This window comes from Streptomyces sp. SAI-127 (assembly GCF_029894425.1).
Taxonomy (GTDB): Bacteria; Actinomycetota; Actinomycetes; order Streptomycetales; family Streptomycetaceae; genus Streptomyces.
The window spans coordinates 1-57,186 of sequence record NZ_JARXYJ010000003.1; the positions used below are offsets into that span (position 1 = coordinate 1).

The window sequence follows — 57,186 nt, forward strand, 5'->3', positions numbered from 1 at the left end:
GTACGGTCCTCCACCGCCTCCCCCCGGACGCACGCCGCCGGGCGAAGAAGCTGGCGCGCAGGGCGGACCCCTGGACCGGCGGCCGGCCATAGGAGCCGCGGCTACGACGCCGCCAAGAAGACACCGCACCCACCCCCGGCCGAGCACCCCGCTCGCCCCCGCCCCCCGTGAATGCCGCAGGCCCTGTGCGGCACTCCGGCGGTCGAGGTTGGTGTGGGTGGCCGGGTCGCGGGCCAGGAGCGCGGCCACCTGCTCCTGCGCCGCAGCCTCATGCAGCGCGTCCAGCAGCCCGGCCACGCCGTACGGCTCGTCGAGGTCGGCGTGGGTGGCTTCGTAGTGTGCGGCTTCTGGGATGCCGGTGTGCACAGGGTGCAGCTGGCCAACAAGAGCAGCTGCGGCCGCAGCGCTTCCGCCCGTTGTGGCGTGCTGTAGAGCTGGTCGGCGTCTCGGTACAGGCCGAGGCCTGGCGCGGTGTGGCCGAGGTCCAACACGCCGGCTGGGCTGTCGCGGCCTACTCCTGACGATGCCCCGCGCAGCCGGCACCCCGTGTGGCTCTGCCAGCGTGCCGACGTGCGTGTGACCGGGGGCAGGCATTCAGCGTCCGGGGCTGGCGCGGCTGGGCCGCGGGCACGGTCAGATGACTTCGGCAGCCCCGAAGGTCACAAGCCCGCACCGGCTCTCCATGAAGCCAAAGGGGGTAGCGGTGGCCGGAAGGGGACGCAAGTCGGTAGGCCGATGGCTGCCCGGCTCGGCCCGGTCATAGCAGGCCGGGCTGCTGCCATTCGGCGCCGAGAACGTGGTGGTCGAGGAAGTTGAGGAATGTCTCGTACCACAGGCGCGTGTGGTTCGGCCTCAGGATCCAGTGGTTCTCGTCCGGGAAGTAGAGGTACTTCGCGGGGACTTCGTGGCGCTGCAGTTCCTGGAAGAGCGTGGCGCCCTGCCCGACGGGCACGCGGTAGTCCTTGGCGCCGTGGATGACCAGCATGGGGGTGCGGATCTTCGCGACGTCCAGGTGCGGCGAGTCGGCCTCGTACCGCTCGGGGCGGGTCAGCGGGTCGCCGAAGATCCGCTGGAAGTACCAGGGCACATCGGTGTCGCCCTGGAACATCCGCAGGTCCCACAGGCCCGCATGGCTGATGATCGCCTTGAAGCGGTCCGTGCTGGTGGCGACCCGGTTTGCCATGTATCCGCCGTAGGAGCCGCCGGCGAGCGCAGTACGTGAGGCATCGATGTCGTCCCGGGCCTCGGTCGCGTCGGTCAGCGCGATCACATCCGTGTAGGGGCGCCCGCCCCACTGCCCCCAGCCGCGCCGGTGGTTGATCTGCCCGTAGCCGGTCGACAGGGCCGGATCCGGCAGCAGCACCGCATAACCGCGCGCGGCGAACGGCCAGGGGTTCCACCGCCAGGTCCAGCCGTTCCAGCTGGACTGCGGTCCGCCGTGGACGGCGACGAGCAGCGGAGCGGGCCGCTCGGCGGAGGCGCCCTCGGGCAGCACGAGCCAGCCGCGCAGCACGAACCCGTCGTCCGCCTCCGCGTGCACCTCGGTGAGCGCGCCGGGCAGCTCGCCGACGCCACCCGGGGCGGGCAGCACGGCCGGAGTCTGGTCCACGACGTCGGCGTAGATCCGGACGGGCGTCGGCGGCGCGTCGACCGCATGGCGCAGGGCGTAGAGCGTCCGCCCGTCGGGGGCTACGGCCAGCGAGCCGTACGCACCCGAAGCGGTGAGGCGTGTGACGCCACCGTCCGGGTCGCGCCGGAAGACGGGCGCGTGCCCCTGCTCGTCGGACGTGAAGAAGAGCGTGTCGTCCACCGGTGAACAGGCCACGCCACCAGGCCAGTTGTCGAACCCCGGCAGCAGGTCGCGCACCGCGCCGTCGGCCAGGTCGACCCGGACGAGAGTCGCTTCCCAGGGGTCGTTGTACGTCGGGTAGCGCATCCGGCAGCACACGACGGCCGAACCGTCGTGGGTGAACCGCGGCGCCTCGTAGAGGTGCTCCAAATCACCGACAACGATGATCTCCTCACCGCTCACCGCGTCGGCCACCACCACGGCGGTGCGATGCTCGTCCGGGACCCGCCCGGGCACGAACCGGCGGTACGCGACCCGTGTGCCGTCCGGCGACAACGCCGCGTCCCCCGGATCCTCCAGCCCGATCCCCTGCCCGCCAGCGACGACCGGCTCCGCGTCAACACCGGCACGGATAAAGGTGTGCGGCTCCGCCGGGCCGAGGTCGTGGTCCCAGGCGCGGGTCGGCCCGGCCTCATACAGGATCGCGGTGACCTTCGCCTCCTTTCGCGCCGCGCGCAGCTTGCCGTGCGCCTCGGCGTCAACGGCACCCGGCAGCAGGCCCGCGGTGTGGCACAGCGCGCCTGAGTCCCGGGCGACGGTGACCGCGGCGATCCCGCCTGGGTGCCGGGCCACGACGACGGCCTCCCCGCGCGGCGGAAGCGCCCACAGCGCGGCGCCCTCGTCCTCGTCGCCGTCCGCAGCGGCGCGTCCGGACAGGAAGTACAGCGTCCCGTCCGGACCGAACACCGGCCCCGACTCACCCTTGTCGGACCGGGTCAGCCGCAGCGCGTCGCGCTCCCCGGTCGGATCGATCTCCCACAGACCGGACACGAACCGCGTGCCGTCCCCGGACAGCACCTGCACGGCGGCGACGAGACGAGCGCCATCGACAGACAGCGCAAGGGAGTTGACGCGGGGGCAGGCGACGAGGGCGGACAGGTCACGGAAGGTGGACGGACCACCGGAGGACTCGGTCATGCGGGTGATTGTCGCCCGCTCGCGACGCGGACGGCCAGGGCCATGGCGGACCGGGCGTCTCGCGGCCTGGAACTCGCCGCCCTTCAGCAGCCGGGCTTTCGAGACCGCCCAACCGGGTGGGTGGACCCGCCCCCACCGACTACTCCTCCGCTCCGGCTCGGCGCCGGTGTGGCTCACGGTTGTGCAGGAGCACGCGCCGCCCCTGCGGATGCCGGACGGGACAGCGGGTGACCGAACGACGACGTGCGCCGGGCCAGGGGCGTTCATCCTCGCGCACCTGTCCGGGCAGGCTGTGGCGGCTTTGCAGCAGCCGGGGGCCGTACGGCAGCCGCGCCTCGCGGTGCGCGCCGAGGCGGGCAGCATGGTGTCGGCGGCAGGCGCATCGGGGAGTACCGACAGGTCAGACGGGCAGCCATCGCGGAACAGCGACATCGGCCGTCCCCGTTGCTACACCGTTTCGCCCCCGAATCCTGCGGTCGGGTACCGGTTCTCCGCAACGACGATCCGTCGCAATGGGGGAGCGCACACAGGGAAGTCGACCTTATGGCCCGCAGACTCACCGGCGCAGCCGCCCTGAACTGGACCCTCCATTGGGTTGATGAGGTCCGCGATCAGCGCAAGGAGCTGCCCTCCGGCCGGGCCGGCAAGGCCCAAAGATTGCTTGCGCGAGTAATTTCTACGTATCCTGCGGGAATGCGAGACGACGACGCCTCCGCCCTGACCGATGATGAGCGGAACCTGATCAGGGCGCTCCGCCCGGCGATGGCGGCACTGATGCGAGACTTCGACGACGACCTGCAGCGGTTTCAGCGGATGAGTCACGCCGAGTACATCGCGTTGATGTTCCTGTCCGAGGCGCCCGAGTACACCATGCGGCTGAGCGACCTGGCGGAGCTGTGCCAGCAGTCCGCCTCGGCTGTGGGGCGCACCGTCAAACGTCTGGAAGCCGAGGGGCTCGTCCGGCGGCAGCAGTCCGTCCATGACGCCCGTTCGTTCAATGCCACCCTGACCGAGGCCGGCGTGGCGCGCCTGGAGGAGGCCGTGCCGGTACACGTGGCCAGTGTTCGACGGCACTTCTTCGACCAGCTCGAAGGGGTCGACCTCGGAAAGCTCGCGCTCGCGTTCCAGCGGATCGCACAGAAGGGCTGACCTCGCGAAGGGGGGGCGAGGCCGCGTTGGCCTGGCCCCCCTTGCCGCACCGTTCCGTGGTCAGTGGGTCAGTGCTCAATGGCGCACTGAGCGAGGGCGGTGAACATGGCCGTATCGGCGTAGGCGCCGTCCATACGGCGGTAGGCGTTCGATCCTGCCCCAGGCGTCGAGTGCGAGGGCGGTGATGCCGCGGGGGACCGGGCCGTGGGTGGCGGCCCATTCGTAGCCTCCGCCCGAGTCGTTGCCGAGCACATGCCGTACGGCGGTACCCGCGCCCATGTACGGCAGTATCGACGCGGCCTTCGTCAGGAAGGTTTGGATGCATCGCGGGGAGCCCCGGGATGCACATGCGATCGCCAACGGGCCGACCGCCGTCAGCAGAGCCACGACGAGCAGCAGCCCTCTTCGGCCATCGCTGTCGGCGGGGGCCGCGCGGCGGCTGTCCGCTCCACGGAGAGCCGACCGGTTTCGTCGATGTGCGTCATGCATCCAGCTCTACAAGCCACTTACCCGCGCACGCAAGTAAAGATATTACGTGCGCAAGTAAATTTCGATCAAGAGCGGCTCTTCGGCCTTGATTACTCGCGCACGCAAGCTCATTGTTGTGAGCGCAAGTAAATATCTGCTCGAGAGAGGCCGTCATGGCCACAACGCACACGCATGCCACCGGACATCAGGTGAGGCGCCGCGCCTCGGAGTTGTCTCCCTTCGGCGTGCTGATCCTGCTGGCGGGCGCCTTCCTGCCGATCATGGACTTCTTCATCACCAATGTCGCCCTGCCCAGCATCGACGCGTCGCTACACGCGTCGGCGTCCTCGCTGGAGCTGGTGATCGCCGGATATGGCGTGGCCTACGCCGCCCTGCTGGTCCTGGGCGGTCGGCTGGGCGACCGGTACGGCCGGCACCGGTTGTTCCTCGGCGCGCTCATCGGCTTCGTCCTGGCCTCGCTGGCCTGCGGACTCGCACCGGGCGTCGGCGTGCTGATCGCGGCTCGGATCGTCCAGGGTGCCACCGCGGCGCTGCTGGTGCCGCAGGTGCTGGCGACTTTCCACCACACCCTGGAGGGCGAGCACAAGGCACGTGCCCTGGCCTTGTACGGGGCCACCTCCGGCATCGCCGCAGTCGTCGGCCAGGTGGTCGGCGGGCTGCTGGTCAGCGCGGATATCGCCGGCACGGCCTGGCGGCCGATCTTCCTGGTCAACGTACCGATCGGGATAGTGGTCCTGCTGGTCGCCGCCCGCATCGTGCCGGCCACGCGCTCCGAACACCCCGTCGGTATCGACCTGCCCGGCACGGTTCTGTTCGCCGCCACGCTCGTCGCCCTGCTCCTCCCGCTGACCGAGGGGCACTCACTCGGCTGGCCCTGGTGGACCTGGCTGCTGCTCGCCCTGGCCGTCGTCCTGGGCGCCGTCACCTACGTCGTCGAGAAGGCGGCCGAGCGGCGCGGTGAGGTGCCGCTGCTGCCGCCGTCACTGCTGCGGCTGCCGTCGATGTCCCGAGGCCTGGCCATGGTGCTGGCCTTCAGCATCGGCTTCGGGGCGTTCATGTTCGTCTTCGCGCTGACCGTTCAGGATGGGCTGCACGCCGACGCCCTGCACGGCGGCCTGGCGATCCTGCCGATGGCCCTGCTGTTCTTCGCCGGATCCGTCCTGGCCCCGCGCCTGATCTCCCGCTTCGGACGCGCGGCCCTGTCCGCGGGCGCCGTGCTGCAACTCGCCGGACTCGCATGGCTGGTCGCCGTCCTCGTCGTCGACTGGCCGCACGTCTCCCTGTGGGCCATGGCCGCCCCCCTGGCACTGGTCGGCGCCGGACAGTCGATGCTCTTCGCGGGACTGTTCCGCAGCGTGCTCACCGACGTGCCCGCCCACCTCGGAGGCATCGGCAGCGGCGCGCTGATCACCCTGCAGCAGAGCGGGCTCGCGCTCGGCGTGGCCACGCTCGGCACCTTGTACATCGGCCTCGCGCCGCACGGCGTCTCCCACGCCTTCGCCACCGTCGAGTACGTCCAGATGGGCATCGTGGCCCTCCTGGCTGTCGGCGTCGCCGCACTGCCCCGCTTCACGCAGACCACCTCCCGCACTCCCGTGGTCGAAGCCTGAGAGCGGGCTGGAGGAAGCCATCATGACCACGACCGAACGAACCCCGGAAGCGGTGGAGCCCGCGGCGGACCGACAGGCCGCATTCGCATCCGCCCTGGAGCACCTGGACGCCCTGTACACGGCCGCCCTGCGCATGACCGGCAATCCGGCCGACGCCGAGGACCTGGTCCAGGACACATACGCCAGGGCCTACGTCTCGTTCCACCAGTTCCGTCCCGGCACCAACCTCAAGGCCTGGCTCTACCGCATCCTCACCACCACCTTCCTCAACTCCTGCCGGGCACAAAAGAGCCGGCCGCCGATCGACGCCGCGGCGACGGTCGAGGACCGGCAACTGGCCCGGGCCGAGTCACACACGTCGACGGGGCTGCGCTCCGCGGAGGCCGAGGCACTGGACCGCCTGCCCGACGCGGACGTCAAGGCCGCGCTGCAGACACTGCCCGTCAATGGCCGGATCGCCGTGTACCTCGCCTACGTCGAGGGCTTCACCGTCCGGGAGATCGCCGACATCATGCGGACGCCGACCGGCACGGTGCTGTCCCGGCTGTTCCGGGGACGTAGTCGACTGCGGTCACTGCTGGAGGACCACGCCCGTGCACGCGGGCTCGTTACGGCAGGCCGCGCGCGCGACGGCGAATCCGTCCTGCGCGGCTCACACGAGTCGGCGAAGCGATCCGAGGTCGCCGGGATCGGGGACCGGCGTCCCGTGCCGCGTGGCGCTGATGCCGCATGAACGCTTCGTCGCACGGCGCGGGCTTTGGACCCGCACGCCCCACGTGCCCGGCGGGCATCGGTTCGATCCGGCCGCTGCTGTGCACCACCGACCCGGATCACCATGCCCGCACGGGCCCACCCGCCAAGCCAAGCACGGCGTTCAGCCCTCCTTCGCACTGGGAGACAGCGTGAGTCTGCTCGATCTCTCCAGATGGCAGTTCGCCATCACCGTCATGTTCCATATGACGTTCCCTGCCATCACCGTCGGCCTGTCGGTTCTGTTGTGCGTTCTCTACGGGATGCACTGGCGCACGGACAACCCCGTCTATCTGCAGATGTTCCGCTTCTGGCGGCGTATCTTCGCCGTCGGGTTCGCCATCGGCGTCGTCGCGGGCATCGTGATCACCTTCGAGATGGGCCTCAACTGGGGCGTCTACGCCGCCGAAACCGGTCCCGTGATCGGCCCGATCATCGGCATGGAGGTCGTCACCGCGTTCTTCGTCGAGGCCGGCTTCATCGGGATCCTGCTGTACGGTGACGGCCGCGTGCAGCGGAGAACGATGTTCACCGCCACGGTGATGGTGTCGCTCGGCACGGTCCTCTCCTCGACGTGGATCATCGCCGCCAACTCCTGGCTGCAGACACCGGCCGGGTTCGTCTTCCGGCACGGCCAGTTCGAACCCGTCGACTGGGTGCACGCCATCTTCAACCCGTCGTTCCTCTGGCGCTGGCCGCACATGCTGGCCGCGGTGATGATCTCCGCGAGCTTCTTCGTCGCGGGCATCGGCGCCTACTACCTGGTCAAGGGCAGGGCGCTGGCCTTCGCCCGCCGCTCGGTGTCCATCGCGCTGGGCGTCGCGGCGATCCTGCTGCCCCTGCAACTCTTCCTCGGTGACAACGTCGCCGGCGCGGTGCTTCCCCGCCAGCTGTCCAAGCTGGAGGCCCTGGAAGGCAACTGGGGCAGTACGAACAAGGGGTACGTGATCTTCTCGATCCCCGACCAGCAGGCCGAGCGCAACATCGCCGAGCTCTCCGTCCCCTGCCTGGGCAGCGCCATCGCCAAGGACCTCACCTGTACGACCCCGACTCCCGGTCTCGACCTGACCCCCAAGGCCGACCGCCCCGACATGGCAGCGGTCTTCTGGGGATTTCGCGCCATGTTCTACGCGGCGCTGCTGATGTTCGGCACCGTGTTCTACGCGACGATCCTGCGTCTGCGCCGCAAACTGTGGACCGCACGCCGCTTCCACCGGTTCCTGATGTGGTCGACTCCCGTGGGCATCATCGCCGTGCTCGGTGGGTGGGTGACCGCCGAGTCGGGCCGGCAGCCATGGGTGGTGTTCGGCCATCTCCGTACGTCCGCCGCGGTCTCACGGCTCGCACCCGGCGAACTGCTCTTCTCCGTGGTGGGGTTCTCGCTGCTGTATCTGGTGATGCTGGCCGCGTACGTCGTCTACATCGTGCGCGCCCTGCGGACCGGGCCCGAGCGGGACCACCCCGACCCGGCCGGCGTGCCCCGGCCGGCTCCCCACCCTCTTCCGCAGCCCGGTGCGGTCGCGCCCGGTCCGGCCATGGCAGGCGAGGCGCGATGATGTCCGGCATCTGGTTCGCCCTCATCCTGCTCTGCCTGCTGATGTATGTCGTCCTCGACGGCTACGACCTTGGTATCGGCATCGCCACCCTGCTGGAGCGCGACGCCCGGCACCGGTTCGAGATGCTCGAGCAGGTCGCCCTCACGTGGGATGGCAACGAGACCTGGCTGGTGCTGCTCGGGGTGAGCCTGTGGGCGGGCTTCCCGCCGGCGTTCGGCACGTTGCTGCCCCACGCCTATCTCCCGCTGGTCGTGATGCTTTTCTCGCTGATCGTCCGCGGTGTCGCCGTGGAGATGGCCTCGCAGGCACCGCCCGGCATCGGATGGCAGCGGGCTTTCGGCACAGCCTCGTTGACCGCATCGCTGGCTCAGGGCGCCGTGCTGGGAACGCTGACGGGCGGTCACCATGTCTGGTTCTCCGTACTGACCGCGAGTGCCGTCGCATGCGGCTATCTGGCCCTGGGATGCGCGTATCTGAAGGGGAAGACGACCAGCGGAGTCCGGGCCAGGAGTACGCGTGCCGGCATCGTCGCCACACTGCTCGCGACAGCTCTGGGGACCGCGTGCCTGGTCACCGTTGGAAGCACCCACGCACCGCTGAACCTGCACGGCCCCGGGCGGACGATCGCCTTCGCCGGTCTGCTGCTGTTCGCGACCGTCGGCGCGGTGACCGCGCTGGTGACGCTGCGGTCCGCGGCGAGCGACACCCTGCCCTTCGCCGCGCTCGCGACCGCCACTGTGGCCCTGGCGCTCGCCGTGGTCGTGGCCCGCTACCCCGTGATCCTTCCGCCGGCGCTCACGGTCTCCGGCTCCGTGGCGCCCCGCACCACGATGGCGTTCCTCGCCGTCGGGATCGGACTGAACATGCCACTGATCCTCTTCTACAACTGGTTCGCCCACCACGCCTTCCGGGGCGGGCGGCACGGCGCACCCGACGGCGGCCTCGCACCGCAGGCACAGGAGTAGCCGATGACCACGCACACCCCGATCACGCGCCGGCCGCTGCGAAGGGCAGGGAGGTTCCTGTTGCGGGCCCTGCTCGTCGTCCTGGGCATCGCGGGCGGTCTGTTCTGCTACTTCGTGTGCCAGGGGATGTTCTCCGGCTACCCGAAGTACCACACGGACCTGCTGAGCACGATCGGCCTGCTGATCGTCATGGCCGTCGGCGCCCTCGCCTGGATCCTGGACCACCGGCGGATCGATGACGATGACTGAGCGCCCCGGGACCGCGACCCCGGGCCAGGATCCGCGCGCCTGGCTGGCTGCCGCCGCCGTGCCCGGACACCGCCCGCTGCGGCTCGCCGCCGCGTGCCAGGTCCTGGAGACGGTGTTCACCGTCGTCCAATGGACGGCACTCGCCTGGATCGCGGCCGACGCGCTGAACCATCGCACGCAACCGACCTGGACCCAGGCGGGTTTCCTGCTGCTGGGCGGGCTCCTGGCGGCGGGTGCGACATGGGGCGCGGGCCGGTCACAGGCCGCAGGCCACCGGAGGATCAGCGCCGCCATCCGCAGACGCCTGGTCGCCGGACTTCTGCCCAGCGGATGGCGGCGCGCCGATACCGACGCCGCGACGGCCGCCATGGCGAGTGTGGAACTCGCGGACGACGTGGCCGACCATCACGCCCAGGTCCTGCCGCAGCGACTGGCGGCAGGTGTGTCGATGGCGGTCGTGCTCGGCGTCACCGTGGCGGTGCAGTGGCCGGCCGCGGTGATGCTGCTGCTGGCGAGCCTGCTCGTCCCGCTGAACATGCGCCTGGCCGGGCTGCTCGCCAAGGAGGGCGCCGAGGAGCGGGTCACTGCGACCGCCCGTCTGGGAGCCGTCGTGCTGGACAGCTTCCGCGGCCTGCCCACACTGCGCGGCATCGGCGCGCTGTCCCGCCGTAGGGACGAACTGGTCGACGCGGCAGCGGCGTTGAACGCCACCACGATGGGGATCGTGCGGCGGGCTTTCGTCTCCGGCGCGGTGATGGACGTCGTCGTCACCTTCTCCATCGCGGCCGACGCCACTTACATCGGGCTGTCCCTGCTCGGCTACGTCCACATCGCAGCAGCACCGCGCGTGACACTGTCCGGCGGGCTGCTGACGCTGCTGCTGTGCCCGATGTACTTCCAGCCCCTGCGTTCGCTGGCAGCGGCCTACCACAGCCAGGAGCGGGCGGCCGCGGCCGTGCCCCCTCTGATGAGACTCCTCGCGGAGCCACCGCCGCGGCGGCAGGGCCCGCGCGTGGCCGCCCCGCCCTGCAGCGTCCTCCTCGACGACGTCACCTTCCGATTCCCGCGCGGGGGGTGGCGCGTCATCGGACGTACGAATGCCACGTTCGCGGCGGGACGATGGACGGCCGTCACCGGGCCGTCCGGGGCCGGTAAGACCACCCTGCTCTCACTGATCTCCGGTGCCCGGGAACCGAGCACCGGAACCGTACGGTGGGTGACCGACACCGGGTTCTCGCCCCCGCACCTGGGGGCATGTGCCTGGATCGGCCAGCAGACCGTTCTTCTCCCGGGGTCCGTCGGGGACAACATCCGTCTCGCCCGGCCGTCCGCGAGTCCTGCGGACATCGATCGGGCCGTCGTGGCGGCCGGCCTGGCCGACGTCGTGGCGCGGCTGCCCCACGGCCTGGACACCCCGCTGGGGGAGGGCGGTCGGGGCCTGTCCACCGGCGAGGCCCGCCGGATCGCCATCGCCCGGGCACTTCTGCGCGACGCCGGACTGTGGATCCTCGACGAGCCGACCGCCCATCTCGACGCGGACGCCGAGGCGCTGGTCGTCGACGTGTTGCGCACGGCCTCCCGGGGCCGGACGGTCGTCGTCGCCACCCACTCACTCGCCCTGGCACAGTGCGCCGACACGGTGTTCACCCTCGCCGACGGCACGCTCAGCACCGCACGGGAGGCGACACCCGCATGACAGCCCGCATACCTTCGCGCCCTCGTACCCGGTCGGCCGGCACCGTCCTCGTCGCCGCATCGGGACTCCTGCTCGCCGTCGTGGCCGAGAGCTGCTCGGTCGGACTCGTGGGACTGTCCGGCTGGTTCATCGCCAGTTCGGCCGTGGCCGGAGCCACCGCGTACAGCACCTTCTCCTACCTCGCCCCCAGCGGCGGCGTGCGCGCGCTCGCCCTCGGCAGGATCGCCACCCACTACGCCGCCCGGGTCGTCCTGCACTCCGCCGCTCTGCGCCGGATCACCACGACCCGGCTCGGCTACTACGACCGCGCGGCCACCGGCTCCAGCGGCCACTGGTCCGGACAATCACTCGATCGTGTCATGGCCGATGCCGACACCCAGGGCATGGCCCTCATCCAGGCGACCGCACCGGCCGTCCAGGCAGCCGCTCTCGCCGTGGGAGGCTGCCTGACGGTCGCCCTCGCCGGCTATCCCTCAACAGCCACGGTCGTCGCCGTGACTGCGGCCCTGTGCGCCGCGATCGCGACAGCCACCGCCCACCACATCAACGATCCGGGCAGCAGCCGCAGTGCCCTGCGCACCGAACTCGCCGCCGCCGTCGACGCCTGGCCCGAGACGGCCTCCCTCGGCGTCGCCGACCACCTGGCGCTGCGTACCCGGGAACGCTTGGACGCCTACGAGGAACAGCGGTTCCATGCGGCGGCAGCCACTGCTCGTGCGCTCGGTGCCTGCCGCGTCCTGTCCGCCATGGCGTTGGTCCTGACCGTGCTGTTCGCCGACGCACGAGGCGCCGACGTCACCACGCTCGTCTTCCTCGTCCTGCTCGTCACCGGCGTGCTGGCCAACGCCGAACGCCTCGTCCCGGCAGTGCGCTCACGTGCCCTTGCCGACGGGGCCGCCAGGCGACTGGCCTCGGCGGGCAGCACGGCCGACAGCTCCGGTACGCCCGCGTGCCGGGCCACCTACGACTCCCGCGCGCTGACCGTGACCGGCTATCGAGTGCCTCGATCTTCGCTACGACGCCGACGACGCATCGATGTCACGGTCCCCGTCGGCTCGACCCTGTTCGTCACCGGCGCGTCCGGGAGCGGCAAGACCACTTTCCTCGACGCCCTCGCGAGCGCCCTGCGCGATCCCGGGGGCTCAGCGACATCGGTCACCGTGACCAACGTGCCGGCCGACAACCACCTGTTCACCGGTTCGGTCGCCGACAACATCCGGCTCGCCGACGCCGGCGCGAGCGACGAGGACATCGAAGAACTGCTCACTGCCATGGAGCTCGACCGCAGTGGGCTCACCGGGAACACGAAGGTCGGCGCCGGTGGGCGTGGTCTGTCCGGCGGTGAGCAACGCCGCCTGGCCATCGCGCGCGCCCTCGCGGCCCGTCCCGACATCCTGCTCATAGACGAACCGACCACCGGCCTCGACAACGAAACCGCGAACCGAGTACTCGCAGCCGTGCGCCGCCGACTGCCCCATGCGGTACTCGTCCTGGCCGTGCACGAGGTGCCGGCCGCTGCGGAGGCATTGGGACGGGCCTGGAGCACGGCCGGGCTCGATCGGTAGGAGAGCGGACGCGCGCGGTACATGGCCCGGCCGTGGCCGCTCGCGTTGCGCCCGGAGCGGGTCGTTCACCCGCCCTGTGCCCGCCGCGGCGTTCAACTCTCCGGCTTCGCCGAGGCCGTCGGTCTGGTCAGCTCGAACCAGACCGATTTGCCGCGCCCGCTGGGGGAGTTGCCCCATGACGCGGCCAGGGCGTCGACGATGAGCAGTCCGCGGCCGTGTTCCGATTCGTCGTCCGTCCCACCGGAGGTGAGCACGGGCGCCGGCAGCGGTGGCCGCGGATCGGAGTCGCGTACGTCCACGCGCAGGTGGTCGGCGTATTCGCGCAACCGGACCTCGACCTTGCTGTCGGCGTGCACCAGACCGTTGGTGACCAGTTCGGTGACGGCCAACTCAAGGTCGGGGATGACGGCTTCCCAGTCCCACGATCGTGCCTGTGCCCGCAGGAACCTGCGGACGTCGGCGACCGCACGGAGATCGTGACGATGGACGAACGTCCGTGCCACGCGCTGGCTTCGGTCGGCGCCCAGGCCCAGGAACTGTGCGATCAGCACCGCCGCGTCGTCGTCTCGCCGGTTGCCGCCCGTGATCTCGAGCAGGTGGTCGGCCAGGACCTCCAGTCTCAGGTCGCCGGATGTCGCAAGGCGCGCGTGCAGCGCCTCGATGCCGTCGCCGAGCGGGACCGAATGGGAGCGCACCAGCCCGTCCGTGTACAGCACCAGGACGGTCCCCTCACGCAGTGGGGCCTGTCCCGAGCCGTAGCACGTGTCGGGCCGCACGCCCAGCGGTATCCCCAGGGGCAGTTCGGGGGCCGCGAAGGGACTGCCGGGGTGGCCGAGCAATGGAGCTGGATGTCCCGCGGACGAGATTTCGACGGTTTCGGCTTCCGGGTCCAGCCACACGCAGCAGCATGTGGCGAGCAGGTCGGTGCCGAGGTCCGAGAGGAGCCGGTTGGTGCGGGTGAGTACGTCTGCCGGGCGGTGGCCTTCCGCGGCGTAGGCGCGGACGGCGCTGCGGATCTGGCCCATGGTCGTGGCCGCACGGGGTGAGTGTCCCTCGACGTCGCCGGTGACCAGGCCGATACCGCCGTCGGGGAGGTTGATCACGTCGTACCAGTCGCCGCCGACGGTACCGGTCGTCGGCGTGACGTAACGGGCGGCGATGTCCATCTCACTGTGCTGGGGGAGGGCAGGGGGCAGCAGGCTTTGCTGCAGTTCCTGGGCCAGCCGGCGTTCGGTCTCGAACTGCCGTGCCCGGCCGATGGCTTGGGCCAGCAGCTGGGCCATCCTGGTCAGGGCGGCCCGTTCGTCCGCCTTGAAGGTGTGTCGGTGGTCGAAGCCCAGGGCGAGGGTTCCGGCGGTGTGGTCGTCGATCGCCAGGGGGAGCAGACAGTAGGCCGTGATCGGTTCGTCCGTGTCCACGGCCTCGAAGAAGAGGGGCCGGTCCGGGGGCGACGGCCCTGCGTCGTTGCTCGTCTCCTCTTCCAGCGTGCCCGTCGAGGCATTCACGAGCCGCGCCGCGAGCGCAGGGCCGACTCCCTCGTAGCCCAGCAGCCGTGGCCGTCCTTCGTCGACGACCGAGATGGCAAGGCACCGGGCTCCGAAGGGTTCCATGATCCGTGCGATTGCCGTCTCGACGACGTCCCGCAGGCCCGGGGCCTGGCTGAGCTCGGCGGAGAGTCGGCCGATCTGGTAGACGAGCGACAGACTCACCGACTCGAGCAGAGCGTCCTCTCCCGTGGGGCGAGCCAGGATGAACCTCGGTACGCCAGGAAAGTGCCGTCTAGGGGGCAGGCCGCCCCGCCGGAGCAGGGCACGGGAGAGCTCGGCCACGAGGCTCTTGCAGCGGTGCCGCACCCTGGCCGACTTGGCCGCCCAGCCGACAGGGTCGGCCCACACCAGCACGATGACCCCGAAGGACCGCCCCTCGTCGTCGGTCAACGGGGTGGCGACCATCGCGTACGGGAACGGCATGGCCGGGCGGACACCGCTGGGCGTCTCACTCCGGACCCGGACACACTGGCGGCCGGTGCGGTAGGCGACGGCTCCGGTGTACCGGTCGTCGTCCACCGGGTGGCGATCCGCCACGGTGAAGACCGACAGCGGGTCGCCCACCACGATGATGTTGGCCAGCGCCCGGCCACCCTCCAGCGGGACCATCGCGGTACCGGTGGTTGCCTGAAGCTCGTACACCGCATGCTGCAGCGTTGCGGCGAGCATCCGGTCCTCGGCGCTGAGAGCCGTCATGGGGCCGGCCGCTCTCGCGAGATTTGCCTCGTCTCTCATTGCTGCTCCAGGGGCCGATCCCCTTGTTCGAGGCTATACCGCAATGCTTCTGCGCTCGCATCGGCCGGTTCGCCCACAAAGGCCCGGTCGTGCTTTGCCCAGTGTGCGCACAAAGATGCGTCAGCTCTGGGGTGCGTGAGCGCCCAGCACAGCGTGCCGGACGCAAGGGCCGACGGTCGCGACGGAACGGGCCGGGGCGCACTGGACGGCTTGCGCATCGCCGACGCGCTGGAACTCGCCGTCCGGGACGCCACCTCTGCCGTCGTTCTCGTCTCCGCGACGACGGATGGCAGGGAGATGGCCGGGCGTCTCGCTGCGCGCCTGGACGCCGGGTGGTTGATCGATGCGGTCGACGTGGATCCGTCCGGCGTCGTCACCCAGGTCGTCTTCGGCGGGTCGTGCACCGTGCGCTCGCAGGTCAACCACGGCATTCGGGTCGTTGCCGTGCGGCCGGGCGCCTTCGAGCCGGAGGAGTAATTCGTGGAGGCGGGGGAGTGGGAGCTCTTCGCGCCGCCGGTCGGCCATGCGGCATCCGGTCGTGTCACCGCCCGGCGGGCCGTGCTCGCGGGCGACAGTCCAGGGCTCACCGAGGCGAGCGTCGTCGTTTCCGGAGGCCGCGGGGTCGCGGGAGCGGACGGTTTCAAGGTGGTCGAGGACCTGGCCGATGCCCTGGGCGACGTGGTGGGCGCCTCGCGCGCTGCGGTGAATGCCGGTTACTACCTGCACCAGTTCCGAGGCGCCGATCCTCGACCTGACCGACTACGGCGTGGTCGGCGCCCTGTTCTTGGTGGCTCCCCAGCTGACGCAGGAAGTGGCCGCCCGGCGCGCGGGCAGCCGACACAGCCTCTCGGGGAGGCCGAATTCGAGGTCCGGGCCGTCCGGTCCGGGCCAGGAGGGAGAGACACCGTGCGGTTTGCCGAGGGGCCGAGGGTCGGCTGTGATGTTCAGATAGAGGCGGAGCCCTCGCGGGTGTGGTGTGTGATGACGGACATCGGTCTGCCGGCCCGGCTGAGCCCCGAACTGCAGCGTGTGCAATGGCTCGACGGTGCGGAAGGGCCGACGGTCGGGGCACGCTTCGCCGGGTACAACCACCATCGGTTGATCGGCGACTGGCGGACGGTCTCGCATGTCGTCGAGCTGGAGGAGCAGCGGGTGTTCGGCTGGGTGGTCGTCGAGCCCGACGGCCGGTTCGGCGACCCCGCACCAGATCCCTCGGAGCCCCTGGCCACCTGGCGCTTTGAGGTCGAGACGGAGGGGACCGGCAGCAGGCTGCGGCAGGTCGCCCGGATCGGGCCGGGCCGCTCCGGGATCAGTCTGGCGATCGACTGTACGCCGGAACGGGAGGAGGCGATCGTGGCCTTCCGTCTTGCCGAGCTCCGCACGAACATCGAAGCCACATTGCTCGGCATCAAGGCGCTCGCCGAAGAAGCCCGCTGAAGGGCGTCGCAGCCTGAGCCGTGCCAGTTCCAGACCAGCCGACAACACCTCGACGAAGCAGTGATGTGCCCGTGCCCACTGAACACGCCTGCCAGTCCGCGGCGGAACTCGCCGCACAGCACCTCGACTCGCTGCGCCCCTTCCTGCAACCCGGTCATCCGCAGGGGGAAGGGACGGGCGGCATCGGCGAGTGGCCGCTGGGCGCATCGGTCCTGCTCGTCGTCCTCGCCGGCCTCCAAGCCGATCGGCCCGGTGAGCTGACGCACTGGCACGCCTGTGCCGGCGACCGGATCCGCGAGGCTCTTGTCCTGCCCGCCGGGACCGAGGGACTCCGGCCGGGGCGGCAGCCTCGGGGATGGGAGGCGTTGGCTCTCTTGCAGCAAAAGGCACAAGAGCTGCTTACCGACCTGGCCAACGGCAGCAGCCTGGGCCGGCCGGGCGAGCTGTCGAGGCAGCTGGCGCTGGTGGAGGACGCGTTCGCCGGGGTCCTGCGGCGGATGGCTGTGCCGGGGAGGCAGCAACGCGATGCGCTGCTGCGCTTGCGGAGGCTGCCGGTTCACCGTTCGGCCTGGGCCCGTCCGCGCCCCCGCCCCCGCCCCCGCCACCCCGCCACAGTCCACCTCCGCCCGCGGCCCAGCCGGCCACGAAGCCTCCTCTCCCACCCGACTTGACCGCGAGCATCCTCTTCTAGCTCGGTCTTCAACACGGCCATACTGTCGCTCGGCGGCCTGGACGAAGTCCCTGCGGTGGTTCCCGCGGCCGACCTCGACGCCCGGCGAGAGCCCGGCCGGTGCGGTGGGGCGGGCGGCGACCATGCAGGGCGGGACTCCGCAGCCGTTATCGGCGTATCACGCGGCCAGACGCCGGAACCGGCTGCCGTGGAACACCAGCGGTGCCCGTTCGGGTTCGGCCTTCAGACCGTGGATCTCCAGCAGCACGATCGTGTGGTCGCCGCCCGGGAGCTCGGCGTGGATCGAGCAGTCCAGCCATAGGGCGGCACCGAGGACGTACACGCTGCCGTCCTCACCGGCTTCCCAGCCTACGTCCGCGAACCGGTCGCCGTTCTTGGTGGCCAGCGAACGGCAGACCAGATCCTGTCCCTCGGCCAGGACGCTCAGGCCCAGGCGGCTCTGCTTGCGCAGCCTCGGCCAGGTCGACGAGGTGTCCTGGACGCAGACCGACACCAGAGGCGGTTGAAGGGAGACCGGGGTGAACGTACTCGCGGCCATGCCCACCGGCGTACCCGAATCAAGCGCGCACAGAGCCGTCACCCCCGACGGGAAGCAGCCGAACGCCTGGCGCAGCACGACGGGATCAGTCGGTGTCGCGACGAGCGGGCTCATCGGGCGTCCTGCTGACCGGAAAGCACGGCGCCAAGACGCCGCAACGAGCCGTTGTTGCCCGCCACGTGCTGGGCGACGCAGCGGACGTCGCGCCAGCGGCGCTGCAACGGGTGGGCGCTGTAGAGCCCAGAACTGCCCGACAGCGTCATGATCTCGTTGAGGATGCGGCTGCCCTCGTGGTGGATGTGCTGGTGGCCGCCGGTGTAGCTGAACCACTCGACCGCGGTGGGCTCCTCACCTACGAGCGCCCGGTCCATGACGACGCGCCCGGTCTGCTCCAGCAAGGCGTTCAGCGCCGCCGTGCGCAGGTGCAGCTCGGCGAACTTCTCCTGGAACACCGGGTCCGCGCCGATGACCACCCCGGGGTTGAACGCCGGCCGCTTGGTGGCGGCCAGTTCCGCGAGGTCGCCGAGCGCACCCTCCAGGCAGCCGATGATGACGGCGTCGTGCGAGGCACCGGTGGCGGTGTACGGCAGGCCGTAGAAGGGGGCGGGGATGTTGTTGTCGCCCACCAGCGGCCCTGTGAAGCGCTCGGGCACGAAGACGTCGTCCATCGTGAAGTCCGTGCTCTGCGTGGCCCGCAGGCCTACCGCGTCCCAGGTGTCGAGGAACGTGGCCTGCTGGGGGCGGATCAGCGCGACACGGATGTCCGGGCGGCCGTCCGGCAGCGGGGGAGCGCCGTCGATCACGAAGCCCGCGAGTACCCAGTCCGGGGTGAACGAGCCACTGGCCAGCGGCCAGCGCCCGCTGAGGCGGTAGCCGCCCTCCACCGGGGTCGCTTTGCCCTTCGGGGCTATCGCCCCACGGAGCATCAGGTCGGCGCTGTTGCTGAACAGCTTCTTCTCAAGTGTCTCCCGGGGCAGGGACCGTACGAAGAACCAGGCCATCGACGCTGCCTGGACGGTCCAGCCGGTCGAGCCGTCTGCCCGCGAGAGCTCCCGGACCACCCGAGCGCTCTCCACGAGGTCGAGCTGCTCGCCGCCCCATGCCTTGGGCAGGCTCATCCGGAACACACCGGCCTCACGCAGAGCGGTGATGATCTCCGCGGGAACGGCCCGGGCGGCCTCGGCCTCGGCGGAACGTGCCGCGATCTCGGGCAGGTGGGCGCGCACGCGGCCGAGCACGCCCTGGTCGGCTTCCTGGTCGTGGGATGAGGTGGACTCGAGCAATGTCGTCATGATCGATCCTTGTGAATGCGTGCGGTCATTGAGCATCAGACCCGCGTGTGGTTGATGGGGCGTCTTACATGGCTTGCGAAAACGGCTCGTCCGGCGCGAGGACGACGGAACGTCGGCCCGAGGCGCCCGGTCACTGCTCGCATGATGTGAGGGGTGGCGCAGGTCCTGCTTGTGTCCGGGAGCACCGGTAAGTTGCGTGGCTGAGAACACGTGCCCGGGACCGGTTGCAGATCGGCCGGCCAGACTTACCATTCCTCGCCAGGAGTGCCGTCCGAGCCGTCCCTCGGGGGCCGGACGTGCCGGGAGGAGAGCCGCATGCCCCGGATCACGACGCCGAGCGACGGCACGGCCAGCGACAGACTGGAATGCTGGCGGGACGCCGTCAGCCGGAACCTCGTGCCCCTGGAGGTCCTGCCGCGCGAGAGCGCCGACTTCAGTGCATCACTGCACGCCGTGAGGGTCGGCCGGGTACAGATGTCGGTCATCTCGGCCGCGCCGCACAGCATCGCGCGCACCCGCCGGCACATCGCCTCCGACGCACCCGACTTCTTCCAGCTCACTGTGCAGCTGACCGGGCAGGGCGTGCTGACCCAGCGGGACCGCCAGGCCCAGGTGGGGCCGGGTGAACTGGTCATCTACGACACGCGCCGCCCGTTCACCTACGACCTCCGCCAGTCCCACACCGGTCTGGTGCTGATGTTCCCACGGGCCATGCTGCCGTTGGCGGACCGGGATCTGGCGCGCGTGACGGCGACTCCGGTGCCCTGTCACGACGGCCTCGGTCAGGTCGTACTGCCTCTCCTGCACGGGTTGGCGCGGCAGATGGAGCACCTGGAGTCCCGCGGCACTCCGCGGCTCGCGGACAACGTGGTCGACCTGGTCGGCACCCTGCTCGCGGAGTACGCCGACGCGGACCGGACAACCGAAGAGGCCGGCCCGGGCCTGCTCACTGAGCGCGTCCTCCTCTACATGGAGCAGCGGCTCGCCGACCCCGTGCTGAGCCCTGAGGGGATTGCGGCCGCCCACCGCATCTCCCGCCGCTATCTGTACAAGTTGCTGGCGGCGCAGGGGTACACGGTCTCGGGCTGGATCCGGGAGCAACGTCTTGCGCGCTGCCGACGCGACCTCACCGATCCGGCCCTGGACCACCTTCCCGTCGGTGTCATCGGCGGGCGCTGGGGCTTCGCCGACCCGGCCCACTTCAGCCACGCCTTCAAGGCGGCGTACGGCATGAGTCCCCGGGCGGCGCGCAAGGCGCGTCCATGACCTCAGCCGGTGTGCGCTCAACACGCGAGGGCGCGGCGCGCTCCCTGGCCGAGCTGGTCAGGGCCCTTCAGTCACCCGCGAGCCGGAGAGATGAGGACCGCTCTCGGCCTCCTGGAAACCTCCGTGCAGGGCCTCCACGACAGGACTCTTGATGTCCGACAACCGGGGCGAGCCGTTGGACGAAGTGATGGAGCGCTACATCGAGTTGTCCAGCCGGGCGGGCTGACGCTGGTGGCGGCCGCCCCGAGCGTCGGCGGGAGCCTGCTGGGGCTTGCCGCCGCACGGCAGTCCGCGCTCGTCGACCGCCGCACGGTCCTGTTCGCGCCGTCGGGGCCGAACCGGGACGACACGTCCGTCGAATGATCTCCGCCGAGACCGGCGGCGACTACCCGCGCCTGAACCAGGGCCGCCTGACCGAGCAGGAGCAGCAGATCGCCCATCAACTGAAAATTCGCCGGCGCACCCGGGCACGGTGGCGACCGCGCTGGCGCGCCACGAGGAACTGGCGGTGGTCGCGGCGACGACCGGCCCGACGAACCTGGTCGCCCACGCGCTGTGCCGGGACGCGGAGGCGCTCCACACGTACCTGACGCGGCGTTTGACGCGGTCGGCGATAACGCGCATCGAAACGGCTCCGTCGCTGCGCACGTACAAGGCTGCAGCGACACTGCGGACGTCCTGACCTCCGCCCCGGCTCAGGTGGTGCCCGCATGCCCGCTACGACACCGGCACCACCGCCAGGTCACCACGAGTTATCAGCAGCTGGGGAGGACCGCTCTCAATTACGCACATCGGGCTGTCCTGCTCCGTGGCCGCGGCGGAACGCGGTTGCCGCAATCCCTCGCCGCGTCCGGTTCAGACGTCACGGCCCGGTACGTGGTGGGAAGACCAGCAGAGCCCAGAACCGGGGCTCGGTTCAGCGGCGGCCGAACGGCCACCAGCCCCGGCGTGTCCGGCTGCGTGGGGTAGCCGTCGGCCGTGATGGTGCTGGAGGTCGTGGCGGCGGCGGGGGATGCGCCGGGGGCCTGCGCCGTTCACAGGTGTTATTCACCATGCGTCCCGCCGGGTATGTGGTGTGGGCGCTTGTGAAAGACGTTGATAGTTCGGAACTCATGATCTTCACGCCCTGGCGGGCTGAGCGGCTACGCCAAACCGTCGCTGGTGAGCGCTTGCTGTGCTCGTTCCAGAGCGCAGACCGCTCGGCAGGTGGCCTGCGATGCCACGGCGAAGCCTATGACCCGCTTCAGCCGTCCCCCGGACGCGACCGCACCAGGCCCATCAGTCCGCTCCGCCGACAACACGCCGTGACATCTGCCGCGCGCTTCCCGCTCGTCTAACGTTGACTTCGGGGGTCCGCTGCTGCGGGCCCCGCTGAGCACCCGGTCAAGGTACGGGAGGCGCCATGCGCAGCGATCACGCCGCTCGGACTATTAAAGCCGCAGCGCTCATCTGCATCGTCTGCCTGGTTGGCGCCTGCAACCCCGGCACAGGATCCAGTCCGGAGACGAAAACTGGTGCATCAGCGCAGGCGGCCGCTTCGTCGGCTCCCGCCGCGGATCTTCCTTCCACCGGCCAACTGAGCTCGGCGCTATTGAATGCCGACGAGTTGGGGCCCGCCTTCACCCAAGAGCCGACCGCTAGTCCATCGCCCTCCAGGCCGGAAGACGGCAAGGACAGCCGATTCGAAGGCTGCCAGCCCTTGGCACGGCTGCTCAATGCAGACGATGAGCACCCGAACTATCCCGGGGCAACGGCGACATTCGCGAGTCGCAACGGACTGGCTACCGTGTTTGAAGCGCTGACCGCCCAGCCGCCCGACGTTCTCGACGCTGAGTATGGGCAAGCCAAACATGCTCTGGAAGCCTGTGACTCCATCATTCTGATGGCCGCTGGTCAAACGATAAAGTTTTCGCTGACGCCGATTCGCTTTGGCGGCCCGGATTCGTCCGCTGTGCGCATGGATGCCCACCTTCGAGGAGTACTCATCAACGGCTATATCGCGATCGAGCAGCTCAGCCAGAGTATCGCCCTGACATTTTCGTTCTTCCAAGTCGGCGGGGGCTCATCGCAGCTGGCGAGCGCCTTCTACCAGCGCGCCGCCGACAAAGCCCGGACAGCTCTCAACCTCCAACCGTCTTGATCACTAGCATCGGCACAACCGCGACAGACGCGTGAGCATGAGCCTATGAGCACGCGCTAATCTGCTCCTCACCGCGGAGGCTGCCCGTACTGCTCCTGGCCATGGCCGACACGATCTCTACCTGCGACCCATCGTGATCTACGGCGCCACCCTGAACGATGGCCCGCATCGACGAGGCGTTGCGCGCCGCCCTGGACCTGTAGTCGCCCGCACCAGAGAACCGGTGCTGCGATGCCGAGGTCATACGGAGGCCGCCCCAAAGGCCTGCCGGTTCGACGACCTTCGTCTTCTCCGACCAGCACAGCGGCAAGCGGGCCGCTCGTGACCAGCCGCTCGTAGGCACCGGCACCGGCACCGGCGGAGAGTCCGAGCGCTGTTACGCACCTTCGGGTGACGGCCCTCGCAGCTGCTGGGGGGCGCGTCCCGGCGGTCGCGGGGGACGGCCAAGGCCCATACGGGGGCGTCTGCATGGCGGGCCTCCTTCGATGCGTTTTCGGCACCGCAAGCCGAGAGATGGGTAGCGGTCGCACCGCGCACCATCTCACCGGCGCTGGACCCCGACGCGTCCCAGGAGGCGTGGGAGTGTCTGTACGACGGCCGCATCGCGACGAGGAAAGCACTCCTGCGTGCCGGGCCCTGCATGGTGACGCTTACTGGCTCTAACAAAAGCGAGTTGATCATGTGACTGTCGGTCTGGTTGCTCGTTGATGAGGGCATGGGGAAGCGTCAGTCGCGGCCGTGGATCGTGTCGGACGAACTGTGGTCGATGATCGAGCCGTTGTTGCCAGAGCCGGCGCCGTAGCTGGTGGAGGGACGGCCGCGAGTGCCCGACCGGCAGGCCTTGTGCGGCATCCTGTTCGTGCTGCACACCGGGATCCAGTGGGAGTACCTGCCCCAGGAGCTGGGCTTCGGCTCGGGCATGACCTGCTGGCGCCGCCTCGCTGCCTGGAACGAGGCCGGCGTCTGGGAGAAGCTGCACCAACTGCTGCTGAACAAGCTTCGGTCGAAGAACCAGCTGGACTGGTCGCGGGCGGTGATCGACTCCTCCCACGTCCGGGCCGCACGCAGGGGCCCAAAAGCGGTCCCAGCCCGGTTGACCGCGCACGTCCGGGCAGCAAACACCACATCATCACCGACGGGCAGGGCATCCCGCTCGCGGTGTCACTGACCGGCGGAAACCGCAACGACGTCACCCAACTCCTGCCCCTGCTGGACAAGATCCCGGCAGTGGCGGGCGTCGTCGGCCGACCGCGTCGGCGGCCCGACATACTCTTCGCGGACCGCGGCTACGACCACGACAAGTACCGCCGGCTCCTGCGGCAACGCGGCATCCAGCCTGCGATCGCCGAACGGGGACAGCCGCACGGCACCGGTCTGGGCACTTTCCGCTGGGTCGTCGAGCGGACGATCTCCTGGCTGCACGGCTTCCGGCGCCTGCGCATCCGCTGGGAACGCCGCGACGACATCCACGAAGCCTTCCTCGGAATCGCCGTTTGCCTGATCACCCACCGCCACGTCCAGAGGCTTTGTTAGGGCCAGTAACTCAGGCCGGAACCCGCATCACCTGGACGATCCAACCAGCCCTCTTCCTGCCCCTCACACACCGCCAGGGCCTCGACATCCCAGCCTGCGCGAACCAGTTCAAGCCCCGTAGGGCCTTCACAGGTGCTGCTTCTCATTAGAGTGCCCGCATGACCGACTCAGACGTACGCGGGACGAGACGCAGGCTCAGGCGCATCGAAGATCTCACCGACGTGTACGACTTCCTGGAGGAAGTACGACTCCGTCCGGGCATGTGGGTCCGCAGCAACTCCTTGCAGCACCTGGACTCCATGCTCACCGGCTACCGCCTTGCGCTAGGGATCCACGACATCGCGGAGCCGTTCGACTTCTGGACCCCAGGCAGCCAGAGCCGCTTCTCTGAGTGGCTATGTCAGCGCCAGTGCCGCCCTTCCTCCCTCGGCTGGGCCGCAGAGATCGAACGTGAAGCAGAGCGGTCCGGCAGGCCCGCCATGGAGATGTTCTTCGAGCTCCTGGACGAGTTCCGAGCCGATGCCAAGCCCGACAGGCACTCTCGGGCAGAGACCCAACAGGCCCACGTTTCAGACTGAGTTACAAATTTCTCAACTGGTTCAAACCCCGGCTGCGCCCCGCTCCGCCGGCCGCGCATCCCGGCTCTGGCTGCGCCCGCGCTCCTGCCTTCGGCCCGCTCGGCGCTGCCGCCGCCGACGCGCGCCCACATGTGGATAGGGCCGGTGGCCATGAGCCGATCACTCTATAGACCGGCCAGCGGTCAAGACGATGCCTCCGGCGGGGATGGGCCGGGGCACCGGGTGGAGGGGCGCCGTTCCCGGCTGCGGGCCCGTAGTGGCGTGCGCGGAGTGCTCCCATCGCGTCCACCGTCGACCCAAGCAGAGCCGAGAAGACGTGGCACATGGCGTCCAGGTCGTTCGTACAGTGGCGCGCTCCACCTGGACGCCATGAACCACGCCCGCTCCACGGTGTGTGGGTCGACGGCGGACGGGATGGGAGCTGGGGTGAGCGGTGGGTCGAGGAGGGAAGCGGGTGCGGCTTGGCACGGGCCTGTACCGTGAGCGCCGCAGACCTCGGTGAAGGATTGAGTGAGTGCCCATGCAGGTGATCAGACGGGTCGTTGCCGGCGCCTTCCTGCTCTGCGGTGCCTTGCTCGGTGCGCGGGAACTCCAGCGGCAGGCTTCCAGCCGCAGCGGGAAGAATACCCTGATGGGGCTTGCACTCGTCCTGTGCGCTGTCGGAGTGCTGATCAGCCAGGCATAGCGGGGGGTTCGTCTTCTACGTGACGACCGGACTGCTGCGGGGATCACTCCTCGTCGGTGAACCGAGGCTGGCACCCACCCGCATATGCGATCTTCCAAGCTGGTTGCTGTACAGCATGGAGTACAGCAACCGTCGTGGCCACAACTGACCGCCACAAGACCCACGTGACCGTCTGACGTGGCCAGTAGACCGTAGCAACTGCCCCGCCTGTAGTTCGCATCGAGATGACAGGTCAGCGCGGGCCGAGGGGGACGGTGTCGAAGGTGGCCACGGCCCGGATTCGAGCCGGGGTTTCCGCGTCGGGGCGAACCCGAGCGCGACGTCCTGGGCCGCTAAACGACTCATGGCCAGGCGGATCGTACCGGCTCAGAGACTCGCGAGCCCACCTCTTTTCGAGGGGTGACGCCTCATGGCACCGGCTCAGATCGAGCTCATACCGGGCATGGATGGCCATCTGCTCCCTTGATCGTCAAATACGGCCAAATCGCGACCTACTGCGATCCGGTCAGATTCGCTCACACTCAAGAACATGGGGGCGATAAGGGATCGTGATACGCACTTATGCCATCGCTGCGGGGTAACGAGCCCCACCGTGCGCGGGCGCGGGCGGATCGACCTGATGACTAGATTCTGCGAGACCTGCTGGAACGTCTTCGCCAACGAGATGGCCGTGACCGATGGCGCCACCGCTCCGCAGGGGCCGGACACGGATCCCGACGACGTGTCATGGATCGAGCCTCCGATTTGCTCTAGGTGCGGTGCTTTTGTGCGCATCTACCCGACCACGTACGACCGGTGGGTCAGCCTCGCTGCGGTGGAGATGCCCGCCAAGGCCGTCCCAGAGCCCTTCCGTTGGCGCCTGATGAGGCTGCCCGACCTATCCCGCGTCACGACCGAGATCGTGGCTGTACGGGTCCGTGGAGTCGATCCGTTGCCCGGCGAGCCTGTCGTGCCGGCTCACCGCATGATGTGCGTGCCCGAGTGGGGCGAGCTGTAGATCACGGCGGAGAGCCAGCCCGTGCCCCCAGCATGCCGGATCGAGCGGCAATCGGCGGGGAACAACGGGAGCCCCGGTGAGCGTCCCGAGAACCGACAGGTCAGCGTCTCGCCAGCTCAACCCCCATCCGCATACGCGATCTTCCAAACTGGAGCCTGACTGGGCTAACGGAGAGCAAGGACGACACCGCACAGCGCGGACCCAAGAGAGACGCCCAGCAAGGCCATGGCGATCACCGAGAAGGAAACCCGTCTCCCAGGCTGTCCGCCGTGAAGTTGCCGACCCGCTCGCCGCAGGTGAGCGCGGAGTTCGTCTTCGCAAAATCGCGAAAAGTCGAAGAGGCGATCCCACAGCACATCTTCGAACCACAGGAGCTCGAACCTTTGATCCTGCCGGGTCTCCAGCACCAGTCTGCAATTGCCACGTGACGGAGAGGTGCGGTACATGCGCCGTAGATCCTCGTGCAGCACGATCGCACGACGAAACGGGCCGTACAGCATGATCTCTCCCGACTGCAGGACAAGGCGAATTTGCGAGCACTGCCACAGGGCGGCTGCCTGCAACAGAAGGATCGCCCCCACCATCGCGGCAGTTATTTGATGCCCTGGCCGAGGACCCCAGCGCAGCGCTTCCAGGACGGCCAGAACAGTGAAGCCCACGGCCGTACATCGGGCCAACAGGACGCGAACCCAGCGTCGCAACACGACTTGGCCATCCCGCTGTGGTCGAAAGACCCGCAGCTGGCGCACAACAGGTGTGGCCGGGCCGTACCAGCCGTCCAGCACACAATCCGCTGCGGTTCGCGCCATTGCCGCAGAGTATCCGTTGCGGGGAACCCCAGAGACGGCACGGTTGTAGAGCATGGAAGTTCCGCAACCCTGACATTCACCCAGCGCATGAGCGCCCTCCCGGGGCCGTTTTCGGGCCGTGGAAGGGCGTTCAACGATGACCGACATCGACAGCTACCGACAGCTCAGCAGCAGGTCAGGGCGTTGATCGATAAGGTGGCCGCAGGTCACGGCCGCCGGTGATCAGTTGTGGCTGTGCAGATCACGCAGCGCCGAGCTGAGCGGCCAGGAACACTGCTGCCACCGAGGGGCGGACTGCGTACGTTGCGCCCGCGCTCCCCTCAGGAGCCTCCCACCAGTAGAACGGAAGCCGCCGTCCACTGTTGCTGTGTCCCTTGTTCATTCCCCTCACCACGCCGGCCACGCGCTGCGCCGGAGCGCCCTCATTGGGACCGCTCAGGGCCACATCCACTAGCTCCGTGCAGTGGATCTTCCGGCCAGGGTTGCGCAGCAGGTACTCGAGCATCTGCCGGGCCTGCGGTGCGAGTTCAGCCAAGAACCTCGTAGCGCGCTCCAAGTCCTCCGGGCCCCATTCCGGGGCACCGTTGTGCCCCTCTTCGCCAGAGTGCTCAGCCCATCGCGGATCAGCTTCAGACAGATACTCCGTCATGCGTGCCCCAACATTCGTCCCAGCGTGTGTGTCGTTCGCACCGTACAGATCCGCCAGGACACGACGTGTCGAATCCGTGTCAAAGTTCTCCCGGCAAGCGGCTAAGTCGGGGAAAAGTCACAGGTCAAGAGGAAGTCGGGGCGAGTCATCGGCGTAGGTCCATTCCTCAATGACCCAGGCATCGGACGCAGTTGATCGCCACGCGACGTATCCAGGTGACATGGTGGCCAGCTGGGAAAGCGATGGGTCCAGGTCCACGACGTGCTGGAGGTGGAGGACCGACGAGGCACCAGCACCGTTGGGATCGTGGACGCTGTCGCTCGCGAGCCAGTCGTCCTCGTCATCGTGGATCACGGTCAGGGCCGGGAACTCCCCGGCGGAGACAGTCCTTTGGATGATCGCGAGCAAGTCGTGAGGGAAGACCTCCTCTTCAAACGGCCAGCTCAGCTGAGGCTGCATAGATCCCATGCGGGTGATTCTGCGTACAGCAGCGAAGTACAGCAACCAGAGAAACGGATCAGAAGGGGTGTCGCTCTCCGTGGGCGTCGAGAGCATTGGTGTAGCGCTGTAGCTTCGCCCCGAGTTCTTCCTGGAGGAGGCTTGCCGCTTGGCGGGCCTCCTCCAGATCGCCGGCCGCGCAGAGTTCGACGAGTTCGGCCACGTCGGCGGAGAGGATCCTGAGGGTGTCGCCCTGGATCAGGACTCCAGGAAAGCGGCGGCCAGGCAGGCGCACCACGGCGTCGTTGCCGGAATCGGTGAACAGCTCGGCTTCCACTCGTTCCATCGGGTCCCCGTCTCAGTTTCCGTCTCGTTCAGCTTGGTTCAGGGCTGTTCGCAGCGGACCCGAGGCCGATGCCGGTAGCACTCCCGGACAGCGGTGAACGCAGCTGAACGACCCTGAACGACGCCCACCATCTCACCACCACAAGTGGAAAGCGTGCGCCATGTTAGACAGAAGGGGACTGGCCGCCCCGCTTCCGGGCCATGTACCCGGCCAGGGTTGCCCATACGCGGTCGGATGGGTGGAGGTAGACAAGTGCCAGGGCTGGATGAGTTGACACGGTTACTGGGCACGCCGTCTCTGCATGCGCTCGCCCTCACCGACTGGAGCGGAGTCGAACGCTACGTCGGGTCTTCGCTGCCCAGTGACTTCAAGATGTTCCTGGACGCCTACGGCCCCGGAGTCATCGCCGACGAACTCGTCGTCTTCCACCCACAAGGGCGCACTCCGCTCCTGGAGCGCATGCACAAGATCCACGGCACCTGGACCGAGGCACGGTCTCAACATCCCGACGACTTCCCTAACCCGTTCCACCCACAGCCCGGCGGTCTCATCTCGTGGAACTATGACTACAGCGGTGACGAGCACTTCTTACTCCCGTGCGACCATCACGCCGACAGTTGGAAGATCGTGACCATGGCCCATGTGGAAGGCTGCGAAGTCGTCGATGGATCGTTCTCCGACTTCGTCATCGCGTTCATGAACCGGCTGCAAGTCATGGACGAGGCCGGTGACATCAGGCCCGCGGTCCCCAGCTTCGAGCCGTACTGAGTGGGAGGGTCGTTCGCGCCGTCGCTCCGGCGGTCAACGAGCACCCTGGCGCGCACCACAGGCGCACCAGATGAGGCGGGGAATAGCGCTGAACAGCTCCCCAATGATCGCAGCTTCCGAAGGTGAGGTCTCACAGCTGTCCGGGCCCGTCAGTCCAACCAGACGAGCATCGCGTCGTCCGCCCTGGCAGCAGCCTCGAAGAACTGTGTGAGGCCGTCGTACCAGGGACGCCCCCATTCCAGTTAGCTGAGTTCACTCCACCCGATGGGATACACCTCGACGCTGGTCAGTTCCACAGGATCCACGCCACTGATGAGTTGGGCATAGTTGGTAGTCCGCAGAGCTTCCGCCGCGAGCTGGACCCGCTCAGGCCGCAGGTACTTCGGAGGCCCGTAGCCCCAATCCGCCTCCTCGGCGAACGGCTCCTCACCGTGGATCATGTTCACGGGGAAGTCGGTGCGCGCCATCAGGAAGCGGAGCATGTCCCAGGTCTTGTACGTGCTGAAGTGACGCGCCTCCGCCGGGGAAGGTTCCGGCTCCTCCTCTGCGTCTGGGACCTCTTCGACGAAGGCCAGAGCCCAGTCGGGGTCTTGGATCGCTCGGTCAAGCTCAGCAGCCGTGACATGCAGGTACTAACCGATCATGCTCATGGCCGGAGACTAGGCGAGGGCACTGACAACGGCCGTGGAACGGTCCCGTCTCAGCTTCCGTCTCATTCAGCTTGGTTCATCAGCGTTCAGCGGAGACCTGGAGCAGATCCACCCTGGTGTCGAGCCGCCAATGAACGCAGGTGAACGCCCCTGCACACCGCTCACGGCCCCACCAACACAGTGCGTCGACGCGCGCCCACGTGTGGATTGGCCCGGAGGTCATGAGTCGAGCACCGCAGAGAGCGGCCACGGTCCAGAACGAGCCTCCGGCGGGGGCGCTCAGGCTCCGAGATGGATGGGACGCCATTCGCGAGTGCCGGCCGAGTAGTGGCGTGCGCGGGGGCTCCCATCCCGTCTGCCATCGCCCCAGGCAGAGCCAGGAAGACGTGGCTGGCGTCCATGTCGTTCGTACAGTGGTGCGCTCCACCTGGGACGCCAGGGACCGCGCCCGCTCCACATGCGTGTGGGTCGACGGCAGACGGGATGGGAGCCGGGGGAGGGTGGTTCGTTGAGGTGGGTGTGTCACGGCTGGCCAGCTCGCTACACTGCGACCCCCGAGGGGGGGAGTACGCCATGCGGGCTGCCCTGGGCTGGATCATATTCGTCGGCGGCCTCGGACTCACGTACATGTCTCGCCGAGCGGTATGGGACCAGGAGACCGGCGCATGGAAGAACGGACGTAGTCCGGGCACCACCGATTGGCGTTGGGCAGTCCCAGGGATCATCATCACGCTGGCCGGATGATCGTTCTGGGGTGAGAACGCCGGACGAGACCGCGTGCGGCGGCTGACACCCGTGGGTGACAGCAACAAGCGCGAACAGCAGCGGTCAGCGCCGGACCTCCGAGGACGATTGGCCGAGGCGCGGGGGCGGTTGGTCGACGTTGGCAGACCCCCGTGATCGACCTGATATGGATGAGGCCACAGGTTCAAATCCTGTTAGCCCCACAGCATCAAGACCCCCGAACGGTCACTGTTGGAGGTCTTTGCGTCGCGCGTACGGGGATTGGGTGGATTGTGAACGCTCGCTGTAGGGCTGAAGGACCGCGAAAAACGAGACTGTCGATGACCTGGAAACCCGCTCCGGCCGCCAGCAGTCGTAGGCGATGGACAGCGCGCTTCCGGTCCGCCACACTGCCCGAGTGATCACGCGCCCACGTTGGCTGCGTTGTGTGAGAGGTGGGGATTGGTGGAGCAATCGCCGGCCATGGCTAGGCCGCCGGAGCGCATTCGCTACCGGTCTACACCTCTCCAATCCGTACTGCCCGCTCTGCCCCTCCTTGCCATCGTCTGGGGCACGAAGGTCTGGGAGTGGATGAGCTGGAAGCCCGTCGGAGCTGAGATGGCCGAGTCAATCGGCCTGTGGGGCGCCATGCTGATGGTGCTGTTGATCACCGGGCAGCACTTCGGCGTCACTCTCACGGAGTCGACAGCCATCGTGCACAACCTCCGTCGCCGGACCATCCAGTGGTCGAACGTTCAGGCCATCTGCGTCGAAGGTTTCCATGGTGCCCAAACCGTTGTGATCTACGAAGCGGGTGGCCGTCGTACTCGCCTGCGGGTACCAATCACCGGCTTCCTCTGCTGGGATCGCGGGTTCGAGGAGAAGTTCCACGCCATCGGCAGGTGGTGGCAGGATCACCGCGGCCCGGATTGGACGCCTGTCCCGCCTGCAGCACAGTTGAGCGGCCCACCGGTTTCCGAGGGGAACCCGTTCGCCGCCCCCACGTAGTAGTCGGCGCCGGGCCTCGTAGCTGGGAATGGCCGTGGCTGACCGCTGCGGCTAAAGCCACGGATCAGACGGTATCCGTGCCTCCACCTCGCCGCCGAAGCGCATCGTCTCCTCGAACCGGCGCCGCCGCTCAACCTCCCGCTTTTCGCCGCCCGGGAACCAAATCCGGCCAGCGAAGCGGATCGCCGCCTGCCCGCCGGGGCGGGCCTTTTGGACGTCAGGTGCACGGCCGACTGCCCGGACAGCGCCCAGCGTGGTGTGCACCGCGTAGTGCGGGGAGATCTCCTGGGCCCGCGCATGCAGCGCGCTCGCCCGTTCCAGGTAGTCGGGCAGCCCGCCCAGGAGGACGTCCCGCTCGCCCCGTGCATCGGCGATCCTCTCCAGGATGTAGTCGCCGGACTCCTGCAGCGCCTAACGCACCAGGTCGGGACGGGCGGCGAACTCTCGTCCAGCCAGCTGCGCCCGCACCACTCCCGTACGAACGGGAACTCCTCAGGCAGGCCGTCGAACCACCGCAGTTCGGCGGGGTTGTGGTCGCTCGGCACCAGCAGGTCCCAGCGGTCGGGCTGGTGGCGGATGGCTGTGCGCGTGAGTCGTGACACCGCCTGTCGGTCAGCGAGGACAGCACCCGGCCTCATCGGCGCGCAGTATCGCTAAGTTGTAACACCACCTGGGTGCTTGCGGTGGGAGCATCGAAGTGCTCTACGTGGTGAGGGGGCATGGATGCCGCCGAAGTCCAAAGCCGGGCCGCAATGAGCGGAGCGGCACGGACTGACGACCCGTCCGTTGCGAGGATCACCGGTCAGGGCGTCACACTCCGAGGAAGCTCACTGTTTCTGCCATGTCGGCCCGGCCGGTGCGCAGCCGTGGCACGCCTTCCTTCTCGAATCCCACCGAGACACCGCAGAACAGCACGAGCCCGTCATCGGCTCCGACCATCTGGCTGACGGTCTTGCGATACATCGTCCACATCACCTGGGGGCAGCTGTGCAACCCTTCCGCCCTCAGCAACAGCATGACCGTCTGCAAATACATCCCCGCGTCCCCCCACTGTCCGGGCCCCATCGTCCGGTCGAGGTAGCAGAACAGCACGACCGGCGCCCCGAACGCCTCCGAGTTCAAGGCGGCGATCTTCATGGGCCTGTCGGGATCGTCGCGCTCGATTCCCAGCGCTTTGTACCGCTGGGCAGCCGCGGCGGCGAAGCGGTCCAGATACGGCGAGTCCAGTCCGGCCGGGTACATCGGATACTCCCGCTCGTCACCCGGGTCGCCCGCCAGCGCCCTGGCCGTCGCGCGCCGCTTCAGTTCGGCCAGGGGCTCGCCGGTCACGACATACACGTGCCATGGCTGGAGGTTCCCGCTCGACGGAGCCCTGGTTGCCGCAGCCAGCACTCGTTCGAGTACCTCTTTGGGTATCGGCTCATCGCTGAACGCCCGCACGGCCCTGCGACTGTTCACGGCTTCATACACATCCACGTCTTCTCGTCCTCTCACTCCGTGGCGGGCAGCGAAAACACGAGGATGATCTCGCACCAGGTGAGTGAGCAGACCGGGCAGAGCCTTGGCGCTGCCGAAACCGGCCGACATTCCTCCGCCGACCGATCACGCAGTGCTGCCGAAACTCACCTGCACGCGCTGTCGGTTCGCGGCGACAAAGCCAGGCGGGCCTTCGACACCAGCGAGGGTACGACCTGCTTGCGGCGCGTCTGGTCCATGCGGCCGGTGAACGACTTCGCCTCGTAGACGAGGAGTTCACCCCCGGCGGTGTACTCGAACAGGTCCCGGCCGCCGTCCCCGCCGCTGCCGTCGACGGCCCGCGCCCTCTGGCGCAGTCGCAGCACCAGCATCGTTACCAGCGCCTCGGACACCTTCGGGCTCTCGTCCGCCAGCCTGTCCCATGGAACCCTCACCGCATACCAAACCTGCGCACGAGCACCGACATCCCCCCAGCCGGCTGCTGCACCGCCCCTGTACTGCACCCTCCAGGGCCCGGCGGGGACGATCCGAAGGGCCAGGATTTCCACGTAAGCGCCTCGTACGTGGCCGCGCGCCATCACGCCGGCACTGATCGGTCCGTGTCGCGACAGCGCCCTGTCGGCGGGCAGGGCGGCGGTGGGGTACGCGACGATCGGCAGGCCATGACGCGTCGGACCACGGACGGTCGATCGGTAGATCATGAACGAGTAAACCTCGGACCTCACACGCAACGGCAGGCGGCAGGCCGCCGCGCTCCAAGGATCCGGTGGCGCAAGGGGGGTTGCTCTGGTCTGCAGGTCGTAAAGGTCCCCCCATGGTTTCCCTGGGGCCGAGGACAACATCTGTCAACTCTTGATAGGAAACCTACACACGTCTGGTTCAGGGCATTTGCTTCTGCGTGCGCACATGCCGATGCACGCGGCTCGGCTGCCAGAGTGCGGCCTCGACCGCCGTTCCCGCCTGTCAACGGATATGACGGTGTGTCAGTTTCTATGGGAGTTTCTGCATGTTCAAAAAGGTCCATGCCTCGCTGGGACGTTCCAGACACGCGGCGGGCAAGACCGGCGGACGGGTGCGCGGGATCGCGGCGGTCACCACCACCGCCGTCGTTCTCACCGTTGCCGCCACCGCCGCCTATGGCGCGGTTAACGGTGGGGCCGAGACGGGATCGCACGCGCCCAAGCGCATAGGCACGGCCCCCCGCGTCCCGGTCGGCGCGACCGCTGCCGGCACGACCGCTTCGGGAACCACGCTGCATCTCAGCGTGAATCTCTCCCCGCGTGACCCGCAGGCGCTGACCGACTTCATCACAGCGGTGTCCACCCCGGGCAACCCGCGGTACCACCAGTACCTGGCCAAGGGGGAGTTCGCCTCCGCCTTCGGCCCTACCCAGGCCACCATCGCCGCAGTCGCCCAGGCGCTGAAGGCGGGCGGCCTCACTCCGGGCAAGCTCAGTTCCGACGGCCTGTCCCTTCCGGTCACCGCTACCGTCGCGCAGGCGTCGCACGCCTTCGGCACCGGATTCAAGAACGTCCGGCTCAAGGACGGCACGATCGACTATCTCAACGCCTCGGCCCCGGCGCTGCCCGCCGACGTGGCGGCATCGGTGAGCGGGATCGTGGGCCTGAGCAACGTCAACTCCATCACCAGCCACCACACGGCCGTACGCCACCTGAGCGGATCGGACTCGGTCACCGGCATCCACCCACGCACGGTGGCCCCCCGGACGTACACCCCGGGGATGTGCTCCGCCTTCACCGACGCCGCGGCCCAGGCGGGTTTCGCCGACGGCACCGACTACTACAGCCCGGGGAAGCTGGCCGCCAACTACGGCATGACCAGCTCCGCCACCGCCGGCGCGGGGCAGACGGTCGCCGTGTTCGAGCTGGAGAACTCCGACCCCAACAGCATCGCCACATACCAGTCCTGCGTGGGCACCGACACCTCGGTGTCCTACCGCTACGTGGACACCACCGCGGGGTCGGGCACCCCGGCCGGAACCGACCAGGACGGTTACGGGGTCGGTACGGAGACGGCGCTCGACATCGAGGACCTGATAGGCCTGGTGCCGGGCGCGAGCATCATCGACTACCAGGGGCCGGACGCTGAAACCGCGACCGATCAGAACGTGCTCGACGTCTACCAGCAGATGGTCACCGACGACCAGGCGCAGGTCATCACCACCAGCTGGGGTGAGTGCGAGCTGGTCCTGGCCGGCGCGACGGCGAGCGCCGAGAACGCCATCTTCGCGGAGGCCGCGGCACAGGGCCAGAGCGTGGTAGCCGCCTCGGGCGACGACGGCTCCAGCGACTGCTACCTCACGAATGGCTCCACCGCCAAGGCCGTCGACGACCCCGCGAGCCAGCCCTACGTCACCGGCGTCGGCGGCACCACGATGACCGGTACCGGCAGCACCAAGACCCAGAAGGCGTGGGGGGTCTCCCAGGACGGCGGCAGCGGCGGCGGTGTCTCCTCACGCTGGGGCCCCGTCATCTACCAGGGCGGCGTCGCCACCACGACCAAGCGCGCCGTTCCGGATGTCGCTGCGCTGGCTGACCCGAACGACGGTTACCCGATATACACCCTGGATGACGCCGACTCGTCCAGCCCCGAGCCCGGCATCCTGGGCGGCACCAGCGGCGCGGCCCCGACGTGGGCCGCCGCGATCGTCCAGGCCAACGCCAGTACGGCCTGCCAGGCGAACGGCCGGGTCGGCTTCCTCAACAACGCCCTGTACAAGGCCGCGCGGAGCAGCTACCCGACGAACTTCTGGGACGTCACCAGCGGCAACAACTCCGTATACACCACCGGCTACACGGCGGCGGCCGGCTACGACGAGGTCACCGGCCTGGGCTCGCCCAAGGAGGCCGGCCTGATCACCTCGCTGTGCGCGGCCAAGGGCACCGCGGCCACGGGTGCCTCCACCTTCCACCCGCTCAGCAGCCCCAAGCGCCTGCTGGACACCCGCAACGGCACCGGTTGGGGCCTCAGCTCCATCCCGTCCACCAAACCCCTGGTCGCGGGCGGCACCGCCCCGGTCAAGATCGAGGGCGCCGGGGGGATCCCCAGCAGCGGCGTGACCGCTGTCGTGCTCAACCTCACCGTCACCGGCACCACCGGCTCGGGTTCGTTGATCGCCTGGGCCGACGGCACCGCCAAGCCGTCGACCAGCAACCTCAACTGGACCGGCGCCGGCCAGACCATCGCCGCCTCGTCGACCGTCACGGTGGCCGGTGACGGCGTGGTGGACCTCTACACCAGCAGCACCACCCACCTGATCGCCGATGTCCAGGGCTACTACACCAACAACACCACCGGGTCCATGTACACGGCGCTGAAACCGGCCCGCCTGCTGGACACCCGCTCCAAGGTCGGCATCCCCACCACCACCAAGATCACCAACGCGGTGGTCAGCCTCAAGGTCCGCGGCCACGGCGGCGTGCCGACCGGCGCCTCCTCCGTGGTGCTCAACCTGACGGCCACCCAGACCGTCGGCTCCGGCTACCTGGAGGCCTACCCCGAGGGCGCCACCCGCCCGACCGCCTCCAACGTCAACTGGGCGGCCACCGGGACCACCGTCCCCAACCTGGTCGTCGTGCCGATCGGCTCCGACGGCAACGTCAGCCTCTACGTCCACGGCACCAGCCACGTGATCGCCGACGTCTCCGGCTACTTCTCCACCAGCGGCTCGGCCTTCCACACGGTCACCCCGCTGCGCCTGCTGGACACCCGTACGACGACGGCACTGGGCGCCGGCAAGACACTGGCCCTGCCGATCGCCGGTGCCGACGGTATTCCGACCGGCGTCAAGGCCGTCGTACTGACCGTCACCGTCACCGGCACCACCGGCAGCGGCTACCTCACCGCCTGGGCCGACGGCGGCACCCGTCCAACGGCCTCCAACCTGAACTGGGTGGCGGGCAAGACGATCGCCAACCAGGTGATCGTGCCGGTCGGCTCCGACGGCAAGATCGATCTCTACGTCAGCAGCACCACCCAGGTGCTCGCGGACGTGGCCGGCTACATGAGCTGACCCGCACCGACGACACAACCGGGATGCCTCGCCGACCCCCGTGGTCGGCGGGGCATCCCCGTTACCGGCGAAGTTCCAGCCCTACCCCCTTGTGGTCACTCACGGTTCCAGGTGCCTTCGCCAGCAGTCAGCCCACCTGATCGCCGATGCCCAGGGGCTACTACACCAGTGGCACCATCGGGGCCCGGTGCCGTTGTGCCAGAACTGCCCCTACCGGGGTCGGCTTCCTTATCGACGCCTCCCGCGCGCTCGACGGTTGATGGCGCTCAAGCCGCACTGACAAGCGGAAGATGCCAGCGAGCACTTCGTTGAACATCTGAGCCATGACTGTGAGCACGGGCGGGAGCGAAGGTGACCGTCGGGCTGCGCGGGGCGTTGCACGTCACAGTCCGGCCGCCTGGGCCAGTGATGCCCGATCGTCCTCGTCCAGATGAAGGCTGGCCAGCAGTTCGTCGTCGGCCAGCAGACGCCGCACCCATGCCGCGTCGGCAACGAATGCCGCTCGGCAGAGGGCCCGTTCAGGGTGGTCGTCCTCGGGGCCGCTGACCGCGAGGTCCCACGCGTTGCCGGGATCGGTCGGAGCGGACAGGACGGCGGCTATGAGCACGAGCCCGAACAACTCGTTCCGGCGTGGGATCGATGGATCGGCAGCCAGTCTCAGCAGATAGGGGACGACCGCCGGCATCGTGGCGCTGATGGACATCGGCCCTGACATCACAAGCCAGTCCAGTGCTCGCTCGGCCATCTCAGCCGCGTCGGGATCGAGCAGCCCGCGCAGGATGACCGGGACATCAACCGGGCAGCCAGGAATGGACGACCACCCCACGTCCTCGCACCCTTCCAGCGCCGGATGCGGAGAAGCCTCTTGCCTCAGGTGTGGGTGGGCCGCCGTCAGGGCTGCCGTCGCGGTCACCGCTGCGGCCTCGTGATCCACTTTGCACACAGTGTGCCTCCCACCCGCCCGCTGGCACCGTGCCGTCGAACGTCGACCACATCGACGCCACGAGTCTACGATCATCGCCCGCTGGAGCCTGGTCCGGTATCCAGAGAGACCCTCCAGCTGGCGGGTGACAGTGACCACACAGAGCTTGTACGACGCGTCCTCCAGCTGGCGCCTGATCTCTTGACGGGTCTGTGTGATCAGGCGGGTGCATCAGTGGAGGCCGACCGCTCCGCTGTCTCTGCCCGGTACTGGCCCGGGGTAGTACCGAATTCTCGGCTGAAGGCATGTGAGAGGGCGTACGGGGTGCCGTAGCCGACGCGGCGAGCGATGGCGGCCAGTGGGTCCGGGGTGTCGCGCAGCAGGGTGGCGGCGAAGGTCAGGCGCCACCAGGTGAGGTACGCCATCGGCGGGCGGCCTACCAGGGTGGTGAAACGGCGGGCCAGGGTGGCGCGGGACACGCCTGCCTCGGCGGCCAGGAGATCGTTGGTCCACCGGGCGGCCGGGTCCGAGTGCAGCGCTCGTAGGGCGGCGGCCGCCACGGGGTCGCCCAGTACGGTTGGCCAGGTGCCGCTCGTGCCCTGGGCTGCCCAGGAGCGGATCATATAGACGAGGAGGAGGTCGAGCAGGCTGGGTACCGCGATGCAGGAGCCGGGTCCCTGTGTGCCCAGCTCGTGGCCCAGCAGGTCGACGGCGGCGCGCAGTTCGGGGTGGGCGCCCACTCGGTTCGGCAGGTGGACGACCCTCGGCAGTTCCGCCATGAGCGGGTGCATGCGACTGCGGTCGAGCCGGTACTTGCCGCACAGCATCTGCACCTCGCCGGAGGTGGCTCGGGGCCGGCGCGGCCCCCTGTCGTCGAGCCATTGCTCGAACGGCACCGCCTGTTTCACGGTCGTCGCATCGGCGGGGGCGTCGGCGATCACGTGTCCTGTGCCGTGCGGCAGCAGCACCACGTCACCCGCGCCGAGTGAGACTGGCGAGCCGCTGTCGGGCAGCAGCCAGCAACTGCCCTCCAGGATCACGTGGAAGCCCGCCCCGTCGTACGGGGCGAGTCGCGTGCACCAGGTCCCGCTCACTCGCACCCGGTTTGAGGATGGCCGGCCGACGCGCACTGCCGAAACTGCGTCGCTCACTACATCCATCAGGCCAGACTACCGAGAGCGTCACTGGTGAGGCGGATGCGTATCTGAATGAGTCGAACAGGCATTGAGAGGCTCGTCTGCCCTTCCTAGAGTCGACGGCATGAAGAACGAGAGCCTGCAGAGCATCGTGCTCGGCGATGTCGAGGTCATCCGAGTCGTCGAGTGGCAAGGGGCGTTTGCGCCGGCACGCGGCCTGGTTCCGGAGTCCGGCGCCGAGGTGTGGAAGGGCAACGAGGGCTGGCTGGCGCCGGATCACTGGGAACCGGACAGCGACCGGGCGGTGGTGGCGCTGCAGACCTGGGTGCTGCGCAGCGGCGGACGGACCGTCCTGGTCGACACCGGGGTGGGGAACGGGCGCGAGCGGCCCGGCTCGGCGCAGTTCCACCACTGGCAGGGCGATTTCCTGGGCCGGCTGGCGCGGGCCGGAGTCCGGCCGGATGACGTGGACGTCGTCGTCAACACCCACGTCCACGGTGATCACGTCGGTTGGAACACCGTCGGTGTGGACGGAGGGTGGGAGCCCACGTTTCCCAACGCCCGGTATCTCATCCCGGCCGCGGACGACTTCCACTTCGGACCGGCCAACTCGTACGGGGACGGCCGCCGGGAGGATGACCGGCTGATCTACGAGGACAGCATCATGCCCGTCCACCGGGCCGGACAGACCGTCCTGTGGGACGGTACCCACCGCATCGATGAACATCTCACTCTGGAGTCTGCGCCAGGCCACACACCCGGTTCATCCGTGCTGCGGCTCGCATCCGGGAGCGATCGGGCGGTCTTCGTCGGTGATCTTCTGCACAGCCCGGTGCAGATCCTCACACCCTCCTGCAACAGCTGCTTCTGCCTTGATGCGGAGCAAGCAGTGGCCAGTCGCCGTCGGATCCTCGAACGAGCCGCCGACGAAGGGGAATTGGTCGTCCCCGCACACTTCGGCGGGGCGGGTGCCGTGGAAATCCATCGAGAGGGCGACGCGTTCACCCTCGGGCGGTGGGCGGCCTAGGCGTCAGCCCAGCTGCTCCGGTGGAACATCGGGCTCGCCGTAAGAGTCGCCAGGACTTCAGCTGCGCGAAGGCGCGTTCGCCGGGAGCCCGCAGCCGGGCGTGGTCACGGTTGAACTCCCGGTAGTGCTCGGGCTGTTCGTTGTGGTGGTAATAGAGGGTGCGGACAGTGGCGCCGGCACCCTGGTAGGCGCGGTCCGCCAGGCCGAGGATCTGTCGGGTCCGGCATGCTTGGATGATGCCGTGGGCGCGGGCAACGGTGAGGTCATGGGTACGTCCTGGTGTCGCGCGTGAGAACCACAGTGGTGTGCCGTCCGGGGCCGCGATGACCTGTACGTTCATGCCGTGCTTGCGGTGCTTCAGTGAGCAGTAGGGCTCGTCCGCCTTGATGCGGTCGGTCGGGATGAGCGTCCCGTCGACGATGACGAAGTCCCCCTCGCCCGGCCCGAAGGGCCTCATACGGGCCCGGCGCCCAGGCGGCCAGGACCTCAAGCATCTCGTCGACGTAGCGCAAGGCCGTCGCCTCCCGACACCGAACCCGGCGCCGACCTGTGCGAGCGTCTCGTTCTTCCGCAGGTGGGCCAGTGTCAGCGGGCCCTGCTTGAAGCAGCTCAACTTCCGCCATGGTGAGCGAAGTTCATGCCTTCGGGTGTGGACGCGCCAGGAGACATGCTCGACCAGCTCGTACGGGATGTCGAGCAGGACACGATACGGAACTAACGAAGCCCCCCCCGGACCGTCGGCGCGTTGAGTGAGATCACCACACCAACGACGAGGGGCTTCGCCACGTCACCATCACGCTGACCTGCCTGTTTCACTCCTCAGACCCCAGGATGAAAGAGGTTCCGTGACGTTTTCTCGGCGAAATGGTCTGCGCGAAGCGGCGTAGACCAACCCATGTATGAGCACGACGGATGATCCGGGACCCAACTGCGGACAGACGTAAAGCCCTGGTAGGACAGGTCTTACCACGAGATCATCCACAGCAACCTGCGATCTCGGGCGAGGTGCGGAGACCAGGAGGGGCAGTGGACAAGTTCAGGCCGAAGCAGAGATGGTTGCGCCGCTTGTGGGCTTGCGCGTTGGCCGGCCTGGTGGTGACAGTCACTGCTACTTGGGTGGTTACCACCATCAGGAGCCGGGAAGTGCGACTCACGACGGTCCCTTCCCGCACTGCCATTATCGGCACCTGGAAGATGGAGGGCGGAGTCGGCTGGATCCAGTTGGGAGCAGATGGGCGTTTCTCAGCGACGGACCTTCCCACCGAGCTGTTCAACCCGGGCCCATGGCAGGACGGCGTGACAAGCACCCACGGGACCTGGACGCTCGACGCCCGCGGCGGCTCTGTGGATCTTGTCCCAGTTGATGCGCTGAGAGCGGAGGTCAGCGACATCGGGCTCGGCATCGTTGAGAGGGGCCATGCCACGCATCTGTGTGTGACGTCGGGCGATCCAGGAGTGCTGTGCGACTTTCTGTTGCAGCGGGCACCCAACTGAGAGAGCCACGACGGCCTGAGAAACGCTGCGTACGACGCCAGCAGTCCTGGAAGGCTGTCCCTCGGGTCGCCTCTGGGCCATCAGAGGTGCATCAACGCCGACCAACGTTGACAACCGGTGAGAAGCTGTTGTCTTTCCGATCTTGAGAGGTGCGCGTCGATTGGGAGTCCCGATTGGGTGGTCGCGGGGCGCTTGACGCATACGGGCAGGTCCTCATGAACAGCTCATGGGTGTCGAATCCATCCGAGCCATGCGATTCCCGGCGCTGACTGCTCCGGAGGCCACGGCAACCTGAGATTCAGGAAAGGGTTCGAATGTGGATGCCTCCGTCCACGAGCCCTGTGGCGAGGATGATGCTGCCGTCCGGACGGGCCAGAGCAGCGACGGAGATCCCGTGTATGGAGTCCTCCAGGAGGCGTCCGGTCGTGGCATGCCATTGGCGTACGACGCCGCTCTCTGAGGAGACGAGGAGTCTGGGTTCGTCGGCGACTGCCACCGAAGTCAAGGAGCCGACCCTGTCTCCAGTCTCGATGGGTTGCCCCAGGGGCTCGCCGGACGCCGCGTTCCACCGGTACAGCACACCGTCGATATCTGCGCAGGTGAGCACTGGGATTCCTGCGCGAGGCACGAATAGGTCGATGTCCATTACTTCGCCACCCACCGCGAAGGTGCTCCGGCTTTTCCCGCTGTCTCCGTCCCACAGGCGAACTGTTCCATCGTCGTCTGCCGAAGCGATCAGCAGTCCGCGTCCTGGCACGCGGTCCGCTTTCACGCACTTCACACTGCTCCCGTGTCCGCTGAGTGGTGCTCCCAGAGCGGTGCCGGTGATGGCATCCCAGCGGTAAACCAGGTGGTTGTTTCCTGCCCCGATGAGCATGACGCGTCCATCTCCCATCGCACAGGAGTCGACGCTCCAGATGGTCCCAGGGGTCAGGTCCGGCATGTCGGGGAGAGGACTTCCGGTGCTCGCGTCCCGCCGTTGCACTCCGTTTTCTGTGGCTGCGGCGAGGATCTGCTTTCCGTCGCCCAGGCTGAGCGCGAGTCCGAAGCACCCGTGATAGAGCTCTCCGTCTCTTGTCTTCCACAGGACTTCCCCGGTGGCCACGTCCCAGCGGCGCAGTTGATGGTCGGGGTGCGCGGCCCCTGAGACGAGGAGGGTCTCATCTCCCGGCAACCCGGCAAGGAACAGCGGCCACACGATGCCCTCATGGGCTGACACAATGGACATCTCCTGCCCATGATGAACAATTCGCGCCATCGCCCCTCCAGTTCAGCGACAGTGATCTCTTGAAGATCGGCCGCCATCGTCGTACAGGAGTCCCGGCTGGGTGATCGTGGGGTGCTTGGGGCATGCGGGTGGGGCCTCCTGAACGGCTCGGTGGTGTCGAATCACCGAGCAACATCAGGAGGCTCCGGTGCCGCAGTGTTCCGTGTCGCTGCCGGGCGGTCCAGTTCGGTGGCCCCGGAGTGTGACCGTCTGGCTCACCGGTTCGGGAACGCTGCCGACACCCCGATGCGTGAGCGGCGCTATCCGACGGACATGACGGACGCGGAGTGGGCCAGGGGCCTGCCGCTGATGCCGGTGCCGGGCTGGATGCGTGGCCGGGGCGGCCGGCCGGAGGCGTATTGCCACCGGGCCGTGCTCGATGCGATCCGGTATCTCGTGGACAACGGGATCAAGTGGCGGGCGATGCCTGTCGACTTTCCGCCGGGGGACCGCATCTACGCATTCTTCCGCCGCTGGTGCGACAACGCCCTAGTCAAGGAGTTCCACGACCGGTTGCGCGCGAGGGTCCGCGAGGAGCTGGGGCGGGACGCGCAGCCGACGGCCGGCGTGATCGACTCGCAGTCCGTCACGGCGGACGCCGTCGTTGGCGCGGACAGCCGCGGCTTCGACGTCGGCAAGCTCGTCAACGGCCGCAAGCGGCACGTCGTGGTCGACACCCTCGGCCTGCTGCTGGGCGTGATGGTCACCGCCGCGGATGGCGGCGACCGCACCGCTGCCCTGGTCCTGCTTGAGCAGGTGGCCGAGGCGCACCATCGCCTAGCCCTCGCCTAGCCCTCATCTGGGCCGATGGCGGCTACACCGGCAGCCTCGTCGAGTACTGCCCGGCCACGTTCGCCCTGGTCCTGGCGATCGTCAAACGCAGCGACGACCAGGAAGAGTTCATCGTGCTGCGCAAACCGTGGATCGTCGAGCACATGTTCGCCCACCTGATGTGAATCCGCCGCCTGGTGCGCGACTTCGAGCAGTGCACCACCAGCGCGGAGGCGCTGGTCCACTGGTCGATGACCCTGCTCATGGCCCGTCGCCTGGTCCCGTCACGCCTGCCGCGAGGATGAACCGGCCTCCTGCCCGGGGACCACTCCGTGCGTCCAGTCCTCCTCTGCCGGACGGTGTCGACGCCGCACTGGAGCTGGTGGGCTGCTCGGTCCTCGCCGACACCCTCAACGCCGTCCGTCGGCACGGCACGGTCTGCTTCACCGGAGCCCTGGCGGGCCAGTGGACGATCCCCGATTTCACCCCGTTCATGATCCCGGGCGGGGTGCGGCTGACGTCCTACGGCGGTCAGGACGCCGATCTGCCGGCCGACGTCTTCGCCCGCCAGTTCCAGGCCATCGCCGCAGGGAGCATCGAAGTCCCGGTCGCGAAGGTCTACCACTGCACTGCGCCGACGGCGGCCGCACCTTCACCAGGCTGAGGTCCGTGCAGTCCTCCTCCGCCCTCGGCTTCGGCAAGGCCGAGCCCGGCGCCAACTACCAGGCCCTGTACCTGATCGGCACCGTCAAGGATGTCACCTGAGTCTTCCGCTCCACCGACCAGGGCACCCCCTGGCCCGCATCAACGACGACGCCCAGCAGTGCGACCCGACCCGCCGACGAGGGCGCTGTGGGAGATGTTCTCCGGTCTGATGGACCTCGGCGATGCCCACCGGTACGTCGCCGGCATGCTCGCCGGAATGGACGTCCGGTGCGACCTGGGCGACGACCACCGGCTCGTCGGCACCTTGTGCCCGGACATGAAGGTGACGCTGGAGTGGCCCGCCCCGGCGACGTCGTCACCGCGGTGACCCGGTCGGCGGACCTGCTGCGTGAGGGGCGTGGGCTCCTGCTCGGCCTCGTCGACCGCGCGGAGGCCCGCGACGCCGCGGCCGCGTGGACCGGACGGGTCAACACCGTCACCGCCCGCACGGACCGGGTGGACGTCGACGCGTTGCTCATCCGGCCCGACGGCTGTGTCGCTCGGGCCTTGCCCACCGGGCGGACCTCGACGCCACCACGCTGGTGCGTGCACTGGGCACATGGTTCGGCCAACCGGCCTGAGCACCGTATTAACAGTCGTCTCAGGTTCGCTCGCTAGGAAGTCGGCATCCAGACAAGCGATGCAACCCGTATGTAGGAGGCTAGTGATGGCAGTCAACACAGCGCCGGCCGGTGAAGCGCCGGCCGGTCGGTTGGCAGGCCGGTGGGTGCCGTGGTTAGTGATTGGCTTGTGGCTGGTGCTGGCGGCGGGCATGGTGCCGCTGAGCGGAAAGCTGAGCTCGGTCACCACCGACAGCGCCGTGGACACCCTGCCGGCCAGTGCCGAGTCCACCAAGGTGGCGGTGCTGGAGGACAGTCTCCCCGGCGGGGACAACAACACGTTCGTCTTCGTGTACCACCGCGCCGGCGGCATGACCGACGCCGACCGCGCGACGGTCAAGCGCCACTACAACACCCTTGCCAAGCAGTACCCGCCGAAGGCGAAGGCGGCGGCCGACGAGGACGACGAGGGCTCACCGACGAGCCCCTCCACCGACCGCAAGGCGATGATGTTCACCCTCGATGTGAGCACGACCTACGGCGCACCGGAGGAAATCGTCGGCCCGCTGCGTGACGCCGCGAAGGACCGCCCCTCCGGCCTGGAACTCGACGTGACCGGCCCGGGCGCGATCGACGGCGACATGGACGCCGTCTTCGACGGCATCGACGTGCAGGTCCTCCTCACCACCATCGTCGTCGTCACGCTCCTGCTCATCCTCACCTACCGGAGCCCGGTGTTGTGGATCGTCCCGCTGGTGGCCGTTGGCGCGGCCGCACTGACCGCGATGGGGACCGTCTACCTGCTCGTCAAGGGCTTCGGCATCGTGGTCAACGACCAGAACTCGGCGCTGCTGACGATCCTGGTATTCGGCGTCGGCACGGACTACGCGCTGTTGCTCATCGCTCGATATCGGGAGGCACTGCACCACCACGAGAACGTCCGGGCCGCGATGGTCCACGCGCTACGCGGCGCGGCGCCGGCCATCGTCGCGTCCGCGGCCACCGTGGTCGCCGGCCTGCTCTGCCTGCTCGTCGCGGACCTGAACAGCACCAGCGGGTTGGGCCCGATCGGTGCGGCCGGCATCCTGTGCGCGCTGGTGGCCATGCTGACGCTGTTCCCGGCGGTGCTCGTAGTGCTCGGCAGGCGGATCTTCTGGCCGGCCATCCCGCGGTTCAGCACGGCCGTGGAGGAGAAACCGGGACTGTGGGGACGGCTCGGCACCGCAATCAGCCGCCGCCGGTGGGTGGCGACGCTCGGCTCGCTCGGAGTACTCGGCGTGCTCGCCCTCGGGCTGGCGGGCAACACCGGCGCCCTGCGGGAGCAGGACCAGTTCCTGTCCGCGCCGGAATCGGTCACCGGCTTCACCGTTCTCCGCCAGCACTTCCCGGAGCTCGGCGGCCAGCCGATGACGGTCTTCACGCGGCCGACGCACCAGAAGCGGGTGCTCGACATCGTCAAGGACACTCGCGGGGTGGCCCTGGCCATCCCGGAGCAGACCAGCGGTGGCTGGGCCAACATCTCGGTGTTCCCGAAGGACGCGCCGGACACCGTCGCGGAGTACGACACGATCAAGCGGGTGCGCACCGCCGTGCACGCGGTGAGCGGGGCGGAGGCGATCGTCGGCGGGCCGAGTGCGGAGAACCTCGACACCGAGGTGACCACCGAGCGCGACGAGAAGCTGGTGATCCCGCTGGTGCTCGCCGTCGTCCTGATCGTCCTCGGGCTGCTGCTGCGCGCGATCGTGGCCCCGCTGGTCCTGATGGCCACCGTGATCGTCTCATTCGCCGCAGCCTTCGGCGGCAGCGTGTTCGTCTTCGACACGATCCTCGGGTTCAAGGGGATCGACTATTCGGTGCCGCTGCTGGCATTCCTGTTCCTGGTGGCGCTCGGCGTCGACTACAACATCTTCCTGGCCAGCCGGGCCCGGGAGGAGACCGTGCGTCTCGGCACCAGAGAGGGCATGCTCAAAGCCCTCTCCGCCACCGGTGGCGTCATCACCTCGGCAGGCCTGGTCCTGGCGGCCACGTTCGCCGTCCTCGCCACACTTCCGCTGGTGATGCTGATCGAGGTCGGGTTCCTGGTCGCCTTCGGCGTGCTGCTCGACGCCCTGCTGGTGCGGTCGGTCCTGGTGCCCGCCCTCACCCTGCTGATCGGCCGGCGGATCTGGTGGCCGAGCCGGCTGTCCCGTCCAGCGGCGGAGCTGCCGGGCGGTCAACAGTCGCTCGCCGACGGCGAGGAGCCCGCGCTGCAGCGGTGAGCGCGGCGGCAGTGACGAGATCCGGGACGGAGCCCCAGGCCCGTCCCGGATTTCTTTCATGGGCCCGACGGCCGCCGCCCTTTGGTCCTGCGCCGTGCGCCCGGGTTGGAGTCGGCGCATCGGGGGTGTCCTGCCCCGGTGGGGGAACCGACGAAATGTGGCTCGTGGAGTGACGGCATGCACAGGGCAGGTCAATCAGCCGGACGGTCACCGCGTGTTTGACGGCGCTTGCGCGGGCCGCCGTCTGGATCTCGCCCGCCTCGACGACGACGATGGCGACTCAAGAGGCAAGCAGGCTCACGTGAGCTGTTGCCGCTGCGATGCCCGATGAGTAATGCCGCCATGCCGGGTCTACAGCACAGTTGAACCAGTCTGGATCGAAACCACAGGAGGTCGAAGTGTCCGCATCAGTGCTCGACATGTCGATGTCACTCGACGGATACATCGCCGATCCAAACGATTTTCTAGGCGGCGACGATGGCGAACGACTGCACAAGTGGGCCGGCCCGGAGGACGAGTCCGGCCCGCCGTCCGGGCCGGCCGCGCAATTCCAGGACGAATGGAACACGGCCGGTGCGGTGCTCGCGGGACGACGCACTGCCGAGCTCATGGATCACTGGGGCGGTGATCACGGTGGTCTCCCGATCTTCGTGCCCAGTCACCGCCCGCCCGGCCCCGCCGCCCGTTGGGGCTATCCGTTGGTGACCTACGTGACCGACGGGATCGAAAGCGCGATGGCACAGGCCAAGGCCGCCGCGGGGGACAAGGACGTGCAGGTGCGTGGCGCGTACACGGCGCAACGGGCGCTTGCGGCCCGGGTGTTGGATGAGGTGCAGATCCATCAGATCCCGGTGCTGCTCGGTGATGGCCGTCGCCTGTTCGACGTCTTGCCGTCGCAGATCGAGTTGGAGATCATCCGGGTGATCGACACGCCGGAGGCCACTCACATCCGCTACCGCGTCTGTCGCTGAGCCGGTCGACCAGCACCTACTTGGTTGTGGTGGGCCGAGGTGCGTTGTCGCATCCGGTCACGGGCAAGTCCTGATGCCCGAGCAATGCACCCTCATGCCGTGATCCAGCTCCTACGCCTTGCGTGCAACCGTGATGCTGTGGCCAACTGGCGTGCTCAGTCACACGTCGGTGTACGGCGGTTCGCCGGGAATCTCCACACCTCTACTCGGGATCTCCCATCGGCGACGGTTGCGTTTCAGCAGGTCAGCGCATTCCGTCGGTTGGCCGGTGGTGGGCCGGGCGGGCCATTGCCTGACGGTCGCCGACCTTGGTCCTCTGCCTTGCGGCGGGGGTGGGGTCGGCGCATCGCGGTGCCTGCCCCGGCGGTGGGCCGCGCGGGGCGCAGCCAACGCCCCCATGCCCGAGGGCCGCCGTCCCTGGTCCTGCGCCGCGCCGCCGGGGCGGGTCAGTGCACCGCGGTGTCATCCCCGGCGGTGAGCCGCGCGATCGGGGCGGGCGGGGCCGCGGCCGGAAGGTCGATCCGAAGCAGCGCGCCACCGCGTGCGGAGCGGGCGACGGTGGCCCGGCCGCCGTGGGCGTCGACGACCCGCTGCACGATCGACAGCCCCAGACCGGATCCCGGCAACGCCCGGGCGCTGTCGGCACGGTAGAACCGGTCGAACACCCGCGGTACGTCGGCGGCGTCGATGCCCGGCCCGGCGTCGTCGACCTCGAGCACCGCCGACGCGCCCTCGGCACGGAGCCGGACCTGGACCGGCTGATCCGCGGGGGACCACTTGCCGGCGTTGTCGATGAGGTTGAGCACCGCCCGCTCGAGCGCAGCAGGACGCCCGCTCACCCACACGGAGGTCACGTCGACCGCGACCTCGACGTCGGGCACGCGGGAACGCGCCCGGGTCGCGGCGGCCGCCACCACGTCGGCGAGGTCGAGCACTTCGGTGCTCTCGTCGCTGACGTCACCGCGCGCCAGGTCGGTCAGCTCGGCGGCAAGGGTGCTCAACTCGGTCACTTGGGCGCCGAGATCGTTGAGCAGCCGGGTCCGGCTCTCCGCCGGCAGTGCGCTGTCCAACGTGCCGCGCCGGTCGAGCCGGATCAGCAACTCGACGTTGAGGCGCAGGCTGGTGAGCGGGGTCTTGAGCTCGTGGGCTGCGTCCTCGGCGAGCAGCCGCTGGGCCCGCCGGGAGTCCCGGAGCGCGGCGAGCATGTCGTTGATCGACTGGATCAGTCGCCGGATCTCCCCACCGCCCTCATCCGGGATGTCGGCGTCGAGATCCCGGGTGTGCGCGACACGTACCGCGGCGGCGGTCAGCCGGTCGATCGGTGCCAGCCCGGTCCGCGCCACGGTCCGCCCGACAAGGGCGCCGCCGACCACGCAGAGCAGCCCGATCAGCAGCATGCCGAACCCGAACCGGTTGATCGGGCTGTCGTCGACGAAGCGGGCCACCTGGACCGCGCCGTCGCCCGACCGCAGGGTGTAGATGAGGTAGCCGTCCTCGTCGCTGTCGTTCGACTCCATCAGGTCGGCCGACGCGCCCTGCGCCACGCGCTTGGCGTGCTCGCTGACCGGGGGCAGCGCGGGTTGGCCGGCCGGCGTCCGGATCGAGCCGTCGGGCAGGATGACCCGCACCAGCCGACCGGATCCGGGATACGGCGGTAGCTGGACCTGCGCCAGACCGGCACGCTCCGCGTTCGTCGCCAGGACACGGGAGTCGGCGCGCAGCTGACTCTCGGCGGTGTCCTTCAGCTCCCAGTCCAGTAGCTCGCTGGCCACCTGGAAGGCCAAGAACACGCTGACCGCGATGGCCGTCGCCGCGATCACCGTCAGCCTGGCCCGCAGGGACCGCCGGCGCCACCATCGGGTCAGCCGGCGCGGTTCCCGGCCGGCGGGCCTGCTCATGGAGGAGTCTCCCGCAATGTGTATCCCAGGCCGCGCAGCGTGTAGATCAATCGCGGCTCACCCTCGGCCTCCGTCTTGCGGCGCAGGTAGCTCACGTATACCTGGAGGTTGTTGGCGGTGGAGCTCATGCCGAAGCCCCAGATCGCCTCGAACAGCGCGTCGCGGGTCAAGACCCGGGTCGCGTTGCTCACGAGGACCTGCAGGAGGGAGAACTCGGTCCGGGTCAGGTGCAGCGGCCGCCCGCCCCGCCACGCCTCGAACCTGTCCGGATCGAGCCGGACGTCGGCGTACGACAGGATCTGCGACTCCTCGTCCGTCGGCGTGCGCCGGCGCAGCAGGGCCCGCACCCGGGCCAGCAACTCCTCGGTGGCGAACGGCTTGGGCAGGTAGTCGTCGGCGCCCGCGTCCAGCCCCGCGACCCGGTCGGAGACCTGGTCACGGGCGGTCAGCATCAGCACCGGCAGATCCCGACCCGCGGCCCGCAACCGCCGGCAGGTCTCCAACCCCCCGAGGCGGGGCATCATCACGTCGAGGAGCAGCAGATCCAGCGTGTCACCGCCGGCCCCACCGACCCCGTCGAGGACGGCGAAACCGTTGGCGACGGTGCTGGTGTCGTAACCCTCGACCTGGAGCACCCGCTCCAGCGAATCACGGATGGCCGGGTCATCATCCGCGATCATGATCCGCACGCCGGCCCGCCCCCTTTCAGTCGATGCTTTGCCGCTCATTGTTGCCCATCAACCTGAGACCAGGATTAGCGTGTCCCTGGTGGCCGCGCTAGGTGAATTGCCCTTTGCCTTCTGGTGAGTTCCTTGCCACGTGGGTGTCGACTCGTCCGTTATGCCTTTGGTGAGGTTGGCGGTCGATGCGACGTGGATCATGGCCTCGGGACTGGCGGGCAGGGTCTCGTAGTCTCGGGTGGGGCGCCGGTGCAGCATGATCCCGCGGATGCCGGGACGACTGGCACGTCCGGTTCTGAGGGGGCCGGGGCATGGCAAGGTGACCCGGCTACCCGACTAAGGGCTCGTAACACGATCTTGTGATTCGTCGCTGGCGAGCGTGTCCGGTGTGTCGATTTGGCTGTTCGTGAAGGTGTGAGCAACAGGCCGTGGATCGTGGACGATGCGTTGTGGGCGGTGATCGAGCCGCTGCTGCCGAAGTGGCCGGAGCGGTCGCCGGGGCCGCGTCCGGTGGACGACCGGCGGTGCCTGCAGGGCATCTTGTTCGTGCTGTACACCGGAATTACGTGGCAGCAGCTGCCCCTGGAGCTGGGCTTCGGCTCGGGGCAGACCTGCTGGCGGCGGCTGGGCCGGTGGCACGAGGCCGGCGTCTTCGAGAAGCTGCACCGGATACTGCTGGCCGATTTGAACGCGGCCGGCCAGATCGACTGGTCGGGCGCCTGCGTGGACGCCTCCCATGTGAAGGCGAAAAAGGGGGCGAGGCGACCGGACCGTCGCCGGTCGACCGGGGCAAGACCGGCAGTAAGCACCACCTGATCTGCGACGGACGCGGCACCCCGTTCGCGGTCATCACCACCGCGGCCAACGTCAATGACGTCACTCAGATGCTCGCCCTGGTCGACGGCATCCCGCCAGTAGCCGGCCGCATGGGGCGTCCTCGCGCGCGCCCCGATGCCCTGCTGGGCGACAAGGGCTACGACAGCAACCCCAACCGCCGGGAGCTGCGCAAGCGCCGAATCCTGCCGGTCATCTGCCGCAAGGGCAGCCCCAACATCGAGGGCCTGGGCAAGCTCCGCTACGTCGTCGAGCAGACCTTCGCCCTGCTGCACCAGTTCAAGCGCCTCGCAATCCGCTGGGAACGACGCCTCGACCTGCACGACGCCCTCGTCTCACTCGCCTGCGGACTCATCTGCTGGAGAAGACTCTGATGACGGCGTGCGCGATCAGGCTGAGCCCTCCTACGCTGATCAGCTGTGACTGACACACCTCAACTCTGGCTCAACAGCGGGCTCCGCGCTTTTGAGATAGTCCACTGCCGAGTGACAGGGCATCGAGGACGATTCGGCGTGGAAGTCGAGGTGGTCGCTCCAGCATCCGCTGTTCCGGCCTTCATCGACTTCGTGAACCTCACCGACAGCCTGGAACACCCACGCCCAGAGGACTTCCCACCGATCGGGAGCATGCTCGATGCCGTCGCGCTCGACTTCATGCCTTGGGGTGAGCTGCGCTTGACGGCTCGTCCATCGTCACTGGCATCTCAGCGGCTGCCGGATTCGCCCGCACAAGAGAACGAACTGCCTCGGGCAATCCCCTGACGTCTGCTGAACCATCTGCTAGCCCAAGATCGTGTTACGAGCTCTAAGTGAGCGTTTGGTTCTGGTATTGAATGGTTCATGGCGAATTTCGGGAGCCAGGCCGAGCGCCCAACGAAGTGATTCGCCGGAAACGCCGCTTCTGCGGCAATCAGCAGAACGGTAATGCGCCGGTTTCCTGGTAAGAGCTCCTGTCTCATTCAGGAACCTACCGGTTCGTACCGAGTTGAGAATGCACGCCCCGGTGCACCCAGCACCCCCGCACACGCCCTGCTCAGACCGACGGCCACCGCATACCCAGGCATCATGCAGCCCCCGCGGCCCTACCCCAGCGACCTGTCCGACGCCCGCTGGGAACTCATCCGCCCCACCCTCGAAGCCTGGCGCCAGGCCCGCAACGGCATCCGCAAACCCACCCACGACCTGCGCGCCCTGATGAACGCCATCCTCTACGTCGACCGCACCGGCATCCCCTGGCGCTACCTGCCCCACGACTTCCCGCCCCACCAGACCGTCTACGGGTACTTCGCCCACTGGGAAGCTGACGGCATCTTCGACCAGCTCACCGGGCTATTACGCGGCAAAGTCCGCCAGGCCGAAGGCCGCACCAGCGAGCCCAGCGCCTGCCTGATCGACAGCCAGAGCATCAAAACCTCCGCCACCGTCCACCTGACCAGCCAAGGCATCGACCCCGCCAAGAAAATCATCGGACGCAAGCGGCACATCGCCACCGACACGCTCGGACTCCTGCTGGCCGTCGCCGTCACCGCCGCCAGCGTCCACGACTCCGCCGCCGGCACCCAGCTCCTGACCAACGTCCGCGAGCGCCACCCCACCATCACCAAAGCCTGGGCCGACAACGGCTACAAGACCAAAGCCGTCGAAGAAGCCGCCCACCTCGGCATCGACCTCGAAATCGTCCAACGCGACCCCACCACCCGCGGCTTCCACGTCCAGCCCCACCGCTGGGCCATCGAACGCACCCTCGGCTGGCTCATGCACCACCGCCGCCTGGCCCGCGACTACGAAACCCACCCCCACCGATCAGCAGCCATGATCCAAATCGCAGCCATCAACCTCATGACCCGCCGCCTCGCCCACGAAACCACCACCAACTGGCGCGACAGCTAAGCCAAACGAAACAGACAACGGAGAACCAAACGCTCACTTATGTCTCGGGAGCGATCGTGCCGGTCGACGACGGCTGGCTCGCGACTTCCTGAGCGACACACGCCGCAGCGCCGGGTGAGATCCACTCACCCGGCGCTGCGGCATTCCTGTCCCGGGAGGGTGAAGTCCGGGAAAGGTCCAACGGCACCGACCACCGAGGCCACACCGAGCAGAACACCGCGATCGCCAGCTACGTACGCTGGCACAATGCCGGAGCCGAGCCGTAGGCCAACTTCGCGACCGTCTCACCGATCCGGACCTGGACCGATTATCCGGCAGAGGCTGCGTGTCAGACCGAGAGCTGACGGCGCAGCCATGCCACGCGGGTGGCGATGGCGTCCTGCGAAATCACGGCGTGAGGGGCCACGACGTCGAACCCGTGGAACCCACCGGGCCAGACGTGCAGCTCGAGGCGGCCGCCCGTCTGCCATATGCGGCTTGCGTAGGCGACGTCCTCGTCCCGGAACGTTTCGGCCGACCCGACGTGGATGAACGTGGACGGCAGGCCAGAGAGGTCTGCCGCACGGGAAGGTGCAGCGTACGGGGGCACGTCCGGTCCTCCGCGAACGCCGTCGCCGAGGAGCGCGTTCCATCCGGTCTCGTTCGAGGAGCTGTCCCAGATACCGACGCCGCGCATCTGCTGGGCAGAGGGCGAGTCGTTGCAGTCGTCAAGCATCGGCGACAGGAGCAGCTGGGCCAGGATTGTCGGGCCGTTGCGGTCGCGTGCCATCAAGGTGACACGAGGCCGCCGCCGGCGCTCGCACCGCCGATGACGACGCGTTCAGGGTCGATGTTGAGCTCGTGGGCGTGATCCGACACCCACACCAGGCCCGCGTAGCAATCCTCGACGGGACCCGGGTGGGGTGTCTCGGGTGGGAGCCGGTACTCGACCGAAACCACGGCCATGCCCATTGGCTCGGCCAGGTTCAACATCTCGACGAGGCCGAACCGGTTGTCTCCGACGATCATGCCGCCGCCGTGGATGGGGTAGATCGCCGGGGTCGGGGTCGCCGCGTGCTTCGGGAGGCAGATCAGCAGCGAGATATCCGGTTCCCCGTCCGGCCCTGGCACCGCCCACTCCTGCACGCTGTAGGTGCCACCGCGCGAGAGGACCTCGTCGGTCGGGGTCTCCACCCCGGGGACGGGCTTGCGCATCTCAACGATGTTGTCCAAACGGTATGCGTCGGGGGAGCGCAGGCTGGTCAGGACCTCGATGACGGGAGCGAGCTCCGGGTCGAAGGGCGGGGGCGGTCCGACCGGTTGGGCGGATGACCGGTCTGTGATGTGTGTGGTCATGTGTTCTCCCTGCGGTAGTCAACTGGGTGCTGCTTGCCCCAGCTCACGGGTCATCGATAGATGTCACGTGGCGGATGCGGCCCGCCATCTGGTGGGTCAACCTGAGCGCGCGCACACGCAGACTGGTGACGCGCAGCCGGTCTGGAGCCGCGTGGCGCGATCTCGACGACCAGGCGAGCGCCGGAAGCGCGACGACGGCGTCGTCGACGCGCTTCTCGGTGCTGCCGAGCAGCGTCTGAGAGTTCTCCTGGTGAAGAAGAAGGGGGTTCCGCCGTCGGATCGAGCCGTTCGCGAGTGGCTACTCGGAGCCGGTGCCTGGCTCAGACGGTCGGGACGGTGCCGCCGTCGATCACGTACTCGGCTCCTACGATTGCCGAGGCGCGGTCCGAGACCAGGAAGCCGACCAGGTCCGCGATTTCCTCGGTGTTCGCGAATCGTCCCAGGGGTACTCCTCCGAGGGAGTCGTAGATGGTCTGCTTGGCTGCTTCACGGGTGAGTCCGTTGCCCTCGGCGATCCGGTCCACGAATCTTTCGTAGGCTTCGGTCTCGATTCCGCCGGGGCTGATTGCGTTGACCCGTACGCCGCGCGGCGCGAGCTCATTGGCAAGTCCCTTGCTGTATGTGCGCAGCGCGGCCTTCGCTGCTGCGTAAGCCAAGGACGCGTCGTGCTGGGGGAGCTCACGCTGGATCGAGGTGAAGTGCAGCACCACGCCCGACCCAGACCCGATCATTGCCGGGAGAAGAGCTCGATCCAGCCGCACCGCTCCCAGGAGGTTGAGGTTCAGCTCGGTGAGCCACTGGTCATCGGTGATGACCGCGAATCCACCAGACGGCGTCGACGCCCCTCCGACGACGTGCACCAAGATGTCGAGTGTGCCGCCGGCCTCTGCGATTCGAGCGGCCACGGCGTTGGTGCCTTCTGTCGTCAACAGGTCCGCTTCGATGAATCGGTCAGGGTGCTCGTACCCGTCGGGCATCGTGCGCGCCGTCGCGTACACGTCGGCACCCATCTCTCGCAGTCTCTCTACGACGGCCTTGCCCGAGCCCTTCGAACCGCCCGTGACCAGCGCCCGGCGACCGTCGAGACGATCGCGATCTGAACTCGACATTCTTCTCTCCACTGAAGATCGAGGTAGCGCGGGTTCCGTCAGGCCGGGTGGTTGGCGATGACGAGTTCGGCGACGAGGTCATCCCGCAGCGCGAACCGGTAGTCGAGCTCGGCGACGCCACCCGGGAAGGTGCCCTCGAGCCGCACGGTTACCACCCAGTGGGCGTCATCGACGCGCCGAGCGCCGATCTGCTCGGTCGTGTACTCGAACTCGGACCCGGCGTCCCGCAGGAACGCGTGGGCCTCCTCTCGGCCGCGGAAGGTCTCGCCCTGGTCGACGACCACCGCATCCTCGGCGAGGAACGACGAGGCGGTGTCGGCGTCGCGGACGACGTGGGCGGCGAAGAACTCGCGCACGGTGGTCGGGAGCAGATCGGACGGGAGATCGGTGTGCTGTGTCATGAGCCCACCGTGTGACCTCACGGCGCGGGAGGGTCAAGCCGTGGACTCTCCCCCAGGGGGAGCGTTCAGAATGAGGGGGTGCTGACCATCGGGGAGTTCTCGCGGCTGACCCACTTGAGCGTGCGGACACTGCGTCGGTATCACGAGGCGGCGTTGCTGGAACCTGCCGTGGTGGACGAGACCACCGGTTACCGCTACTACGGCGTCGACCAAATCCCGACCGCGCAGGTCATCCACCGGCTCCGGGAGCTCGACGTCCCCCTGAGCGATGTGCAGCGGATCCTGCGGACCCCCGACCCCGGTGTCCGGGCGGCCCTGGTCGCGGACCACCTGCAACGCCTTGAGGACGTGCTCGACCGCACCCGGGCCGCGGTCGTGTCGCTGCGCCGCCTGCTCCGGCCCGACCCCGCGCCGATCGACGTCGAGCTGCGTGCGGAGCCCGCCCGGACGGTCGCGGCGGTGGAGGCCGTGGTCGGGCATCGCGACGTCGCGACCTGGTACGCAGGCGCGATGGCCGAATTGGAGGCGGCCGTCGGCGGCGCCGTGACCGGACCGCCGGGCGGCAGCTACGACAACGCCCTTTTCGAGCAGGAGCGCGGTCACGCGGTCGTCTACCTGCCGACCGCTGCGCCACCTCGCACCGGACGCGTGCACCCCATGATTCTGCCGGCCGCGGAACTGGCCGTCACCACCCATGTCGGCGAGCACGACGGCATCGAGGTCACGTACGGCGAACTCGGGACCTGGGTGGTGGAGAATGCGATGTCGGTGGCCGGGCCGGTGCGGGAGGTCTA

General features: G+C 68.5%; 52 protein-coding genes, 1 tRNA gene and 7 pseudogenes (1 of these 60 only partly in view). 36 read left to right on the forward strand and 24 right to left on the reverse strand.

Going from position 1 to position 57,186, the window contains the following annotated elements:
* Positions 1–171 precede the first annotated feature (171 nt).
* Positions 172–432, forward strand: a complete 261-nt coding sequence (locus tag M2157_RS47120; protein ID WP_280859342.1) for a hypothetical protein — start codon at positions 172–174, stop codon at positions 430–432.
* Between the two features lie 325 nt (positions 433–757).
* On the opposite strand, the gene M2157_RS47125 is transcribed toward M2157_RS47120, so the two are convergent.
* Entirely contained in the window at positions 758–2,767 is a 2,010-nt protein-coding gene (locus M2157_RS47125) for a S9 family peptidase (RefSeq protein WP_280868564.1), read from the reverse strand.
* A gap of 543 nt (positions 2,768–3,310) precedes the next feature.
* Between M2157_RS47125 and M2157_RS47130 the strand changes: the two genes are divergently transcribed.
* Complete coding sequence (locus tag M2157_RS47130; protein WP_280868565.1) at positions 3,311–3,916, forward strand: MarR family transcriptional regulator; 606 nt, start codon at positions 3,311–3,313, stop codon at positions 3,914–3,916.
* A gap of 75 nt (positions 3,917–3,991) precedes the next feature.
* Here M2157_RS47130 and M2157_RS47135 read toward each other — a convergent pair whose 3' ends face one another.
* Positions 3,992–4,195, reverse strand: a complete 204-nt coding sequence (locus M2157_RS47135) for a hypothetical protein (RefSeq protein ID WP_280868566.1) — start codon at positions 4,193–4,195, stop codon at positions 3,992–3,994.
* A 362-nt stretch (positions 4,196–4,557) separates the two neighbouring features.
* Between M2157_RS47135 and M2157_RS47140 the strand changes: the two genes are divergently transcribed.
* The 7 genes from M2157_RS47140 (at position 4,558) to M2157_RS47170 (ending at position 12,796) form a co-directional block, all read left to right on the forward strand.
* Positions 4,558–6,015 (forward strand): MFS transporter, encoded by a 1,458-nt coding sequence (locus M2157_RS47140; protein WP_280859338.1) that lies wholly within the window; start codon positions 4,558–4,560, stop codon positions 6,013–6,015.
* A gap of 22 nt (positions 6,016–6,037) precedes the next feature.
* Entirely contained in the window at positions 6,038–6,748 is a 711-nt protein-coding gene (locus M2157_RS47145) for a sigma-70 family RNA polymerase sigma factor (protein WP_280868567.1), read from the forward strand.
* Between the two features lie 169 nt (positions 6,749–6,917).
* A complete protein-coding gene (locus M2157_RS47150; RefSeq protein ID WP_280868568.1) occupies positions 6,918–8,321 on the forward strand; it encodes a cytochrome ubiquinol oxidase subunit I in 1,404 nt (467 codons plus the stop codon).
* Positions 8,318–9,286 carry a cytochrome d ubiquinol oxidase subunit II gene (locus tag M2157_RS47155; protein WP_280859335.1) on the forward strand — a complete coding sequence of 323 codons (969 nt, stop codon included), beginning with the start codon at positions 8,318–8,320 and terminating at the stop codon, positions 9,284–9,286. Before M2157_RS47150 ends, M2157_RS47155 begins: the two co-directional genes overlap by 4 nt.
* Before the next feature lie 3 nt (positions 9,287–9,289).
* Entirely contained in the window at positions 9,290–9,535 is a 246-nt protein-coding gene (locus tag M2157_RS47160; RefSeq protein WP_280859334.1) for a hypothetical protein, read from the forward strand.
* Positions 9,528–11,231: an ATP-binding cassette domain-containing protein gene (locus M2157_RS47165; protein ID WP_280868569.1), complete on the forward strand. Its 1,704-nt coding sequence runs from the start codon at positions 9,528–9,530 to the stop codon at positions 11,229–11,231. Before M2157_RS47160 ends, M2157_RS47165 begins: the two co-directional genes overlap by 8 nt.
* On the forward strand, positions 11,228–12,796 hold the full coding sequence (locus tag M2157_RS47170; protein WP_280859332.1) for an ATP-binding cassette domain-containing protein: 1,569 nt from the start codon (positions 11,228–11,230) through the stop codon (positions 12,794–12,796). Before M2157_RS47165 ends, M2157_RS47170 begins: the two co-directional genes overlap by 4 nt.
* Positions 12,797–12,888: 92 nt before the next feature.
* Here the strand turns inward: M2157_RS47170 and M2157_RS47175 are convergent, their stop codons facing one another.
* Positions 12,889–15,078: a SpoIIE family protein phosphatase gene (locus tag M2157_RS47175; protein ID WP_280868570.1), complete on the reverse strand. Its 2,190-nt coding sequence runs from the start codon at positions 15,076–15,078 to the stop codon at positions 12,889–12,891.
* Positions 15,079–15,213: 135 nt separating this feature from the next.
* Between M2157_RS47175 and M2157_RS47180 the strand changes: the two genes are divergently transcribed.
* From M2157_RS47180 to M2157_RS47190, 3 genes are all read left to right on the forward strand, one after another.
* Entirely contained in the window at positions 15,214–15,555 is a 342-nt protein-coding gene (locus M2157_RS47180) for a hypothetical protein (RefSeq protein ID WP_280868571.1), read from the forward strand.
* Between the two features lie 429 nt (positions 15,556–15,984).
* Positions 15,985–16,515, forward strand: a complete 531-nt coding sequence (locus M2157_RS47185) for an SRPBCC family protein (protein WP_280868572.1) — start codon at positions 15,985–15,987, stop codon at positions 16,513–16,515.
* 71 nt (positions 16,516–16,586) lie between these two features.
* Positions 16,587–17,186 (forward strand): hypothetical protein, encoded by a 600-nt coding sequence (locus M2157_RS47190; RefSeq protein ID WP_280868573.1) that lies wholly within the window; start codon positions 16,587–16,589, stop codon positions 17,184–17,186.
* Positions 17,187–17,363: 177 nt separating this feature from the next.
* Here the strand turns inward: M2157_RS47190 and M2157_RS47195 are convergent, their stop codons facing one another.
* Together M2157_RS47195 and M2157_RS47200 are read right to left on the reverse strand one after the other, a co-directional pair.
* On the reverse strand, positions 17,364–17,858 hold the full coding sequence (locus M2157_RS47195; RefSeq protein WP_280868574.1) for a flavin reductase family protein: 495 nt from the start codon (positions 17,856–17,858) through the stop codon (positions 17,364–17,366).
* On the reverse strand, positions 17,855–19,036 hold the full coding sequence (locus tag M2157_RS47200; protein ID WP_280868575.1) for an acyl-CoA dehydrogenase family protein: 1,182 nt from the start codon (positions 19,034–19,036) through the stop codon (positions 17,855–17,857). Before M2157_RS47200 ends, M2157_RS47195 begins: the two co-directional genes overlap by 4 nt.
* A gap of 315 nt (positions 19,037–19,351) precedes the next feature.
* On the opposite strand from M2157_RS47200, the gene M2157_RS47205 reads away from it, so the two are divergent.
* The 7 genes and pseudogenes from M2157_RS47205 to M2157_RS47235 all read left to right on the forward strand — a co-directional run bounded on the left by M2157_RS47205 (position 19,352) and on the right by M2157_RS47235 (position 24,553).
* Entirely contained in the window at positions 19,352–20,302 is a 951-nt protein-coding gene (locus M2157_RS47205; RefSeq protein ID WP_280859327.1) for a helix-turn-helix domain-containing protein, read from the forward strand.
* 231 nt (positions 20,303–20,533) lie between these two features.
* Positions 20,534–20,665 (forward strand): hypothetical protein, encoded by a 132-nt coding sequence (locus M2157_RS47210; protein WP_280868793.1) that lies wholly within the window; start codon positions 20,534–20,536, stop codon positions 20,663–20,665.
* 109 nt (positions 20,666–20,774) lie between these two features.
* On the forward strand, positions 20,775–20,984 hold the full coding sequence (locus tag M2157_RS47215; protein WP_348541847.1) for an Lrp/AsnC ligand binding domain-containing protein: 210 nt from the start codon (positions 20,775–20,777) through the stop codon (positions 20,982–20,984).
* 720 nt (positions 20,985–21,704) lie between these two features.
* Complete coding sequence (locus tag M2157_RS47220) at positions 21,705–22,442, forward strand: hypothetical protein (protein ID WP_280859326.1); 738 nt, start codon at positions 21,705–21,707, stop codon at positions 22,440–22,442.
* Positions 22,443–22,914: 472 nt separating this feature from the next.
* A pseudogene (locus M2157_RS47225) lies at positions 22,915–23,106 on the forward strand (hypothetical protein); the annotation flags it as partial.
* A 51-nt stretch (positions 23,107–23,157) separates the two neighbouring features.
* Positions 23,158–23,975, forward strand: a pseudogene (locus tag M2157_RS47230) (IS5 family transposase).
* Between the two features lie 158 nt (positions 23,976–24,133).
* Entirely contained in the window at positions 24,134–24,553 is a 420-nt protein-coding gene (locus M2157_RS47235; RefSeq protein ID WP_280859324.1) for a hypothetical protein, read from the forward strand.
* Positions 24,554–25,502: 949 nt separating this feature from the next.
* Here the strand turns inward: M2157_RS47235 and M2157_RS47240 are convergent.
* Positions 25,503–25,587 (reverse strand) — tRNA-OTHER (locus M2157_RS47240).
* A gap of 243 nt (positions 25,588–25,830) precedes the next feature.
* On the opposite strand from M2157_RS47240, the gene M2157_RS47245 reads away from it, so the two are divergent.
* Entirely contained in the window at positions 25,831–26,235 is a 405-nt protein-coding gene (locus M2157_RS47245) for a DUF6083 domain-containing protein (protein ID WP_280868576.1), read from the forward strand.
* Between the two features lie 164 nt (positions 26,236–26,399).
* On the opposite strand, the gene M2157_RS47250 is transcribed toward M2157_RS47245, so the two are convergent.
* From M2157_RS47250 to M2157_RS47265, 4 genes are all read right to left on the reverse strand, one after another.
* Entirely contained in the window at positions 26,400–27,044 is a 645-nt protein-coding gene (locus M2157_RS47250) for a hypothetical protein (RefSeq protein ID WP_280868577.1), read from the reverse strand.
* 241 nt (positions 27,045–27,285) lie between these two features.
* Entirely contained in the window at positions 27,286–27,693 is a 408-nt protein-coding gene (locus M2157_RS47255; RefSeq protein ID WP_280868578.1) for a DUF6416 domain-containing protein, read from the reverse strand.
* A 117-nt stretch (positions 27,694–27,810) separates the two neighbouring features.
* On the reverse strand, positions 27,811–28,161 hold the full coding sequence (locus M2157_RS47260; protein WP_280868579.1) for a hypothetical protein: 351 nt from the start codon (positions 28,159–28,161) through the stop codon (positions 27,811–27,813).
* 49 nt (positions 28,162–28,210) lie between these two features.
* Positions 28,211–28,477: a hypothetical protein gene (locus M2157_RS47265; RefSeq protein ID WP_280868580.1), complete on the reverse strand. Its 267-nt coding sequence runs from the start codon at positions 28,475–28,477 to the stop codon at positions 28,211–28,213.
* A 252-nt stretch (positions 28,478–28,729) separates the two neighbouring features.
* Between M2157_RS47265 and M2157_RS47270 the strand changes: the two genes are divergently transcribed.
* Entirely contained in the window at positions 28,730–29,245 is a 516-nt protein-coding gene (locus tag M2157_RS47270; protein WP_280868581.1) for a hypothetical protein, read from the forward strand.
* 242 nt (positions 29,246–29,487) lie between these two features.
* Here the strand turns inward: M2157_RS47270 and M2157_RS47275 are convergent, their stop codons facing one another.
* Positions 29,488–29,874, reverse strand: a complete 387-nt coding sequence (locus tag M2157_RS47275; protein WP_348541852.1) for a DUF1877 family protein — start codon at positions 29,872–29,874, stop codon at positions 29,488–29,490.
* Between the two features lie 1,335 nt (positions 29,875–31,209).
* Here M2157_RS47275 and M2157_RS47280 point away from each other — a divergent pair.
* On the forward strand, positions 31,210–31,626 hold the full coding sequence (locus M2157_RS47280) for a hypothetical protein (protein WP_280868582.1): 417 nt from the start codon (positions 31,210–31,212) through the stop codon (positions 31,624–31,626).
* A gap of 810 nt (positions 31,627–32,436) precedes the next feature.
* Here M2157_RS47280 and M2157_RS47285 read toward each other — a convergent pair.
* Positions 32,437–33,102, reverse strand: a complete 666-nt coding sequence (locus M2157_RS47285; protein ID WP_280859646.1) for a nitroreductase — start codon at positions 33,100–33,102, stop codon at positions 32,437–32,439.
* Positions 33,103–33,248: 146 nt separating this feature from the next.
* Positions 33,249–33,536: a hypothetical protein gene (locus M2157_RS47290; protein WP_280859318.1), complete on the reverse strand. Its 288-nt coding sequence runs from the start codon at positions 33,534–33,536 to the stop codon at positions 33,249–33,251.
* Between the two features lie 572 nt (positions 33,537–34,108).
* Here M2157_RS47290 and M2157_RS47295 point away from each other — a divergent pair.
* Positions 34,109–37,135: a S53 family peptidase gene (locus M2157_RS47295; RefSeq protein ID WP_280868583.1), complete on the forward strand. Its 3,027-nt coding sequence runs from the start codon at positions 34,109–34,111 to the stop codon at positions 37,133–37,135.
* A gap of 382 nt (positions 37,136–37,517) precedes the next feature.
* Here M2157_RS47295 and M2157_RS47300 read toward each other — a convergent pair whose 3' ends face one another.
* Both M2157_RS47300 and M2157_RS47305 read right to left on the reverse strand, forming a co-directional pair.
* Entirely contained in the window at positions 37,518–38,069 is a 552-nt protein-coding gene (locus tag M2157_RS47300) for a hypothetical protein (RefSeq protein ID WP_280868584.1), read from the reverse strand.
* Between the two features lie 206 nt (positions 38,070–38,275).
* Positions 38,276–39,217: an AraC family transcriptional regulator gene (locus M2157_RS47305; RefSeq protein WP_280868585.1), complete on the reverse strand. Its 942-nt coding sequence runs from the start codon at positions 39,215–39,217 to the stop codon at positions 38,276–38,278.
* Between the two features lie 100 nt (positions 39,218–39,317).
* Here M2157_RS47305 and M2157_RS47310 point away from each other — a divergent pair, with 100 nt between their 5' ends.
* Complete coding sequence (locus M2157_RS47310) at positions 39,318–40,220, forward strand: MBL fold metallo-hydrolase (protein WP_280859314.1); 903 nt, start codon at positions 39,318–39,320, stop codon at positions 40,218–40,220.
* Here the strand turns inward: M2157_RS47310 and M2157_RS47315 are convergent.
* A pseudogene (locus M2157_RS47315) lies at positions 40,195–40,982 on the reverse strand (transposase family protein). The gene M2157_RS47310 and the pseudogene M2157_RS47315 sit on opposite strands and share 26 nt — an antisense overlap.
* Before the next feature lie 381 nt (positions 40,983–41,363).
* Between M2157_RS47315 and M2157_RS47320 the strand changes: the two are divergent.
* Positions 41,364–41,714: a hypothetical protein gene (locus tag M2157_RS47320; RefSeq protein ID WP_280868586.1), complete on the forward strand. Its 351-nt coding sequence runs from the start codon at positions 41,364–41,366 to the stop codon at positions 41,712–41,714.
* Between the two features lie 298 nt (positions 41,715–42,012).
* Here the strand turns inward: M2157_RS47320 and M2157_RS47325 are convergent, their stop codons facing one another.
* Complete coding sequence (locus M2157_RS47325; RefSeq protein WP_280868587.1) at positions 42,013–42,942, reverse strand: WD40 repeat domain-containing protein; 930 nt, start codon at positions 42,940–42,942, stop codon at positions 42,013–42,015.
* A 312-nt stretch (positions 42,943–43,254) separates the two neighbouring features.
* Here M2157_RS47325 and M2157_RS47330 point away from each other — a divergent pair, with 312 nt between their 5' ends.
* Entirely contained in the window at positions 43,255–43,773 is a 519-nt protein-coding gene (locus M2157_RS47330) for an IS5 family transposase (protein WP_280868588.1), read from the forward strand.
* Here the strand turns inward: M2157_RS47330 and M2157_RS47335 are convergent.
* Positions 43,770–43,997: a hypothetical protein gene (locus tag M2157_RS47335; RefSeq protein WP_280868589.1), complete on the reverse strand. Its 228-nt coding sequence runs from the start codon at positions 43,995–43,997 to the stop codon at positions 43,770–43,772. The two genes, M2157_RS47330 and M2157_RS47335, sit on opposite strands and share 4 nt — an antisense overlap.
* Before the next feature lie 104 nt (positions 43,998–44,101).
* Between M2157_RS47335 and M2157_RS47340 the strand changes: the two are divergent.
* From M2157_RS47340 to M2157_RS47365, 6 genes and pseudogenes are all read left to right on the forward strand, one after another.
* A pseudogene (locus tag M2157_RS47340) lies at positions 44,102–44,377 on the forward strand (hypothetical protein); the annotation flags it as partial.
* Positions 44,353–44,576, forward strand: a pseudogene (locus M2157_RS47345) (hypothetical protein); the annotation flags it as partial. The pseudogenes M2157_RS47340 and M2157_RS47345, both read left to right, overlap by 25 nt.
* The gene (locus tag M2157_RS47350; RefSeq protein ID WP_280868794.1) at positions 44,576–44,785 is read left to right on the forward strand and encodes a hypothetical protein; all 210 of its coding nucleotides are present in this window, start codon (positions 44,576–44,578) and stop codon (positions 44,783–44,785) included. The pseudogene M2157_RS47345 and the gene M2157_RS47350, both read left to right, overlap by 1 nt.
* Entirely contained in the window at positions 44,752–45,075 is a 324-nt protein-coding gene (locus M2157_RS47355) for a hypothetical protein (protein ID WP_280868590.1), read from the forward strand. Before M2157_RS47350 ends, M2157_RS47355 begins: the two co-directional genes overlap by 34 nt.
* A gap of 49 nt (positions 45,076–45,124) precedes the next feature.
* Positions 45,125–47,275 carry an MMPL family transporter gene (locus M2157_RS47360; protein ID WP_280868591.1) on the forward strand — a complete coding sequence of 717 codons (2,151 nt, stop codon included), beginning with the start codon at positions 45,125–45,127 and terminating at the stop codon, positions 47,273–47,275.
* Positions 47,276–47,673: 398 nt separating this feature from the next.
* Positions 47,674–48,246 (forward strand): dihydrofolate reductase family protein, encoded by a 573-nt coding sequence (locus M2157_RS47365; protein WP_280868592.1) that lies wholly within the window; start codon positions 47,674–47,676, stop codon positions 48,244–48,246.
* 446 nt (positions 48,247–48,692) lie between these two features.
* Here M2157_RS47365 and M2157_RS47370 read toward each other — a convergent pair whose 3' ends face one another.
* The 3 genes and pseudogenes from M2157_RS47370 to M2157_RS47380 form a co-directional block, all read right to left on the reverse strand.
* A complete protein-coding gene (locus tag M2157_RS47370; RefSeq protein ID WP_280868593.1) occupies positions 48,693–50,144 on the reverse strand; it encodes a HAMP domain-containing sensor histidine kinase in 1,452 nt (483 codons plus the stop codon).
* Positions 50,141–50,833 (reverse strand): response regulator transcription factor, encoded by a 693-nt coding sequence (locus M2157_RS47375; RefSeq protein ID WP_280868594.1) that lies wholly within the window; start codon positions 50,831–50,833, stop codon positions 50,141–50,143. Before M2157_RS47375 ends, M2157_RS47370 begins: the two co-directional genes overlap by 4 nt.
* Positions 50,834–50,947: 114 nt before the next feature.
* A pseudogene (locus tag M2157_RS47380) lies at positions 50,948–51,085 on the reverse strand (IS5/IS1182 family transposase); the annotation flags it as partial.
* A gap of 153 nt (positions 51,086–51,238) precedes the next feature.
* On the opposite strand from M2157_RS47380, the gene M2157_RS47385 reads away from it, so the two are divergent.
* From M2157_RS47385 to M2157_RS47395, 3 genes are all read left to right on the forward strand, one after another.
* Positions 51,239–52,032 (forward strand): IS5 family transposase gene (locus M2157_RS47385; protein ID WP_280868595.1). Its coding sequence is split into 2 segments (ribosomal slippage): positions 51,239–51,556 and positions 51,559–52,032, totalling 792 coding nucleotides; the frame shifts between segments, so codons are not numbered across the junction.
* A 138-nt stretch (positions 52,033–52,170) separates the two neighbouring features.
* Positions 52,171–52,419, forward strand: a complete 249-nt coding sequence (locus M2157_RS47390) for a hypothetical protein (protein WP_280859265.1) — start codon at positions 52,171–52,173, stop codon at positions 52,417–52,419.
* Positions 52,420–52,722: 303 nt separating this feature from the next.
* Positions 52,723–53,547: an IS5 family transposase gene (locus M2157_RS47395; RefSeq protein WP_280868596.1), complete on the forward strand. Its 825-nt coding sequence runs from the start codon at positions 52,723–52,725 to the stop codon at positions 53,545–53,547.
* 328 nt (positions 53,548–53,875) lie between these two features.
* Here the strand turns inward: M2157_RS47395 and M2157_RS47400 are convergent.
* From M2157_RS47400 to M2157_RS47410, 3 genes and pseudogenes are all read right to left on the reverse strand, one after another.
* Positions 53,876–54,882: pseudogene (locus tag M2157_RS47400) on the reverse strand (alpha/beta hydrolase).
* Between the two features lie 320 nt (positions 54,883–55,202).
* Positions 55,203–55,991: an SDR family oxidoreductase gene (locus M2157_RS47405; protein ID WP_280859645.1), complete on the reverse strand. Its 789-nt coding sequence runs from the start codon at positions 55,989–55,991 to the stop codon at positions 55,203–55,205.
* 38 nt (positions 55,992–56,029) lie between these two features.
* Positions 56,030–56,392 (reverse strand): nuclear transport factor 2 family protein, encoded by a 363-nt coding sequence (locus M2157_RS47410; RefSeq protein ID WP_020123128.1) that lies wholly within the window; start codon positions 56,390–56,392, stop codon positions 56,030–56,032.
* 78 nt (positions 56,393–56,470) lie between these two features.
* Here M2157_RS47410 and M2157_RS47415 point away from each other — a divergent pair, with 78 nt between their 5' ends.
* Positions 56,471–57,186: the 5' portion of a MerR family transcriptional regulator gene (locus M2157_RS47415; protein WP_280859300.1), read on the forward strand. The gene runs 79 nt beyond the window's last position; the window shows 716 of its 795 coding nt (coding positions 1–716); its start codon is at positions 56,471–56,473; its stop codon lies beyond the right edge, outside the window.

Bases quoted from the DNA above. Each gene is read 5' to 3' on its own strand.
- M2157_RS47260 (WP_280868579.1), bottom strand. From the start codon at position 28,161: ATGGGATCTATGCAGCCTCAGCTGAGCTGGCCGTTTGAAGAGGAGGTC.
- M2157_RS47120 (WP_280859342.1), top strand. From the start codon at position 172: ATGCCGCAGGCCCTGTGCGGCACTCCGGCGGTCGAGGTTGGTGTGGGT.
- M2157_RS47145 (WP_280868567.1), top strand. From the start codon at position 6,038: ATGACCACGACCGAACGAACCCCGGAAGCGGTGGAGCCCGCGGCGGAC.
- M2157_RS47130 (WP_280868565.1), top strand. From the start codon at position 3,311: ATGGCCCGCAGACTCACCGGCGCAGCCGCCCTGAACTGGACCCTCCAT.
- M2157_RS47255 (WP_280868578.1), bottom strand. From the start codon at position 27,693: ATGACGGAGTATCTGTCTGAAGCTGATCCGCGATGGGCTGAGCACTCT.
- M2157_RS47360 (WP_280868591.1), top strand. From the start codon at position 45,125: ATGGCAGTCAACACAGCGCCGGCCGGTGAAGCGCCGGCCGGTCGGTTG.
- M2157_RS47295 (WP_280868583.1), top strand. From the start codon at position 34,109: ATGTTCAAAAAGGTCCATGCCTCGCTGGGACGTTCCAGACACGCGGCG.
- M2157_RS47250 (WP_280868577.1), bottom strand. From the start codon at position 27,044: ATGGCGCGAACCGCAGCGGATTGTGTGCTGGACGGCTGGTACGGCCCG.
- M2157_RS47125 (WP_280868564.1), bottom strand. From the start codon at position 2,767: ATGACCGAGTCCTCCGGTGGTCCGTCCACCTTCCGTGACCTGTCCGCC.
- M2157_RS47330 (WP_280868588.1), top strand. From the start codon at position 43,255: ATGACGGACGCGGAGTGGGCCAGGGGCCTGCCGCTGATGCCGGTGCCG.
- M2157_RS47310 (WP_280859314.1), top strand. From the start codon at position 39,318: ATGAAGAACGAGAGCCTGCAGAGCATCGTGCTCGGCGATGTCGAGGTC.
- M2157_RS47135 (WP_280868566.1), bottom strand. From the start codon at position 4,195: ATGGGCGCGGGTACCGCCGTACGGCATGTGCTCGGCAACGACTCGGGC.
- M2157_RS47280 (WP_280868582.1), top strand. From the start codon at position 31,210: ATGAGCTGGAAGCCCGTCGGAGCTGAGATGGCCGAGTCAATCGGCCTG.
- M2157_RS47235 (WP_280859324.1), top strand. From the start codon at position 24,134: ATGACCGACTCAGACGTACGCGGGACGAGACGCAGGCTCAGGCGCATC.
- M2157_RS47325 (WP_280868587.1), bottom strand. From the start codon at position 42,942: ATGTCCATTGTGTCAGCCCATGAGGGCATCGTGTGGCCGCTGTTCCTT.
- M2157_RS47410 (WP_020123128.1), bottom strand. From the start codon at position 56,392: ATGACACAGCACACCGATCTCCCGTCCGATCTGCTCCCGACCACCGTG.
- M2157_RS47305 (WP_280868585.1), bottom strand. From the start codon at position 39,217: ATGGATGTAGTGAGCGACGCAGTTTCGGCAGTGCGCGTCGGCCGGCCA.
- M2157_RS47205 (WP_280859327.1), top strand. From the start codon at position 19,352: ATGCCCCGGATCACGACGCCGAGCGACGGCACGGCCAGCGACAGACTG.
- M2157_RS47395 (WP_280868596.1), top strand. From the start codon at position 52,723: ATGCAGCCCCCGCGGCCCTACCCCAGCGACCTGTCCGACGCCCGCTGG.
- M2157_RS47165 (WP_280868569.1), top strand. From the start codon at position 9,528: ATGACTGAGCGCCCCGGGACCGCGACCCCGGGCCAGGATCCGCGCGCC.
- M2157_RS47265 (WP_280868580.1), bottom strand. From the start codon at position 28,477: ATGGAACGAGTGGAAGCCGAGCTGTTCACCGATTCCGGCAACGACGCC.
- M2157_RS47195 (WP_280868574.1), bottom strand. From the start codon at position 17,858: ATGAGCCCGCTCGTCGCGACACCGACTGATCCCGTCGTGCTGCGCCAG.
- M2157_RS47405 (WP_280859645.1), bottom strand. From the start codon at position 55,991: ATGTCGAGTTCAGATCGCGATCGTCTCGACGGTCGCCGGGCGCTGGTC.
- M2157_RS47175 (WP_280868570.1), bottom strand. From the start codon at position 15,078: ATGAGAGACGAGGCAAATCTCGCGAGAGCGGCCGGCCCCATGACGGCT.
- M2157_RS47155 (WP_280859335.1), top strand. From the start codon at position 8,318: ATGATGTCCGGCATCTGGTTCGCCCTCATCCTGCTCTGCCTGCTGATG.
- M2157_RS47200 (WP_280868575.1), bottom strand. From the start codon at position 19,036: ATGACGACATTGCTCGAGTCCACCTCATCCCACGACCAGGAAGCCGAC.
- M2157_RS47160 (WP_280859334.1), top strand. From the start codon at position 9,290: ATGACCACGCACACCCCGATCACGCGCCGGCCGCTGCGAAGGGCAGGG.
- M2157_RS47140 (WP_280859338.1), top strand. From the start codon at position 4,558: ATGGCCACAACGCACACGCATGCCACCGGACATCAGGTGAGGCGCCGC.
- M2157_RS47370 (WP_280868593.1), bottom strand. From the start codon at position 50,144: ATGAGCAGGCCCGCCGGCCGGGAACCGCGCCGGCTGACCCGATGGTGG.
- M2157_RS47220 (WP_280859326.1), top strand. From the start codon at position 21,705: ATGCGCAGCGATCACGCCGCTCGGACTATTAAAGCCGCAGCGCTCATC.
- M2157_RS47170 (WP_280859332.1), top strand. From the start codon at position 11,228: ATGACAGCCCGCATACCTTCGCGCCCTCGTACCCGGTCGGCCGGCACC.